Source organism: Curtobacterium sp. VKM Ac-2922 (assembly GCF_022815645.1).
GTDB lineage: Bacteria > Actinomycetota > Actinomycetes > Actinomycetales > Microbacteriaceae > Curtobacterium.
In genome coordinates this window covers 1-56,121 of the sequence record NZ_JALGRO010000004.1, presented here as the reverse complement: position 1 = coordinate 56,121, position 56,121 = coordinate 1, and the positions used below count along the sequence as shown (strand labels likewise).

At 71.6% G+C, this 56,121-nt stretch carries 58 protein-coding genes and 1 tRNA gene (1 of these 59 only partly in view); 47 read left to right on the top strand and 12 right to left on the bottom strand.

Features of this window, described 5'->3' with window-relative positions:
- Together MT346_RS05785 and MT346_RS05780 are read right to left on the bottom strand one after the other, a co-directional pair.
- Positions 1-910 carry the 5' portion of a ferritin-like domain-containing protein gene (locus MT346_RS05785; protein ID WP_243561878.1) on the bottom strand. Its footprint begins 56 nt before the window's first position, so the window shows 910 of its 966 coding nt (coding positions 1-910); the start codon lies at positions 908-910; the stop codon falls past the left edge of the window.
- A 236-nt stretch (positions 911-1,146) separates the two neighbouring features.
- Positions 1,147-1,797: a TetR/AcrR family transcriptional regulator gene (locus MT346_RS05780; RefSeq protein WP_243561877.1), complete on the bottom strand. Its 651-nt coding sequence runs from the start codon at positions 1,795-1,797 to the stop codon at positions 1,147-1,149.
- A 259-nt stretch (positions 1,798-2,056) separates the two neighbouring features.
- On the opposite strand from MT346_RS05780, the gene MT346_RS05775 reads away from it, so the two are divergent.
- Both MT346_RS05775 and MT346_RS05770 read left to right on the top strand, forming a co-directional pair.
- Complete coding sequence (locus MT346_RS05775; RefSeq protein WP_243561876.1) at positions 2,057-3,394, top strand: pitrilysin family protein; 1,338 nt, start codon at positions 2,057-2,059, stop codon at positions 3,392-3,394.
- A 5-nt stretch (positions 3,395-3,399) separates the two neighbouring features.
- Complete coding sequence (locus MT346_RS05770; protein WP_243561875.1) at positions 3,400-4,002, top strand: histidine phosphatase family protein; 603 nt, start codon at positions 3,400-3,402, stop codon at positions 4,000-4,002.
- Positions 4,003-4,120: 118 nt separating this feature from the next.
- Here MT346_RS05770 and MT346_RS05765 read toward each other — a convergent pair whose 3' ends face one another.
- Positions 4,121-4,627 (bottom strand): GNAT family N-acetyltransferase, encoded by a 507-nt coding sequence (locus MT346_RS05765; protein ID WP_243561874.1) that lies wholly within the window; start codon positions 4,625-4,627, stop codon positions 4,121-4,123.
- 22 nt (positions 4,628-4,649) lie between these two features.
- Between MT346_RS05765 and MT346_RS05760 the strand changes: the two genes are divergently transcribed.
- A complete protein-coding gene (locus tag MT346_RS05760; protein ID WP_243561873.1) occupies positions 4,650-5,396 on the top strand; it encodes a 4-hydroxy-tetrahydrodipicolinate reductase in 747 nt (248 codons plus the stop codon).
- A 1-nt stretch (position 5,397) separates the two neighbouring features.
- Positions 5,398-5,856, top strand: coding sequence for a tetratricopeptide repeat protein (locus MT346_RS05755; RefSeq protein ID WP_374202507.1), 459 nt, complete (start codon positions 5,398-5,400; stop codon positions 5,854-5,856).
- Between the two features lie 109 nt (positions 5,857-5,965).
- Here MT346_RS05755 and MT346_RS05750 read toward each other — a convergent pair whose 3' ends face one another.
- Complete coding sequence (locus MT346_RS05750) at positions 5,966-6,871, bottom strand: TIGR01777 family oxidoreductase (RefSeq protein ID WP_243561872.1); 906 nt, start codon at positions 6,869-6,871, stop codon at positions 5,966-5,968.
- A gap of 95 nt (positions 6,872-6,966) precedes the next feature.
- On the opposite strand from MT346_RS05750, the gene MT346_RS05745 reads away from it, so the two are divergent.
- The 14 genes from MT346_RS05745 (at position 6,967) to dapF (ending at position 21,676) form a co-directional block, all read left to right on the top strand.
- Positions 6,967-7,782 carry a thymidylate synthase gene (locus MT346_RS05745; RefSeq protein WP_374202506.1) on the top strand — a complete coding sequence of 272 codons (816 nt, stop codon included), beginning with the start codon at positions 6,967-6,969 and terminating at the stop codon, positions 7,780-7,782.
- Entirely contained in the window at positions 7,782-8,303 is a 522-nt protein-coding gene (locus tag MT346_RS05740) for a dihydrofolate reductase (protein ID WP_243561870.1), read from the top strand. Before MT346_RS05745 ends, MT346_RS05740 begins: the two co-directional genes overlap by 1 nt.
- Before the next feature lie 59 nt (positions 8,304-8,362).
- A complete protein-coding gene (gene dapA, locus MT346_RS05735; RefSeq protein WP_243561869.1) occupies positions 8,363-9,340 on the top strand; it encodes a 4-hydroxy-tetrahydrodipicolinate synthase in 978 nt (325 codons plus the stop codon).
- A gap of 47 nt (positions 9,341-9,387) precedes the next feature.
- The gene (locus MT346_RS05730) at positions 9,388-11,064 is read left to right on the top strand and encodes a ribonuclease J (protein WP_243561868.1); all 1,677 of its coding nucleotides are present in this window, start codon (positions 9,388-9,390) and stop codon (positions 11,062-11,064) included.
- Positions 11,065-11,199: 135 nt separating this feature from the next.
- Positions 11,200-14,127 (top strand): DNA translocase FtsK, encoded by a 2,928-nt coding sequence (locus MT346_RS05725; RefSeq protein ID WP_243561867.1) that lies wholly within the window; start codon positions 11,200-11,202, stop codon positions 14,125-14,127.
- Positions 14,128-14,133: 6 nt separating this feature from the next.
- Positions 14,134-14,769 carry a CDP-diacylglycerol--glycerol-3-phosphate 3-phosphatidyltransferase gene (pgsA, locus tag MT346_RS05720; protein ID WP_243561866.1) on the top strand — a complete coding sequence of 212 codons (636 nt, stop codon included), beginning with the start codon at positions 14,134-14,136 and terminating at the stop codon, positions 14,767-14,769.
- A complete protein-coding gene (locus tag MT346_RS05715; protein WP_243561865.1) occupies positions 14,766-15,275 on the top strand; it encodes a CinA family protein in 510 nt (169 codons plus the stop codon). Before pgsA ends, MT346_RS05715 begins: the two co-directional genes overlap by 4 nt.
- A gap of 155 nt (positions 15,276-15,430) precedes the next feature.
- Positions 15,431-15,739 (top strand): helix-turn-helix domain-containing protein, encoded by a 309-nt coding sequence (locus tag MT346_RS05710; RefSeq protein ID WP_071298851.1) that lies wholly within the window; start codon positions 15,431-15,433, stop codon positions 15,737-15,739.
- Between the two features lie 104 nt (positions 15,740-15,843).
- Positions 15,844-16,068: a DUF3046 domain-containing protein gene (locus MT346_RS05705; protein ID WP_243561864.1), complete on the top strand. Its 225-nt coding sequence runs from the start codon at positions 15,844-15,846 to the stop codon at positions 16,066-16,068.
- Positions 16,069-16,326: 258 nt separating this feature from the next.
- A complete protein-coding gene (recA, locus tag MT346_RS05700; protein WP_243561863.1) occupies positions 16,327-17,394 on the top strand; it encodes a recombinase RecA in 1,068 nt (355 codons plus the stop codon).
- On the top strand, positions 17,391-18,275 hold the full coding sequence (locus tag MT346_RS18350) for a regulatory protein RecX (protein WP_243561862.1): 885 nt from the start codon (positions 17,391-17,393) through the stop codon (positions 18,273-18,275). The genes recA and MT346_RS18350 overlap by 4 nt, the downstream gene beginning before the upstream one ends.
- 47 nt (positions 18,276-18,322) lie before the next feature.
- Positions 18,323-19,816: a tRNA (N6-isopentenyl adenosine(37)-C2)-methylthiotransferase MiaB gene (gene miaB / locus MT346_RS05690; protein ID WP_243561861.1), complete on the top strand. Its 1,494-nt coding sequence runs from the start codon at positions 18,323-18,325 to the stop codon at positions 19,814-19,816.
- A 7-nt stretch (positions 19,817-19,823) separates the two neighbouring features.
- Positions 19,824-20,789, top strand: a complete 966-nt coding sequence (miaA, locus tag MT346_RS05685) for a tRNA (adenosine(37)-N6)-dimethylallyltransferase MiaA (RefSeq protein WP_243561860.1) — start codon at positions 19,824-19,826, stop codon at positions 20,787-20,789.
- Positions 20,786-21,676 (top strand): diaminopimelate epimerase, encoded by an 891-nt coding sequence (dapF, locus tag MT346_RS05680; protein WP_243561859.1) that lies wholly within the window; start codon positions 20,786-20,788, stop codon positions 21,674-21,676. Before miaA ends, dapF begins: the two co-directional genes overlap by 4 nt.
- A 236-nt stretch (positions 21,677-21,912) precedes the next feature.
- Here the strand turns inward: dapF and MT346_RS05675 are convergent, their stop codons facing one another.
- A complete protein-coding gene (locus MT346_RS05675) occupies positions 21,913-22,527 on the bottom strand; it encodes a class I SAM-dependent methyltransferase (RefSeq protein ID WP_243561858.1) in 615 nt (204 codons plus the stop codon).
- A gap of 61 nt (positions 22,528-22,588) precedes the next feature.
- Between MT346_RS05675 and hflX the strand changes: the two genes are divergently transcribed.
- On the top strand, positions 22,589-24,112 hold the full coding sequence (hflX, locus tag MT346_RS05670; protein WP_243561857.1) for a GTPase HflX: 1,524 nt from the start codon (positions 22,589-22,591) through the stop codon (positions 24,110-24,112).
- Between the two features lie 61 nt (positions 24,113-24,173).
- Here the strand turns inward: hflX and lexA are convergent, their stop codons facing one another.
- A complete protein-coding gene (gene lexA / locus MT346_RS05665; protein ID WP_243561856.1) occupies positions 24,174-24,818 on the bottom strand; it encodes a transcriptional repressor LexA in 645 nt (214 codons plus the stop codon).
- Positions 24,819-25,121: 303 nt separating this feature from the next.
- On the opposite strand from lexA, the gene MT346_RS05660 reads away from it, so the two are divergent.
- The 9 genes from MT346_RS05660 to scpB all read left to right on the top strand — a co-directional run bounded on the left by MT346_RS05660 (position 25,122) and on the right by scpB (position 32,228).
- Positions 25,122-25,487, top strand: coding sequence for a LysM peptidoglycan-binding domain-containing protein (locus MT346_RS05660; protein WP_243561855.1), 366 nt, complete (start codon positions 25,122-25,124; stop codon positions 25,485-25,487).
- A 76-nt stretch (positions 25,488-25,563) separates the two neighbouring features.
- Positions 25,564-26,685 (top strand): histidinol-phosphate transaminase, encoded by a 1,122-nt coding sequence (locus tag MT346_RS05655; RefSeq protein WP_243561854.1) that lies wholly within the window; start codon positions 25,564-25,566, stop codon positions 26,683-26,685.
- Complete coding sequence (gene hisB / locus MT346_RS05650; protein WP_243561853.1) at positions 26,682-27,284, top strand: imidazoleglycerol-phosphate dehydratase HisB; 603 nt, start codon at positions 26,682-26,684, stop codon at positions 27,282-27,284. The genes MT346_RS05655 and hisB overlap by 4 nt, the downstream gene beginning before the upstream one ends.
- Positions 27,281-27,916, top strand: a complete 636-nt coding sequence (gene hisH / locus MT346_RS05645; RefSeq protein ID WP_243561852.1) for an imidazole glycerol phosphate synthase subunit HisH — start codon at positions 27,281-27,283, stop codon at positions 27,914-27,916. Before hisB ends, hisH begins: the two co-directional genes overlap by 4 nt.
- A 157-nt stretch (positions 27,917-28,073) precedes the next feature.
- The gene (priA, locus tag MT346_RS05640) at positions 28,074-28,820 is read left to right on the top strand and encodes a bifunctional 1-(5-phosphoribosyl)-5-((5-phosphoribosylamino)methylideneamino)imidazole-4-carboxamide isomerase/phosphoribosylanthranilate isomerase PriA (RefSeq protein WP_243561851.1); all 747 of its coding nucleotides are present in this window, start codon (positions 28,074-28,076) and stop codon (positions 28,818-28,820) included.
- Between the two features lie 17 nt (positions 28,821-28,837).
- A complete protein-coding gene (locus MT346_RS05635) occupies positions 28,838-29,662 on the top strand; it encodes an SseB family protein (RefSeq protein ID WP_243561850.1) in 825 nt (274 codons plus the stop codon).
- Between the two features lie 158 nt (positions 29,663-29,820).
- On the top strand, positions 29,821-30,699 hold the full coding sequence (locus MT346_RS05630; RefSeq protein WP_243561849.1) for a ParA family protein: 879 nt from the start codon (positions 29,821-29,823) through the stop codon (positions 30,697-30,699).
- Positions 30,683-31,531, top strand: coding sequence for a ScpA family protein (locus tag MT346_RS05625; protein WP_243561848.1), 849 nt, complete (start codon positions 30,683-30,685; stop codon positions 31,529-31,531). The genes MT346_RS05630 and MT346_RS05625 overlap by 17 nt, the downstream gene beginning before the upstream one ends.
- On the top strand, positions 31,521-32,228 hold the full coding sequence (gene scpB, locus MT346_RS05620; RefSeq protein WP_243561847.1) for an SMC-Scp complex subunit ScpB: 708 nt from the start codon (positions 31,521-31,523) through the stop codon (positions 32,226-32,228). The genes MT346_RS05625 and scpB overlap by 11 nt, the downstream gene beginning before the upstream one ends.
- Before the next feature lie 55 nt (positions 32,229-32,283).
- Here the strand turns inward: scpB and MT346_RS05615 are convergent, their stop codons facing one another.
- Positions 32,284-32,877 (bottom strand): hypothetical protein, encoded by a 594-nt coding sequence (locus MT346_RS05615; protein WP_243561846.1) that lies wholly within the window; start codon positions 32,875-32,877, stop codon positions 32,284-32,286.
- A gap of 708 nt (positions 32,878-33,585) precedes the next feature.
- On the opposite strand from MT346_RS05615, the gene MT346_RS05610 reads away from it, so the two are divergent.
- From MT346_RS05610 to MT346_RS05575, 8 genes are all read left to right on the top strand, one after another.
- The gene (locus MT346_RS05610) at positions 33,586-34,326 is read left to right on the top strand and encodes a pseudouridine synthase (protein WP_243562118.1); all 741 of its coding nucleotides are present in this window, start codon (positions 33,586-33,588) and stop codon (positions 34,324-34,326) included.
- Positions 34,327-34,364: 38 nt separating this feature from the next.
- A complete protein-coding gene (locus MT346_RS05605) occupies positions 34,365-35,477 on the top strand; it encodes a prephenate dehydrogenase (protein WP_243561845.1) in 1,113 nt (370 codons plus the stop codon).
- A 170-nt stretch (positions 35,478-35,647) separates the two neighbouring features.
- A complete protein-coding gene (gene cmk / locus MT346_RS05600) occupies positions 35,648-36,343 on the top strand; it encodes a (d)CMP kinase (protein WP_243562117.1) in 696 nt (231 codons plus the stop codon).
- 35 nt (positions 36,344-36,378) lie between these two features.
- Positions 36,379-37,905: a ribosome biogenesis GTPase Der gene (der, locus tag MT346_RS05595; protein WP_243561844.1), complete on the top strand. Its 1,527-nt coding sequence runs from the start codon at positions 36,379-36,381 to the stop codon at positions 37,903-37,905.
- A gap of 104 nt (positions 37,906-38,009) precedes the next feature.
- Positions 38,010-38,561, top strand: coding sequence for a hypothetical protein (locus MT346_RS05590; protein WP_243561843.1), 552 nt, complete (start codon positions 38,010-38,012; stop codon positions 38,559-38,561).
- A gap of 164 nt (positions 38,562-38,725) precedes the next feature.
- Positions 38,726-39,241: a hypothetical protein gene (locus MT346_RS05585; RefSeq protein ID WP_243561842.1), complete on the top strand. Its 516-nt coding sequence runs from the start codon at positions 38,726-38,728 to the stop codon at positions 39,239-39,241.
- Between the two features lie 10 nt (positions 39,242-39,251).
- Positions 39,252-39,557, top strand: a complete 306-nt coding sequence (locus tag MT346_RS05580; protein WP_243561841.1) for a hypothetical protein — start codon at positions 39,252-39,254, stop codon at positions 39,555-39,557.
- 79 nt (positions 39,558-39,636) lie between these two features.
- On the top strand, positions 39,637-40,512 hold the full coding sequence (locus MT346_RS05575) for an oxidoreductase (protein WP_243561840.1): 876 nt from the start codon (positions 39,637-39,639) through the stop codon (positions 40,510-40,512).
- 109 nt (positions 40,513-40,621) lie between these two features.
- Here the strand turns inward: MT346_RS05575 and MT346_RS05570 are convergent, their stop codons facing one another.
- Together MT346_RS05570 and MT346_RS05565 are read right to left on the bottom strand one after the other, a co-directional pair.
- Entirely contained in the window at positions 40,622-42,784 is a 2,163-nt protein-coding gene (locus tag MT346_RS05570) for an ATP-dependent DNA helicase RecQ (RefSeq protein WP_243561839.1), read from the bottom strand.
- A gap of 87 nt (positions 42,785-42,871) precedes the next feature.
- Entirely contained in the window at positions 42,872-44,398 is a 1,527-nt protein-coding gene (locus tag MT346_RS05565) for a hypothetical protein (protein WP_243561838.1), read from the bottom strand.
- A gap of 165 nt (positions 44,399-44,563) precedes the next feature.
- Between MT346_RS05565 and MT346_RS05560 the strand changes: the two genes are divergently transcribed.
- From MT346_RS05560 to aroQ, 4 genes are all read left to right on the top strand, one after another.
- Positions 44,564-44,637, top strand: a tRNA-Pro gene (locus MT346_RS05560).
- Between the two features lie 285 nt (positions 44,638-44,922).
- Positions 44,923-46,662 (top strand): glycoside hydrolase domain-containing protein, encoded by a 1,740-nt coding sequence (locus tag MT346_RS18345; protein ID WP_243561837.1) that lies wholly within the window; start codon positions 44,923-44,925, stop codon positions 46,660-46,662.
- Between the two features lies 1 nt (position 46,663).
- Positions 46,664-46,888 carry a hypothetical protein gene (locus MT346_RS05550; RefSeq protein ID WP_243561836.1) on the top strand — a complete coding sequence of 75 codons (225 nt, stop codon included), beginning with the start codon at positions 46,664-46,666 and terminating at the stop codon, positions 46,886-46,888.
- Positions 46,885-47,565: a gamma subclass chorismate mutase AroQ gene (gene aroQ / locus MT346_RS05545; RefSeq protein ID WP_243561835.1), complete on the top strand. Its 681-nt coding sequence runs from the start codon at positions 46,885-46,887 to the stop codon at positions 47,563-47,565. Before MT346_RS05550 ends, aroQ begins: the two co-directional genes overlap by 4 nt.
- Positions 47,566-47,687: 122 nt before the next feature.
- Here the strand turns inward: aroQ and MT346_RS05540 are convergent, their stop codons facing one another.
- Complete coding sequence (locus tag MT346_RS05540) at positions 47,688-48,338, bottom strand: DUF1345 domain-containing protein (protein ID WP_243561834.1); 651 nt, start codon at positions 48,336-48,338, stop codon at positions 47,688-47,690.
- 100 nt (positions 48,339-48,438) lie between these two features.
- Between MT346_RS05540 and MT346_RS05535 the strand changes: the two genes are divergently transcribed.
- The 4 genes from MT346_RS05535 (at position 48,439) to MT346_RS05520 (ending at position 51,281) form a co-directional block, all read left to right on the top strand.
- On the top strand, positions 48,439-49,137 hold the full coding sequence (locus MT346_RS05535) for an SGNH/GDSL hydrolase family protein (RefSeq protein WP_243561833.1): 699 nt from the start codon (positions 48,439-48,441) through the stop codon (positions 49,135-49,137).
- A 74-nt stretch (positions 49,138-49,211) separates the two neighbouring features.
- Positions 49,212-50,129 carry a helix-turn-helix transcriptional regulator gene (locus MT346_RS05530; RefSeq protein WP_243561832.1) on the top strand — a complete coding sequence of 306 codons (918 nt, stop codon included), beginning with the start codon at positions 49,212-49,214 and terminating at the stop codon, positions 50,127-50,129.
- A 44-nt stretch (positions 50,130-50,173) separates the two neighbouring features.
- The gene (locus MT346_RS05525) at positions 50,174-50,545 is read left to right on the top strand and encodes a DUF2255 family protein (RefSeq protein WP_243561831.1); all 372 of its coding nucleotides are present in this window, start codon (positions 50,174-50,176) and stop codon (positions 50,543-50,545) included.
- Positions 50,546-50,615: 70 nt separating this feature from the next.
- Complete coding sequence (locus MT346_RS05520; protein ID WP_243561830.1) at positions 50,616-51,281, top strand: SDR family NAD(P)-dependent oxidoreductase; 666 nt, start codon at positions 50,616-50,618, stop codon at positions 51,279-51,281.
- A gap of 85 nt (positions 51,282-51,366) precedes the next feature.
- On the opposite strand, the gene MT346_RS05515 is transcribed toward MT346_RS05520, so the two are convergent.
- Positions 51,367-52,236, bottom strand: coding sequence for a DUF6807 family protein (locus MT346_RS05515; protein ID WP_243561829.1), 870 nt, complete (start codon positions 52,234-52,236; stop codon positions 51,367-51,369).
- A 92-nt stretch (positions 52,237-52,328) separates the two neighbouring features.
- Between MT346_RS05515 and MT346_RS05510 the strand changes: the two genes are divergently transcribed.
- The 3 genes from MT346_RS05510 (at position 52,329) to rlmN (ending at position 55,584) form a co-directional block, all read left to right on the top strand.
- Complete coding sequence (locus MT346_RS05510) at positions 52,329-53,210, top strand: alpha/beta fold hydrolase (protein WP_243561828.1); 882 nt, start codon at positions 52,329-52,331, stop codon at positions 53,208-53,210.
- Positions 53,211-53,395: 185 nt separating this feature from the next.
- Positions 53,396-54,262, top strand: coding sequence for a C40 family peptidase (locus MT346_RS18340; RefSeq protein WP_243561827.1), 867 nt, complete (start codon positions 53,396-53,398; stop codon positions 54,260-54,262).
- An 80-nt stretch (positions 54,263-54,342) separates the two neighbouring features.
- Positions 54,343-55,584, top strand: a complete 1,242-nt coding sequence (rlmN, locus tag MT346_RS05500; protein WP_243561826.1) for a 23S rRNA (adenine(2503)-C(2))-methyltransferase RlmN — start codon at positions 54,343-54,345, stop codon at positions 55,582-55,584.
- Between the two features lie 287 nt (positions 55,585-55,871).
- On the opposite strand, the gene MT346_RS05495 is transcribed toward rlmN, so the two are convergent.
- On the bottom strand, positions 55,872-56,121 hold a 250-nt coding region (locus tag MT346_RS05495), incomplete at its 5' end, for a hypothetical protein (RefSeq protein WP_243561825.1).

Here is a 56,121-nt window from a genome sequence, read left to right as displayed (position 1 = left end):
CGCCCTCGGGGAAGAAGCCGCCCTTGTCGATCTGGTTCGGCGTCAGGAACACCACGTTGAGCACGCGCTCGGCGGTGCGACCGTAGGCCAGGGAGTTGGCATCGGTCGGGACGAAGTTGACCGCGCCCGTCGAGGTCGTGATCCCCTGGTCGTCGTCGGTCGGCCCGTCGAGCGAGTCACGGGCGTCGGAGATCTTGTTCGCCGGCACCTGCAGGCCCTTGTCGTACAGCTTCGAGCGGATGATGCCCGCGTGGTACGCCTCGACGGCCAGGATGCCCGCTGCCGCGCTCAGGTAGGTCTTGTTGGTGATGAGCGGAGCGGCACCCTTGTAGGCGGTGACGCCGACGTCCTCGAACACGTACGCACCGAGCAGGAAGAACTCCTCGCTGGCGAACGGGTCGAAGCTGCCGGTCGGACCGACCACGCCGGCGGCACGTGCTGCTGCCGTGAAGGCGTTCGTGAAGTCGATCTTCGGTCGGGCGACGGCGGCGCCGCCGAGCGCCGACCGGAGGAACGCGACGTGGGCTCGCTCGTCGTTCGCGATCTCGGTGGCGATGCCCCGGATGGCGGCGGTCTTGAACGGCACCTTGCTGCCACCGACGACCGGCCCCTGGGGGTCGATGCCGGTGATCATGCTGTCGGTCAGGCCGGTGCCGAACACGGCACGCAGGTAGAACTCGGCCTCGAGGTACTCCAGGTTGAGGGCGAAGTTGAGGATGGCGGCATCGGAGACGGCACCGTCCTCGGCGGGGGAGGCGGCGGCGCGGTCGCCGGTGAGCACCGACGAGCCGAGTGCGGCGATGCCGGCTGAGGCGCCGGCGACACCGGCGGCTGCGAAGAAGCGGCGTCGGTCGAGCGCGTTCTCAGCGCTGCGGTCGACGGCATGACGGATGAAGGCGTTGTCGAACATCGATGTCCTCGAGACGTGCTGGTTTGCACGGGACCCGGTCGACACAGCAGGGAGACAGATCGACCTGGCCGCGATCGGCGGGGTGGTCGATCGTGGGGGTGACGGTACCCCCGAACGGGTCACGCCACGAGGGGCAGCGCGCAAACCGGTCGGTGAACGTTCCGCGACGCGGCCGGGCAGCCCCAGATGCGGCCGGGCAGCCGCAGATGCGGTGGTTCAGCCGCAGATGCGGTGGTTCAGCCGGCGAGCACGCGGTCGGCGACACGTTGGAGCGCAGCCGTGGCCGCGATCGCGTCGCCCGCGTACGCGCCGGACATCGCACCGTCGCGGGCGAGCATGAGCTCGTCGGCGCCGTCGCCCGGCATCGGGTGCCCGGCTTCCTGCAGCAGGTCGCCGAGGCGCTCGGTGTACCAGTCGCGGTGCATCGCCACCACCTGACGGACGGGGCTGCGCGGGTCGTGGTACTCGGCGGCGGCGTTGAGGAACGCGCAGCCGCGGAAAGCCGGGTCGTTGACGTCGGACACGAGCGATGCGACCCAGGCGCGGACGGCGTCCTGCGCATCCGATGCGCCGTCGACGACCTGCTCGAAGCGCTGCTGCACGCGTTCGTGCTGGGCGGTGACGTAGGCCAGGATCAGGTTGTCCTTGGATCCGTAGTGCTTGTAGAACGTCGCCTTCGTGACGCTCGCCTCGGAGATCAGGCGGTCGACGCCCACGCCGTGGATGCCCTCGTCGTAGAACAACCGCGACGCGGTCTCGAGGATGCGGACCTTCGCGCCGCCGGAGCGGGGAGCCGGGGGGAGGCTCGACCCGTCCGACGGCGCGGAGGCCGCAGTGCTCGTTCCAGGGAGACGCTGGACGGCCGGTTGGGGGGAATCGACCGTCACAGCGTGGCTCTCCTTGGGGTCATCGGCTCCGCGACTGAGTGGGGGGACTCGTGCCGCCGAGGACTGATGTCCCGAGCCACCGGATCGGTATCTAGGGGGGCTGCCGATCCGGTGAACCAACAGTACCACAAGGAGGACAGACAGACGAGTCGGTCTGTCCTCAAATCCTGTACCCCAGTTCGAGGCACGTCCGAAGGAGGTCTGAGCGCGGCGGCCAAACTGGAAGTCGGGGGTCGGATGATCAGTAGGCTCGACCGCGATGAACCACCCAGTGCCGTTGCCCCTCGAGGCCCCGGACACGTCGTTCCTGACGTCCGGAGGCTCCTTCGTCCGCCGAAGCGTGCTCCCGTCGGGCGTCCGCGTGCTGACCGAGGCGGTTCCGGCATCCCACTCCACGAGCATCGGGTACTGGGTCGGCGTCGGGTCCCGCGACGAACGTGCCGGCCAGTTCGGCTCCACGCACTTCCTCGAGCACCTGCTGTTCAAGGGCACGACCAGCCGGAGCGCACTCGACATCGCCGTCGCGTTCGACTCCGTCGGTGGCGAGCACAACGCCGCCACGGCCAAGGAGTACACGTGCTACTACGCACGGGTCCGTGACGCCGACGTCCCGATGGCCGTGCGGGTCATCGGGGACATGGTGACCGACTCGGTCCTCGAGCCCGCCGCGTTCGACATCGAGCGCGGCGTCATCCTCGAAGAGCTCGCGATGGCGGCCGACGACCCGGCGGACCTGGCCGGCGAGGCGTTCTTCGCCGCGGCGTTCGAGGGGCATGCGCTCGGTCGGCCCATCGGCGGCACCCCGGAGAGCATCCGCGCCGTCCAGCGCGACGAGGTGATGGCGCACTACGCCGAGCACTACGCGCCGAGCGGTCTGGTCATCACCGCCGCTGGTGCCGTCGACCACGACCAGTTCTGCGCCCTGGTCGACGAGGTCTTCGGCGGCGCATCGAAGGCGCGACCGGTGGCCCGACGAGTCGCGCAACCGGTGGCCGACCGCGCCGAGGAACGCCTGACGGTCGTGCACCGTCCCACCGAGCAGGTCAGCATGCTCCGCGGGTCGCAGGGACTCGACCTGCGCGACGACCGTCGGCCGGTGCTCAGCGTGTTGAACGCCGTGCTCGGCGGCGGGATGAGCTCGCGCCTGTTCCAAGAGGTGCGCGAGCGCCGGGGACTGGCCTATGCGGTGTCGTCCTTCGCGCCCGCCTACCTGGACAACGGTGCCTTCGGGGTCTATGCCGGGTGCGCGCCGGACAACGTCGCCGGGGTGATCGACATCATCGACGCCGAGTTCCGCAAGATGGCCGACGACGGCATCACCGACGACGAGCTCCGCCGGGCGAAGGGCCAGATCGAGGGTGCCGTCACGCTCTCGCTCGAGGACGCCGACGCCCGCATGACCCGGCTCGGCCGCGCCGAACTCGGGACCGGGGAGTTCACCGACCTGGACACCGCACTCGACCGCGTCGACCGTGTCACCACCGACGACGTCCTCGAGCTCGCGCGCGACCTGCTGACCCGACCGACCATCACCGCGGTCGTCGGCGACGTCGAGCGGGCGACGCTCGAAGCGGCGATCGGCACCGGCGGTCGGTGACGGACATGTCGCACTACCTCTACCTCGTGCGCCACGGCGAGCACCAGGACGCCGAGCACGGTCTGCGCGACGGCAAGCTGTCCGAGCGCGGCAAGCGCCAGTCGATGCTCATCGCCGACCGGCTGGGCGGGGTGCCGTTCGACGGCGTCTGGCACTCCCCGTTGGACGCGCCGAGCGAGACCGCGTCGTTCCTGGCACGGCGCCTGCCCGCGATCCAGCCCGAACCGTCGACGCTGCTGTTCGACTGCATCCCCTCCGGTCCGACGCCCGAGATGCCGACCGCGTACAAGAAGTTCTACGGCGGGATCACCGAAGAGGAGATCCTCGCCGGACAGGCCCAGATGGGCGATGCCGTGGCCGAGTGGTTCACGCCGTCGATCCAGGACCGCCACGACCTGATCATCACGCACAACGCCGTGATCGGGTGGTTCGTCCGCGAGGTCTTCCAAGCCCCCGAGTGGCGGTGGATGGGGACGAACGTCGCCCATACCGCGCTGACGGTCATCCGGATCCGGTCGGCCAAGCCCGCCGAGCTCGTCACGCTCAACGACACGGCGCACCTGCCGGTCGAGCTCCGGACCGGGCTGCCCGTCGAGCAGCCCCTGTAGCGGCGACCGACGTCCCTGGCCCGACGTCCGTGGCCCGACGTACCTGGCCCGACGCACCTGGGCCGTCGGACCACCGGACGGGAGGCCCGTGGCGGGCCCGCCACGCGCCTCCGGTCCGTCAGCGGGTCGCGTCGGACGCGACCGGCTTGCGGTACCAGGCGGTCGCGTTCGGGTTGTCGTTGAAGGGTGCGATGCGCTCGTAGCCGCGGCTGCGGTACATCGCCGCCGCGGCGACCAGCGAGTCGTTCGTGTCGAGCACGATCGCCGTCGCGCCCATCGCCGCGCCCGCACGCTCGAGCTCGTCCATCACTGCGGTCGCCACCCCGCGACCGCGTCCGGCGGGCGCGACGAACACGTGCTTGACCTCGTACCGGACCTGGTCCCCGTCGTCCGCGATGCGCCGGAGCCCACCGCAGCCGACCGGGTCGTCACCGTCGTACGCCACCACGAACACGCCGTTCGGCGGGGTGAACTCGGCCGCCGGCGTGCGCTTGCGGGAGTAGGACCCCTGCGCGCTCGGGAACGTCGCCTCGCGCTCGTCCAGGTAGGCGTCGAGCAGCGCGTCGACCTCGGGCAGGTCGGCGGGCACGGTGCGGACGGTGACCGGAGTGCGATCGGTGGTCATGGGGCGATCCTAGGATGGGCGCATGGTCACTCCCGTCGCCGTCGTCGGCGCCACCGGTCGTCTCGGGGGCCTCGTGGCCTCCGTCGTGCAGGAACTGCCCGACTTCGAACTCGTGGCGCGGCTGTCGTCGAAGGACGCCGTGCACCGGGCCGACCCGTCCGTGTTCGCCGGGGCCGCGATCGTGGTCGACGTGACCGTGCCGGCGCTCAGCCCGGACATCGTCGCCGCGGCGCTCAGCAGCGGCGCGAACGTGCTGGTCGGCACCTCCGGGTGGTCGGCCTCGCGGCTCGCCGGCCTGCGGACCTCGCTCGCAGAGCGCCCCGACCAGGGCGTGCTCGTCGTGCCGAACTTCTCGATCGGCTCGGTGATCGGCACCCACCTGGCGACGATCGCCGCGCCGTGGTTCCCGTCCGTCGAGATCGTCGAGACGCACCACGCCGGCAAGATCGACTCGCCGTCGGGCACCGCCGTCCGCACCGCCGAGCTCGTGTCCGAGGCCCGCCGCGACGTCGGCCCCGTCGACGCGCCGCACGTCGACCAGCGCGCCCGGGGCCAGCAGGTGGCCAGCGTGCCGATCCACTCGCTGCGCCTGCCGGGCGTCAAGGCCGTGCAGGACGTCGTGCTGAGCGGCCCGGGCGAGGTCCTGACGATCCGCCACGACACCACCGACGACGCCGCGTACGCCCCCGGCATCCGTGCTGCGCTGGCTGCGCTCGGTGACCTGCGGGGTCTGTCCGTCGGGCTCGGCACCGTGCTCGGGATCGGCTGACGTGGGGATCCGCTCGCCGTTCTGGGGCGCGGCGCTGATGGCGGTGCTGCTGCTGGTGTACATCGTGCTGATCGGGCAGCGGGCCGTGGCGTTCATCGCGACCGGGCTGGCCATCGGGATCGCGATCGGCATCGCGCTCGCCGTCATCGCCGTCATCGGGGTGCTGCTGCTCGTGCTGGAGTTCCGGTTCGGGCTGCGGATCACCCGCCTGGGCGCGCGACTCGAGCGCGAGGGCGCCACGCCGGACGACGTCGTCGCGGTCCGTCCGTCGGGCCGACCCACCCGCGCTGCGGCCGACGAGCTGTTCCCCGCGTACAAGGCCGCGGTCGAGGCCGCGCCCGACGACTGGCGGGCGTGGTTCCGGCTCGGGGTCGTGTACGACGCCGCCGGCGACCGCAAGCGGGCGCGGGCCGCGATGCGGACGGCGCTCGCGCACGCGCCGCGCGCTCCGCACGCGTGACGAGCGCGGCGGGCGTTCGTCGAGGGAGCAGAAGACGTCGGGTGCCGCGTGGCGACCCGACGTCTTCTGCTCTCTCGACAGCGCGCGGGTGCGCGGCGCGCCGCCCGCGCTACAGGACCGCGTCGACGGCGTCCTCGGCGCGGGTGTACCGGAACGCGTAGCCCGACTCGAGCAGCTTCGTCGGCACCATCTGTTGGCTCGACAGCAGCATCTCGTCCGCGGCGTCACGCAGCAGCGCGCGGAGCGCGAACTCCGGCACCCGGAACAGGTACGGGCGGTGCAGGTCCTCGGCGACACGCTTGGTGATGCGCTCGGCCACGGCGGGCTCGGGTCCGGCCAGGTTCACCGGTCCGGAGACTCCCGGGGCGGCGGTGGCCAGGTGCACGATCGCGCCGACCTCGTCCTGCAGTGCGATCCAGGGCCAGTGCTGCCCACCGGTGCCGAGGCGGCTGCCCAGGCCGAGCTTGGTCAGGGGCAGGAGGGGTGCGAGTGCGCCGCCACCCTCGCCGATCACGATGCCCGTGCGGAGCGTCACCACGCGGACGCCCTCGGGTGCGGCTGCGGCGGCGGCCTCCCACGCGACGCAGACGTCGGCCAGGAACCCGGGGCCGGCACCCGCGTCGTCCTGCAGCACGTCGGACGGACGGTCGCCGTAGATGCCGGACGCCGACCCGGACAGGAACAGCTTCGGTGGCGTGCTGGCGTGTCGCATGGCCTCGACCAGGGTGTCCGTGGCGTCCACGCGCGAGGAGCGGATCTCCTGCTTGTAGGTCTCGGTCCAGGGCAGCTTGGCGATGCTCGCCCCGGCCAGGTTGATCACGACGTCGGCGCCGTCGAGCACCGCCGGGTCGAGGGGCCGTCGCCCGGGCGCCCACCGGAACTCGGTGGGGGAGTGCGGCTCGCGGCGGACCAGGGTCGACACGTGGTGTCCGGCGTCGCGCAGGGCGCGTACCAGGGGGGTCCCGATGAACCCGGATGCTCCGGCGATCAGGATCGAGAGCGGCTGTTCGGTCATGGACCCAACGCTACTCAGCCACCGGCCGGGAGGCCCGGCGCGGGTCCGGTGGGCCCGGGTCGCCGATGCCGGTGGTCGCGTTTAGGCTCGTGGTCGTGACCGACACCGCCACCACCGTTGCCACGCCCTACGAAGACCTGCTGCGCCGGGTGCTGACCGAGGGGTCCCCGAAGGGCGACCGCACCGGCACCGGGACGCGCAGCCTGTTCGGCGCGCAGCTGCGCTACGACCTGTCGCAGGGGTTCCCGCTCATCACGACCAAGCGGGTGCACTTCAAGTCGATCGCGTACGAACTGCTCTGGTTCCTGCGCGGCGACGGCAACGCCACCTGGTTGCAGGAGCACGGCGTCCGCATCTGGAACGAGTGGGCCGACGCGTCCGGCGACCTCGGCCCGGTGTACGGCGTGCAGTGGCGCTCGTGGCCGACCCCGTCGGGCGAGCACGTCGACCAGATCGCCCAGGTCATCGACCAGATCCGCACGAACCCCGACTCCCGCCGGCTGATCGTGTCTGCGTGGAACGTCGCGGACATCCCGGACATGGCGCTCGCTCCGTGCCACGCGTTCTTCCAGTTCCACGTCAACGACGGCAAGCTCTCGTGCCAGCTCTACCAGCGCAGCGCGGACATGTTCCTCGGCGTGCCGTTCAACATCGCCTCGTACGCGTTGCTGACGCACATGATCGCGGCGCAGACCGGACTGCAGGTCGGCGACTTCGTGTGGACCGGCGGCGACTGCCACGTGTACGACAACCACGTCGAGCAGGTGCAGGAGCAGCTCTCGCGGGCGGCGTACCCGCTGCCCACGCTCGAGCTCGCACCGCGCGACTCGATCGACGACTACCAGTACGAGGACTTCACCGTCGTCGGCTACCAGCACCACCCGGCGATCTCGGGCGCGGTCGCCGTCTGATGACCGACGCTGCCTGGTCCGAACCCGTCCGCGGTGTCGGCATGGTGTGGGCACGGTCGCCCCGTGGGGTCGTCGGTGCCGACGGTGGGATGCCGTGGCACGTCCCCGAGGACCTGGCGCACTTCCGGCAGGTCACGGGCGACGCCACCGTGGTCATGGGTCGTCGGACCTGGGAGTCGTTGCCCGAGCGCTTCCGTCCGTTGCCGGGGCGCCGCAACGTCGTCCTGACCCGTGACGGGTCGTGGTCGGCCGACGGTGCACAGGTCGCGCCGGACCTGGCGACCGCGCTCGACACCGACCAGTCCCTGTGGGTGATGGGTGGCGGTCAGGTCTACGCAGCGGCGTTGCCGTTCGCCGACCGGGTGTCCGAGACGGTCATCGACCTCGACGTCACGGGGGACACCGTCGCACCCGACCTGGCGGCCGACCCCGACACCTGGCGGCTCGTCGACGACGGCGCCTGGCAGACCTCGCGCACGGGGACCCGGTACCGCTTCCGCGAGTGGCGCCGACGTGCGTGAACGGACCACCGTCCGCGCGGACGGGCGGGGTGCTGCCCATCCCCGGTACGCTGGTGGCCGTGTCCCAGCGTGAGAATCCCTTCGGCCAGGTCCTCGTCGCCCTCGTGACGCCGTTCACCGCCGACGGCGAGGTCGACTGGCCCGGTGTCGAGCAGCACATCGAGAACTGCATCACCGCCGGCGCCGACGGCATCGTCGTCACCGGCACCACGGGCGAGACGAGCACGCTGACGGACCCCGAGAAGCTCCGCCTGGTCGAGGTCGGCAAGTCCGTCGCCGCCGGTCGCGCGAAGATCATCACGGGCGGTGGCTCGAACGAGACTGCCCACGCGATGCAGCTGTACAAGCAGAGCGAGCGTGCCGGTGCGGACGGCGTGATGATCGTCACGCCCTACTACAACAAGCCGACCCAGGCCGGCGTGCTCACCCACTTCCGGATGATCGCCGACGCCACGGACCTGCCGGTGATCCTGTACGACATCCCCGGTCGCACGGGCATCCCGATCACGTACGACACCATCCTGCGGGCGTCGAAGCACCCGAACATCCTGGCCGTCAAGGACGCCAAGGGCGACTTCGCCGAGGTCTCGCGCGTGCTCAACAACACCGACCTCATGTACTTCTCCGGCGACGACACGAACGTGCTCCCGCACCTGTCGATCGGCGCCACCGGGCTGATCGGCGTGACGGCGAACATCACGAGCACGCCGTACCGCACCATCGTCGACGCGGTGAACGCGGGCGACCTGGCGACGGCCACGCGTGAGCACCAGCGGCTCGAGCCCCTGGTCCGCGCCGTCATGACCCACGTGCCGGGCACCGTCGCGGCGAAGTACATCCTGCACGGGCTCGGCCGCATCGGCAGCCCGCGCGTCCGCCTGCCGCTCGTCGGCCCCGAGGACTCCGAGGCGTACGCCATCGAGACCTCGCTCGAAGCGGTGCACGGCATCCCCGGCGCCGACTTCTCCAACTTCCGCCCCGACCGCAACGCGGCCGCCGGCGGTGCGCTTCCGAAGGTGCCAGGCACCACCCGTTGATCGACCGCGGTGCGCAGGACGCGCGCCGCCGAAGCAGTCAGGACCGAATGCCCACGCAAGTCTCCGAACCCCAGCCCCTCGAGCAGGGCACCCTCCGCGTCATCCCGATCGGCGGTCTCGGCGAGATCGGCCGCAACATGACCGTCTACGAGTACGAGGGCAAGCTCCTCATCGTCGACGCCGGCGTGCTGTTCCCCGAAGAGCACCAGCCGGGCGTGGACCTGATCCTGCCCGACTTCACGCCCATCCGCGGCCGTCTCGACGACGTGCTCGGCGTGGTGCTCACCCACGGCCACGAGGACCACATCGGCGCCGTGCCGTACCTGCTGAAGCTCCGCGACGACATCCCGCTGATCGGCTCCACGCTGACCCTGGCGCTCGTCGAAGCGAAGCTCAAGGAACACCGGATCAAGCCGTACACGCTCGTCGTTGCCGAGGACCAGACCGAGCAGCTCGGCCCGTTCCACCTGGAGTTCGTCGCGGTCAACCACTCCATCCCCGACGCCCTCGCCGTCGCCATCACCACCCCCGCGGGGCGCGTGCTGCACACCGGCGACTTCAAGATGGACCAGCTGCCGCTCGACGACCGCATCACCGACCTGCGTGCCTTCGCGCGCCTGGGCGAGCAGGGCGTCGACCTGTTCCTGCCGGACTCGACGAACGCCGACGTCCCCGGCTTCACGGCCCCCGAGCGCGACATCGGCCCGGTGCTCGAGAACATCATCACGCGCGCCCGCAAGAAGGTCGTCGTCGCGAGCTTCTCGTCGCACGTGCACCGCGTGCAGCAGGTCCTCGACGCCGCCGCGGCCGCCAACCGCAAGGTCGCGTTCATGGGCCGCTCGATGATCCGCAACATGACGATCGCCGCCGAGCTCGGCTACCTGCGGGTGCCGGAGAACGTGCTGATCGACACCAAGAAGGCCAAGAACGTGCCGGACGACCAGATCGTCTACATGTCGACGGGGTCGCAGGGCGAGCCGATGGCCGTCCTGGCGCGCATGGCGAACCTCGAGCACCAGATCGAGATCGGCGAGGGCGACACCGTCATCCTGGCGTCCTCGCTCATCCCGGGCAACGAGAACGCCGTCTACCGCGTGATCGACGGCCTGACCAAGCTCGGCGCGAAGGTCGTGCACAAGGGCAACGCGAAGGTGCACGTCTCCGGACACGCCTCGGCCGGCGAGCTGCTGTACTGCTACAACATCCTGCGGCCGCGCAACGTCCTGCCCGTGCACGGTGAGCACCGCCACCTGTACGCCAACGCCGACCTGGCGATCCAGACGGGCGTCCCGCCGCGCAACGTCATCCTGGGCCAGGACGGCATCGTGGTCGACCTGAAGGACGGCGTCGTGAACGTCGCCGGACAGCTCGACATCGGGTACGTCTACGTCGACGGCTCGACCGTGGGCGAGATCACCGACGCCGACCTGAAGGACCGCCGCGTCCTGGCCGAAGAGGGCTTCATCTCCGTCTTCTGCGCGGTCGACTTCGCCACCGGTCAGTGCGTCATCGGCCCGGAGATCCAGTCCCGCGGCTTCGCCGAGGACGACTCGGTCTTCGACGACGTCCGACCGCAGATCGCCCGAGCGCTGGCCGACGCGGCCGGCAACGGCACCCGCGACGCGCACGCGTTCAGCCAGGTCGTGCGCCGGACCGTCGGTCGCTGGGTCAACACCAAGCACCGCCGCCGTCCGATGATCGTCCCGGTGATCATCGAGGCGTAGCGCCGGGCACGCAGCCCGACCCAGGAGGCCCGGTGCCGGTCCGTGACGGACCGGCACCGGGCCTCCTGGCCGTTCCGGGCGCCGGTGCGGCGGGGCTGCACGGCGTTGTCCCCAGGTGGCGTTATGGTCGTGCCCATGGCCGGAGGCACCAAGTCGACCTCGCGCTCGCGCGCGACCACGTCGTCCCGCACGAGTGGGGCGCGCGGAACGTCGCGCACCCAGGCCACCACGAAGAAGCTCCCGCAGGCGACGCCCGCGGTCGAGTTCAGCGGTCCGAACCCGCTCGTGACGGCCTGGCTGGGGATGGCGCACGGCGTCGGAGCGATGTTCCGGCTGCTCGGAAAAGAGTCGTTGGACAAGGACCAGCGCCGCGACGGCTTCCCGTTCTTCCTGTTCGTGCTGGCCATCGCCGGTGCGGTCGTCGAGTGGCTCAACCCGACCAACGCGGTGTCGATCGCGCTCGACGCGTACACGTTCGGTGGACTGTTCGGACGGCTGGCGTTCGCGCTGCCGGTGATCATGGTCGTGTTCGCGGGCTGGTTGTTCCGGCATCCGGCGTCCGTGCACGACAACACCCGGATCGGGATCGGCCTGGGGCTGCTGCTCGTCTCGATCTCGTCGCTCTGCCACGTGTTCGGCGGGCAGCCCAGCGCGTCGGACGGCATGCCCGTGCTGGCCACCGCCGGCGGGGTGATCGGCTGGGTCGTCATCGGGTGGCTGGTGGCGGTCGCGACGCCGTGGATCGCCGTGCCGGTCGCCGTCGTCCTGCTCGTGCTCTCGCTGTTCATCATCACCAAGACGCCGCCGAACAAGCTCGGTCGACGCCTGCACGAGCTGTACGCCTACCTGTTCGGTGCGCCCGCTCCCGCCACCGACGACGTCTCCGAGGACGCGGCCGAGCCGACCACTCCCGCGCGTGGGCGCGGTCGGAAGAAGGACGCACCGGAGCTGCAGCTGTTCGACGACCTGGGCTTCGCGGACGGCGACCAGCCGGCCGACGACGCCGAGGGGCACATCCCGTGGTGGCGGCGCAACAAGTCCGGTCGTGAAGAAGACCCGGCGTACGACAGCCCGGTCATCCCCGAGTCGCCGGCCGCAGCAGCTCCGGTCGTCGCACCGTCCCCGAACCGTGGCGCCGCGGCGGGCCTGGTCGACCACACGCCGGCCGAGCCCGCGTCGCTGAACCTCAACGACTCGCTCGAGACCGAGGTCGCCTCCGACCTCGACCGCGCCGAACAGGCGCTCCGCGACTTCGGCGCACCCGTGCCGGACGACGCCACCCAGGTGATCCGTCCCGAGCGCGACGTGCCCGCGGTGGTCTCCCCGGCCCTCCCGGCGGACGTCGCCGAACCGGACCTGCCCGCGGCGGACGCCGTGCCGTCGGTCGACGACCCCTCGCGCCCCTACCGGCTGCCCGCGGCCACCACGCTGAGCGCCGGCACGCCGTCGGTCGCCCGCAGCCAGGCCAACGACGACATCGTCGCGGCGATCACGGGCGTGCTGACCGAGTTCAAGGTCGACGCCCGGGTCACCGGGTTCTCGCGTGGCCCGACCGTGACCCGGTACGAGATCGAACTCGGCCCGGGTGTCAAGGTCGAGCGTGTCACCGCGCTGTCGAAGAACCTGTCGTACGCGGTGGCGTCGAACGAGGTCCGCATCCTGTCGCCGATCCCGGGCAAGAGCGCCATCGGCGTCGAGATCCCGAACTCCGACCGCGAGATCGTGTCCCTGGGCGACGTGCTGCGGTCGAACGCGGCGACCAAGTCCAAGCACCCGATGACGATCGGTGTCGGCAAGGACGTCGAGGGCGGGTTCGTCGTGGCGAACCTGGCGAAGATGCCGCACCTGCTGGTGGCCGGCTCCACCGGCTCGGGCAAGTCGGTGTTCATCAACTCGATGATCACCTCGTTGCTCATGCGCGCGAAGCCGTCCGAGGTCCGCATGGTGCTCGTCGACCCGAAGCGGGTCGAGCTGTCGATCTACGCCGGCGTCCCGCACCTGATCACGCCCATCATCACGAACCCCAAGAAGGCGGCCGAAGCGCTGCAGTGGGTCGTGAAGGAGATGGACATGCGGTACGACGACCTGGCGTCGTTCGGGTTCCGCCACGTCGACGACTTCAACAAGGCGATCCAGAACAACGAGATCGTGCTGCCCGCAGGCAGCGAGCGCAAGCTCAAGCCGTACCCGTACCTGCTGGTCGTCGTGGACGAGCTGGCGGACCTGATGCTCGTCGCGCCGCGGGACGTCGAAGAGTCGATCGTCCGCATCACCCAGCTCGCCCGTGCCGCCGGCATCCACCTGGTGCTCGCGACGCAGCGGCCCTCGGTCGACGTCATCACCGGCCTGATCAAGGCCAACGTGCCGTCGCGGATCGCCTTCGCGGTCACGAGCGTCACCGACTCCCGCGTCATCCTCGACCAGCCCGGCGCCGACAAGCTCATCGGGCAGGGCGACGCGCTGTTCCTGCCGATGGGGTCGTCGAAGGCCGTCCGCGTGCAGGGCGCCTGGGTGCAGGAGAGCGAGGTCGCCGAGGTCGTCCAGCACGTCACCCGGCAGGCCCAGCCCGAGTACCGGCAGGACGTCGCCGCCGTGGTCGAGCGCAAGGAGATCGACGCCGACATCGGCGACGACCTCGAGCTGCTGCTCGCCGCCGTCGAGCAGGTCGTGTCGACGCAGTTCGGGTCGACGTCGATGCTCCAGCGCAAGCTCCGTGTCGGGTTCGCCAAGGCCGGACGGCTGATGGACCTGATGGAGTCGCGTGACATCGTCGGGCCGTCCGAGGGCTCCAAGGCCCGCGACGTGCTGGTCACCGCGGACCAGCTGCCGTCGGTGCTGGCCACCCTGCGCGGTGAGGAGCCCCCGGCACCGCCCGCTGCGCCGGTCGCTCCGGCGGGGTCGGCTGTTGCTTCCGGTCCGGCTTCCGCCCCGGCTGCCGCTCCTGCTTCCGCTCCGGACGACGACCGGTACGGCGCCGACCCGGTGGGCGACATGACACGAGGGTACGATCAGGTCGAGGACGAACCGGACGAGGACGCCTGGGGCCTCACCGGCAGGGAGTGATCGCAGATGACCGCCTCGGAAGGCACCACCAGCAAGCGGTTCCCGTGGCGCGGGCGACTCTTGCGCAAGGGCCCGGGTCCCGCGTCCACGGCGAACGTGGCGAACATCATCACCGTCATCCGCATCCTGATGGCGCCGCTGTTCTTCGTCCTGCTGCTGTCGGACGGCGGGCAGGACACGTCCGTCCGCATCTGGGCAGCCGTGATCTTCGTGGTGGCGATCGTCACCGACAGCGCCGACGGCATCATCGCCCGACGTCAGGACCTGGTGACGGACTTCGGCAAGCTCGTCGACCCGATCGCCGACAAGGTGCTCATCGGCGGCGCGCTCGTGGCGCTGTCGATCCTCGGCGAACTGCCCTGGTACGTCACCGTGCTGATCATGCTGCGCGAGATCGGCATCACGGTCTTCCGCTTCGCGGTGCTGTCCGACCGGGTGATCCCGGCCAGCCGTGGCGGCAAGATCAAGACCGTGCTGCAGGCCGTCGCCATCACGCTCGCGCTGTTCCCCTGGTGGGGCTTCGCCGGCGACGTCGCGCACTGGACGAACGGCATCCTGATGACCGCCGCCGTCGTGGCCACCCTGCTCAGCGGTGCCGACTACCTGTACCAGGCGGCGAAGCACAACCGGACCGCCGCGTGAGCGGAGCGGACGCCGCTGTCCGCATCGCGCCACGCGTGGTGTCCGAACTGACCGTCCGCGGTGAATCCGTGGCGGTCGCCGAGTCACTCACCGGGGGACTGGTGGTGTCGGCACTGGTGGCCGTCCCCGGAGCCAGCGCGGTCGTCCGCGGTGGGGTCGTCGCCTACGCCACCCCGGTCAAGGCGACGGTGCTCGGGGTGTCGGCGGCGCTGCTGGCCGCCAACGGGGCCGTGGACCCCGAGGTCGCGCGGCAGATGGCGTCGGGCGTGCGCACGGCCCTGGCGGTCGACGGCGTCCCCGCCACCTGGGGGATCAGCACCACCGGGGTGGCCGGACCGGACCCGCAGGACGGCAAGTCGGTGGGCACGGTGTTCGTCGGGATCGCCTCGGCGGACGGGGCGCAGGCCTTCGAACTGCACCTGGACGGCGACCGTGACGCAATCCGACAGGCCGTCGTCTCCGAACTGCTGGTACGACTGTCCGCCACGCTCGACGGTGGGGAATGACCCGCGTTACCGCTGGGTTACATCTCACGCAATCTCCAGCAGGACGGCAGCCCCAGTGGCTACCATGCTGCAACCGGCAACGATCCCGTTGTCGGACCCCGTGACGGTCATCCCGACCGACCGGGCCCGGAGACGACAGGAGAGGAGGAGTTCTCATGGTTCTCGTTCGTCAGGAAATCGGCGACGTTCTGCGGGACTTCCGCTTGCAGAAGGGCCGGACCCTCCGTCAGGTCGCGTCCAAGGCCAGTGTTGCGCTCGGGTACCTCAGCGAGGTCGAGCGTGGGCAGAAGGAAGCCAGCTCGGAGATCCTCGCGTCCGTCGCGGACGCGCTGGACACCCCGATATCGACGATCATGCGCGAAGTGGGAGACCGTCTCGCCGTGGTCGAAGGACTGGTCCCCGTGCCGGACACGCTCCCGGACGAGCTCGTCGCCGAGTTCGACAACGACCTCGCGGTGCGCTGAACCGCATCGCTCACGAACGCCCCCGCCGGTCCGCCGGTGGGGGCGTTCTCGTGTCCGGGGCGAACTCGTGTTCCGGGTGGTCGCGGTCGGTCTAGCCTTGTCGGATGCGCGTGAGTGAGTTCTGGCGAGCCGTGGACCAGGTGTTCGGCGAGGCCTACGGCGCCGTGGTGGCACGGGACGTCGTGCTCGAGGAGCTGGGCGGACGGTCGGCTGCCGAGGCCATCGCCGCGGGGATCGACACCCGCAAGGTCTGGGATGCCCTGTGCGACTCGCAGGACGTGCCGCCCGAGCGCCGACACGGCAAGGGCCTGCTCGAGCCGCGCGACTGAGCGCCGCGCTCGAACGCGTGTTCGGCGTGTCGCTCGAACGCGTGTTCGACGGGTGGTACGTTCCTGCACATCGGAGTCCCTCGAGGAACTCGTCCACAGGCAGCACGGTGACCGGCAGACATGTCGGTGGCCGGCCCTAGGTTCGAAGTCATCGGGAGACACCCGGAGCCTTGTCCGGAAGCCAGCAGCCCTGCACCATCGGCCGCTGGGGACCAGACAGCCTACAGGCGGCAGACCACGACCACGCAGGAGCACACCATGCCTTCACCCGCAGACCGCGAGAAGTCCCTCGAGACCGCCCTCGCCCAGATCGACCGGCAGTTCGGCAAGGGTGCAGTCATGCGCCTGGGCTCCGACGACCGCGCACCCGTCGCCGTCATCCCGACCGGTTCGGTCGCGCTGGACGTCGCCCTCGGCATCGGTGGGCTGCCGCGTGGCCGCATCATCGAGATCTACGGCCCGGAGTCCTCGGGCAAGACGACGCTGACGATCCACGCCATCGCCAACGCGCAGCGCAACGGCGGCATCGCAGCGTTCATCGACGCCGAGCACGCGCTCGACCCCGAGTACGCCAAGGCGCTCGGCGTGGACATCGACGCGCTCCTGGTCTCGCAGCCCGACACCGCCGAACAGGCCCTCGAGATCGCCGACATGCTGGTGCGCTCGGGCTCGATCGACCTGATCGTCATCGACTCCGTCGCGGCGCTCGTGCCCCGCGCCGAGATCGAGGGCGAGATGGGCGATTCGCACGTCGGCCTGCAGGCCCGCCTGATGTCCCAGGCGCTCCGCAAGCTGGCCGGTGGGCTCAACCAGACGCAGACCACGATGATCTTCATCAACCAGCTGCGCGAGAAGATCGGTGTGTTCTTCGGCTCCCCGGAGACCACGTCCGGTGGTAAGGCGCTGAAGTTCTACGCGTCCGTCCGCCTCGACATCCGTCGCATCGAGACCCTGAAGACCGGAACCGACGCGGTGGGCAACCGCACGCGCGTCAAGGTCGTCAAGAACAAGATGGCGCCGCCCTTCAAGCAGGCCGAGTTCGACATCCTGTACGGCACGGGCATCTCGCGCGAGGGCTCGTTGCTCGACTTCGGTGTCGACCACAACATCGTCAAGAAGTCGGGTGCCTGGTACACCTACGACGGCGACCAGCTCGGGCAGGGCAAGGAGAACTCGCGTTCGTTCCTGATCCAGAACCCGGAGATCGCTGCCGAGATCGAGGGCAAGATCCTCGCCAAGCTCGGCGTCGGTGGCGCGAAGCCTGCTGCTGACGCGGCGCCGGTGGAGTCCATCGAGCCCAAGCTCGCCGCGCGCAAGGGGGCGTGAGCATCGACGACGACGCGGACCTCGCGCCGGTCACCGACCTGTTCGGTGCACGGTCCCGTCGGGCTCGGGGTGCCGATCAACCGGTGACACCGGTTGTGGACGACCCGGCCGACGCCGAGCCGACCGATGCGACGGCCAACGGGTCCGGAGACCTCGACGCGGATGCTCCGGTGCCGGTGCGCTTGCACGGCCACCGCGAACCGTCGGAATGGGTCTCGCCCGTGGTCGGTGACGGCTCCGGTCGCAGTGCCCGCGCCGAGCAGTCCGGGTACGACGCCGACGACGAAGCACCCGCCCAGACGGCGTCGGTGTTCTCAATCGCCGGCGGTGACGAGATCGACCCTGCCGACGCCCCGCGTCCGCTCGACGAGCAACGTGCCGACGCCGAGCGGCTCAGCATGCGTGCCCTCGGGCGCAAGGGCGTCAGCGAGTCCGAGATGCGGTCGACGCTCACCCGGAACGACCTCGACCCCGAGGTGGTGGAGCACGAGCTCGAGCGCCTGACCCGGGTCGGCCTGCTCGACGACGTCGCTCTCGCCACCGACCTGGTCGACCGACTGCACGACCGCAAGGGCCTGGGCCGTCAGGGTGTCGTGGCGGAACTCCGTCGCCGGGGCATCGACCAGGCCGCCATCGACGCCGCACTCGACGCTGCAGCAGATGACGATGACGACGAGTTCCTCCGGGCGATCGAGCTGGCGCAGAAGCGTGCCGGGCAGCTGCGGGGGCTCGACCGTGCCACCGCCGAACGTCGTGTGTCGGGCTTCCTGATGCGCAAGGGCTACAACGGCGGCATCGTCCGGATCGCGGTCGAGCGCGCGCTCGACGGTGGCGGGCGGTCCCGCCCCGGTGGTGCGCGCGGCCCCGTCCGGTTCGAGTAGCGGCGCAACCCGTCCGGGGCGCCTCGCCGACCTACACTGGGACGACCATGGCCACTGTCGACGCGCAGCCCCGCACCTACGAAGTCCGCACCCACGGGTGCCAGATGAACGTGCACGACTCGGAGCGTCTGAGCGGCTCGCTCCAGGCCGCGGGGTACGTCGCGGCCGACGGCACGCAGGCGGACGTCGTGGTGATCAACACCTGTGCGGTGCGCGAGAACGCCGACAACCGCCTGTACGGCAACCTCGGGCAGCTCGCCGGCGTCAAGCGCGACCACCCGGGCATGCAGATCGCGGTCGGCGGGTGCCTGGCGCAGAAGGACAAGGACGTCATCCTCGAGAAGGCGCCGTGGGTCGACGTCGTGTTCGGGACGCACAACATGGGATCGCTCCCGACGCTGCTGGAACGGGCCCGGCACAACGGTGAAGCGCAACTCGAGATCCTCGAGTCGCTCGATGTCTTCCCGTCGACCCTGCCGACCAAGCGCGACTCCACGCACAGCGGGTGGGTGTCGATCTCGGTCGGATGCAACAACACCTGCACGTTCTGCATCGTGCCCTCGCTGCGCGGCAAGGAGAAGGACCGCCGACCGGGCGACGTCCTCGCCGAGATCCAGACGCTCGTCGACGACGGCGCGATCGAGGTCACGCTGCTGGGCCAGAACGTCAACTCGTACGGCGTCGAGTTCGGCGACCGACAGGCCTTCGGCAAGCTGCTGCGCGCCACCGGGCAGATCGAGGGCCTGGAGCGCGTCCGGTTCACCAGCCCGCACCCCGCCGCGTTCACCGACGACGTCATCGACGCGATGGCCGAGACCCCGAACGTCATGCCCCAGCTGCACATGCCGCTGCAGTCCGGTTCGGACCGCGTGCTCAAGGCCATGCGACGGAGCTACCGCAGCGAACGGTTCCTCGGCATCCTCGACCGGGTCCGCGCCGCCATCCCGCACGCGGCGATCTCCACCGACATCATCGTGGGGTTCCCGGGCGAGACCGAGCAGGACTTCGCGGACACCCTGCGCGTCGTCGAGCAGGCACGCTTCGCCTCGGCGTTCACCTTCCAGTACTCCATCCGTCCGGGCACGCCCGCGGCGACGATGGACGAGCAGCTGCCGAAGGAGATCGTCCAAGAACGCTACGAGCGGCTCACCGCGCTGCAGGAGCGCATCACGGCAGAAGAGAACGCGAAGCAGGTCGGCCGCACGGTCCAGGTCCTGGTGGCGAGCGGCGAGGGCCGCAAGGACGGCGCAACGCACCGTCTGTCGGGCCGGGCGGAGGACTCCCGGCTCGTGCACTTCACGGTGCCGGCCGACTCGGACGTCCCACGCCCGGGGGACGTCGTCACGGTCGAGGTCACCCGCGCTGCGCCGCACTTCCTGATCGCCGACGCCGACGCTCCGTTCCGCATCCGCCGCACCCGTGCGGGCGATGCCTGGGACCGCGCGCAGGCCGAGTCGTGCGGCGTGCCGACCCCGGCCGACACCAGTGCCGGCCCCGGGCCGGTGTCACTCGGGTTGCCGTCCCTCCGCGTCGGCCGCTGATCCCGCGTTGCCGACCGACCAGCCGGGTCCGGCGCTCGTGCCCGACCGCGCTTCCCATGACCTGATCGCGATCGTCGGGTCGACGGGGACGGGCAAGTCCGACCTGGCGATCGCGGTGGCCGACCGGTACCGCCAGCACGGGCGGATGGCGGAGATCGTCAACGCCGACGCGATGCAGTTCTACCGCGGCATGGACATCGGCACGGCCAAGGTGCCACCGTCCGAGCGGCACGGCATCCCGCACCATCAGCTCGACGTGCTCGACGTCACCGACGAGGCGAGTGTCGCCGCCTACCAGCGGGATGCGCGGGCGACGATCGACCGCATCACGACGGACGGCGGTGTGGCGGTGCTGGTCGGCGGCAGCGGGCTGTACGTGTCGTCGGTGCTGTACGAGCTCGACTTCCCGGGGACCGACCCGGTGTTGCGCGCCGAACTCGAGCGGGAACACGACGAGCACGGGCCGAACGTGCTGCTCGCCCGTCTGCGGGAACTCGACCCGCAGGCCGCAGCGACGATCGACGCACGCAATCCGCGGCGGTTGATCCGCGCCGTCGAGATCGCGAGCCGATCGGACCGGGTCACCACGAGCCTCCCGTCCGCGCCGCGCGCGTGGCGACCCGCAACGGTCCTGCGGCTGCACCGTGAACGTGAGCAGCTCGTCACCGCGCTGCACGCCCGCGCCGAACGCATGTTCGCCGAAGGCCTGGTCGACGAGGTGGCGGGTCTGCGGGACGTCGGCCTCGAGCAGGGTCGGACCGCGCGAGCAGCCATCGGGTACGCGCAGGCCCTCGAGGTCCTGCGTGGCACCGCGACCGTCGCGCAGGCGGTCGAGGCGACCGGCATCGCGACGCGCAAGTACGCGCGGCGACAGGTCTCCTGGTTCCGGCGGTACGCCGAGGCGCAGGTGCTCGACGTGACCGGCCACGACCGGGCCGACCTGACGGCACTGGCCCGTAGGATCGTGCCGTGACCGAGCTGCACTTCACCAAGGGCCAGGGGACCGGCAACGACTTCGTCCTGTTCGCCGACCCCGACGCCACGGTCGACCTGACCCCAGAGCGCATCCGTGCGATCGCGGACCGGCACTTCGGTGTCGGGGCCGACGGCGTGATCCGCGCGGTGCGCTCCGACGCGATCCCCGAGGGGCGGGCGATCGTCGACCAGGACCCGTCCGCGACCTGGTTCATGGACTACCACAACGCCGACGGCACCGTCGCCGAGATGTGTGGCAACGGCATCCGGGTCTTCGCCCGCTACCTGACCGAGTCCGGCCTGGTCGACCTGCAGCCCGGCGAGACCCTGTCGGTCGGCAGCCGCAAGGGCATCGTCGACGTGCAGCGGCAGGCGAACGGCTTCGCGGCCGACCTGGGGCGGTGGGGACTCGGCATCGAGGGTGGTGGCGCGTCCGACGTGCTCGTCCGCGCCAAGGCCCTGGATCGCGCTCGACCAGGCCTGGGGATCGACGTGGGCAACCCGCACGTCGTCGTGGCCGTCGCGTCCGACGACGAACTCGCCGGGATCGACCTGACCTGCGTGCCGGTGCTCGACCCGGCGCCCGCGGCCGGAGCGAACGTCGAGTTCGTCCTGCCCGGTGACCCGCTGGTGCAGGACGGCGTGGGGCAGATCACGATGCGGGTGCACGAGCGCGGCAGTGGCGAGACCCTGTCGTGCGGGACCGGAGCGGTGGCGGCAGCGCTCGCGACGCGGCACTGGGCCGGAGCGTCGGCGCCCGACACCTGGCGGGTGCGTGTGCCGGGCGGGGTCGTCACGGTGCGCATGTTCGCGGCCGAGGACGGCGAGCACGTCTCGTTGGCCGGGCCGGCCGAGCTGGTGTTCTCGGGCGACCTGACGGTCTGAGGCGCGGCGCCGCGCCATGGCGCGCCCGGCCTCGCGGGGCGGGGTCGCCCGCTGGCGCGGGGTGCGTTCGCGCAACGGGAATCACCCCGCACCACGTGATCGCGTGGCGCCGCTTGCTTTCGGTTGTGCGGACGGCGGGCCGCCGGCGCGCGGCGGGCGGTGGCCGGCGGCCTGCCGACAGGGACGGGAGGCTCGGGGTGCGTCAGCGACGTCGGTGACGGTGGCCGGCCGCTCGGCTACTCGGCCGTGCGGTGCACGCGCAGGACGCGGAAGCCCTTGTCCGTCGTCGCGCGGGTGACGTGGAACGACGACCCGAGCGAGTCGTGCAACCACCGCTGCAACGAGTCCCCGCCGAGGTCCTTCGACACGACCAACCAGGCATCACCGTCGACCTCGAGCCGCGGCAGCCAGGTCGTCAGGATGTCGTGCAGTTCGTCCTTGCCCACGCGGATGGGCGGGTTCGACCAGATCGTGCGGAAGCGCAGGTCGGCTGGCACGTCGCCGGGCAGCGCGATCGACACGTTCGGTGCCTGGGCCACGTCGGCGTTGTGCCGGGCGAGGTCGAGGACGCGTTCGTTGACGTCCACGCCCCACACGGTGGCGTCTGGAGAGAGCAGTCCCATCGTGATCGCGATGGGCCCCCAGCCGCAGCCCACGTCGAGCAGCGCGCCGTCGGGTGCCGGTGGCGGCACGGAGCCCAACAGCACCCGGGTGCCGCGGTCGACACCGTCCGGGCTGAAGACCCCGGCTGCGGTGGTGAGCGACAGCGTGCGACCGGCCAGGGTGACGGTGATCTGGCGCGGGCGCGCCGGGCTCTCCGGGGTGGCCGAGAAGTAGTGGTCGTTCGCCATGGAAGAACCGTACCGGCAGACCCGTGTGTCCCGGCGGCGCCGGAGGTACCCTGTGGACAGCATGACGGAACCCAACAACCCAGCTGAAGGCGACGGCGTCGTCGAGCGCGTGCTGCGCAACGCCGACTCGCGAGCCAGCTCGTCCATCTTCGCGCCGGCACAGGCGATCCAGACTCGCTCGGTCGACGAGCAGGGCTGGGCCGGTGACGGCGACCAGTACGACCGAGAGGACCGCGCGGCGCTGCGGCGGGTCGCCGGTCTCTCCACCGAACTCGAGGACGTCACCGAGGTCGAGTACCGGCAACTCCGGCTCGAACAGGTCGTCCTGATCGGCGTGTACGCCCAGGGCGACGCGGCCGATGCCGAGAACTCCCTGCGCGAGCTGTCCGCGCTGGCCGAGACCGCGGGTGCCGTGGTGCTCGACGGGCTGCTGCAGCGCCGGCCGCACCCCGATCCCTCGACCTACCTGGGCAAGGGCAAGGCCGAAGAGCTCGCGATGGTCGTCAAGGCCACCGGAGCCGACACCGTGATCGCCGACACCGAGCTCGCCCCGTCGCAGCGGCGCTCGCTCGAGGACGTCGTCAAGGTCAAGGTGATCGACCGCACGGCCGTGATCCTCGACATCTTCAGCCAGCACGCCACGTCGCGCGAGGGCAAGGCCCAGGTCGAACTCGCCCAGCTCGAGTACCTGCTGCCGCGCCTGCGTGGTTGGGGTGAGTCGATGTCCCGGCAGGCCGGTGGTCAGGTCTCCGGCGGTGCGGGCATGGGCTCGCGCGGTCCCGGTGAGACGAAGATCGAGCTCGACCGTCGTCGCATCCACACGCGCATGTCCAAGCTCCGTCGCCAGATCGCCGGGTTCCGCCCCGCGCGTGAGGCCAAGCGGGCCGACCGACACCGCAACGAGGTGCCGAGCGTCGCGATCGCCGGGTACACCAACGCGGGCAAGTCCTCGTTGCTGAACCGCCTGACCAGCGCGGGCGTCCTCGTGCAGAACCAGCTGTTCGCCACCCTCGACGCGACGGTCCGCCGGACCGAGAGCACCAAGGGCCGCGAGTTCACGTTCGTCGACACCGTCGGCTTCGTCCGGAACCTGCCGCACCAGCTGGTCGAGGCATTCCGCTCCACGCTCGAAGAGGTCGGCGAGTCCGACGTCATCGTGCACGTGGTCGACGGCTCACACCCCGACCCCGCGGCGCAGCTGGCGACCGTGCGCGAGGTGATCGGCGACGTCGGTGCCCGTGACATCCCGGAGATCGTCGCGTTCAACAAGGCCGACCTGATCGACGACGCGCAGCGCATGGTGCTCGTCGGCCTGGCTCCGGACGCCGTCTTCGTGTCGGCGCGCACGGGCGAGGGCATCGGCGACCTGCTCGCCGCGATCGAGGCGAAGCTGCCCGAACCGGACGTCGAGCTGACCGTCGTGGTGCCCTACGACCGCGGCGACCTGGTCTCGCACCTGCACGACACCGGCGCGGTCGAGTCCGTCGACTACGTCGAAGACGGCACCCGGATGCACGTCCGCGTGTTCCAGCGGCAGGTCGCCGAGCTCGACCCCTACGTGGTCGCGCCAGCCGTGTCCGCCTAGCGCCCAGCCACACGACGAAGGCCCCCTCGCAGCGCGCGAGGGGGCCTTCGTGATGTGCGGGTCAGAGCGAGCGGAGAACCGCGACGACCTTGCCGAGGACGGTTGCCGCGTCGCCGAGGATCGGCTCGAACGCGGTGTTGCGGGGGAGCAGCCAGGTGTGGCCGTCGCGCTGGCGGAAGACCTTGACGGTGGCTTCCTCGTCGAGCATCGCCGCGACGACGTCACCGTTCTCGGCCGTCTGCTGTGAACGGACGACGACCCAGTCGCCGTCGCAGATCGCGGCGTCGATCATCGACTCGCCGACGACCTTGAGCATGAAGAGGTCACCGGAGCCGACCAGCTGTCGGGGGAGCGGGATGAGCTCGTCGACGTGCTGCTCGGCCGTGATCGGCACACCGGCGGCGATCCGTCCGACGAGCGGCACGAGCGTCGTGGTGTCGACGTCCGGGCCGTCGATGTCGGCCGAGGGCTCGTCGACCAGGACCTCGAGCGCACGGGGCCGGTTCGGGTCGCGGCGGATCCATCCGCCGAGCTCGAGCTGGCCGAGCTGGTGGGACACGCTCGACAGCGACGACAGTCCGGCGGCATCGCCGATCTCGCGCATGCTCGGCGGGTAGCCCCGGCTCGCGATGGAGGCGCGGATCGCATCGAGGATCGCCTGCTGCTTCGCGGTGAGCGGTTTCTGGACCCGCAGTTCGTCCGCCACGTCGTCTCGCCTCCTGGTCGGGACGCAGCGCTGCGGGAATGTCGGTGGTCCCCGCCAGGCTTGTCCCAGTTGGTCGAAACAGTATCCGACTGCACTGTGCCGGACAAACACCTGTTCGAGCGTGTCGCACGAAAACTCCCCAGAAATGTCTCCCGGGGACTTGTGCGACCTGATGTTCGAACGTATGTTCGGTACAGCGGTTCGGAACGTGGTTTCGGCGCGGTGTTCACGCAGACGCAGTTCATGCAGACGCAGTGTCCATCTCGAAATGACGTCCACCTCGACACGGAAGGCACCAACGACATGAGCACCATCGCACTTGCATCCATGCAGGACGCTCCTCGCGTCGTCCGCACCCGCCTGCGCCTGACCCGGCGCGGCCGCATCGTCCTGACCACGCTCGCCGCGCTCCCGCTCCTGGTGGTCGTCGCGCTGTTCGCCCTGAACGGCGGTCAGGCCTCGGCCGGCAACACCGCCGGGCACAGCGACTTCCAGACGGTGACCATCCAGCCGGGCGAGACCCTCTGGCAGCTCGCCGAGCAGACCGCGCCCAACGCCGACCCGCGCGACTTCGTGCAGGACGTCATCAGTCTCAACGCCCTCGACGGCTCGGGGCTGCAGGCCGGCGAGCAGATCGCCATCCCGACGCAGTACACCGACGCCAGGTGACGGTGTGCCCGGGGCGCACCCGGGCACCGTCCGGACGGCCGGTCATCGCGCAGGGCAACCGCTCTACGATGGATCGGTGGCATTCACGCTCGAAGACCTCCCCATCCGAGACGACCTGCGCGGTCTGAGCCCCTACGGCGCCCCGCAAAAGCACGTCCGCGTGCAGCTCAACGTCAACGAGAACACGCATCCGGTGCCACAGGACGTCGCCGAGGACATCCTCGCGTCGATCCGCCAGGCGCTCGCGACGGTGAACCGCTACCCGGACCGCGAGTTCACCGAACTGCGTCAGGCGCTGGCGGGCTACCTCAGCCGTGACCTCGTGACTGGTCCGCTCGCGCCCCAGCAGATCTGGGCGGCCAACGGGTCCAACGAGGTCATCCAGCAGCTGTTGCAGGCGTTCGGTGGTCCCGGGCGCAGCGTCCTCGGCTTCCCGCCCACCTACTCGATGCACTCGATCATCGCGTCGGGCACCGGCACACGCTGGATCGCTGCCGAACGTGACGCCGACTTCCGGATCTCGCCGGAGACAGCCGCCGCGGCCGTTCGCCAGCACCAGCCCGACCTGGTGTTCCTGTGCGGGCCGAACAACCCGACGGGGACGCCCCTCGACCTCGCGACGATCCAGGCCGTGTACGACGCCACGGACGGCATCGTGATGGTGGACGAGGCCTACGCGGAGTTCATGCCCGTGGGGCAGCCCTCCGCGCTCACCCTGCTGCCCGGACGCGAGCGACTCGTCGTCTCGCGCACGATGAGCAAGGCGTTCGCCTTCGCCGGCGCGCGCGTCGGGTACCTGGCGGCGCACCCCGCCGTGGTCGACGCGATGCGCCTGGTCCGCCTGCCCTACCACCTGTCCGCCCTGACGCAGGCTGCCGCGGTCGCTGCCCTGCGCCACGCGCCGGCGATGCTCGCCATGGTGGACGACATCCGGACGCAGCGGGACCGCATGGTCACCGAGCTGTGGGCCATGGGCTACACCCCGCACGACACGTGGTCGAACTTCGTGCTGTTCGGCGGCGTGGCCGACCCGCACGCGGCGTTCGAGTCGCTGCTCGACCAGGACGTCATCGTCCGCGACCTCGGCATCCCGAACCACCTGCGCGTGAGTGCGGGCACCGAGGCCGAGACCACCGCGTTCCTCGACGCCATGCGCCGAGTCGCCGTGGAACAGCCGCCGGTTAGGGTTGCAGCATGACCGCGCGCACCGCCACGATCAGCCGCTCGACCAGCGAGTCGAGCGTCGAACTCGAGCTCGACCTCGACGGCACCGGCTCGTCCGACATCGACACGAGCGTGCCGTTCTTCGACCACATGCTCACGGCCTTCAGCAAGCACTCGCTGATCGACCTGCGGGTGAAGTCGACCGGGGACACCGACATCGACGTGCACCACACGGTCGAGGACACCGGCATCGTGCTCGGGCAGGCGCTGAAACAGGCGCTCGGTGACCGGTCCGGCATCGGCCGCTACGGTGACGCGCTCGTCCCGCTCGACGAAGCCCTGGCCCAGGCCGTCGTCGACGTGTCCGGTCGCCCGTACCTGGTGCACTCCGGCGAGCCGGCTGGGTTCGAGTTCCACCGCATCGGCGGCCACTTCACCGGCTCGATGGTGCGCCACGTGTTCGAGGCGATCACGGTCAACGCGGGCATCACGGTGCACGTCCGCGTGCTCGAGGGCCGCGACCCGCACCACATCGCCGAGGCCGAGTTCAAGGCGTTCGCCCGGGCGATGCGTCGCGCCGTCGAACTCGACCCGCGCGTCGACGGCATCCCGTCGACCAAGGGCGCCCTGTGAGCGGCACCCCGAAGGTCGTCGTCCTCGACTACGGCTCCGGCAACGTGCACTCCGCGGCCAAGGCGCTCGAGCGTGCGGGCGCCGAGGTCACACTGACGTCGGACAAGCGCGCGGCGCTCGAGGCCGACGGGCTGCTGGTCCCCGGCGTCGGGGCCTTCGCGGCCGTCGTCGACCAGCTCGAACAGGTGCGGGGTGGCGAGATCGTCGACCACCGTCTGGCAGGCGGGCGCCCGGTGCTCGGCATCTGCGTCGGCATGCAGGTGCTGTTCGCCCGCGGCGTCGAGCGGGGCGCGGACGTCGAGGGCCTGGGGCAGTGGCCCGGCACGGTCGAGCAGCTGCAGGCCGATGTGCTGCCCCACATGGGGTGGAACACGGTCGAGCCGCCCGCCGACACGGTGCTGTTCGACGGCCTGCAGGAAGAACGGTTCTACTTCGTGCACTCCTACGGGGTCACCGACTTCCCGCTCGAGGCCTACGGACCCTTCCGAGCGCCGCAGCTGACCTGGGCCGAACACGGGCAGCGGTTCGTGGCGGCGGTCGAGAACGGGCCGCTGACGGCGACGCAGTTCCACCCGGAGAAGTCCGGGGAGCCCGGCATCCAGCTGCTCCGCAACTGGGTCCGCTCCCTCTGACCCGCCGCGACCAGCACCGGACCCGACCGGCACCGGACCCGACCATCACCGGACCCGACCGGCACCGAACCCGACCAGCCACCGGGCGCACCCCGCGCGACCAAGCCGCGCCGGGCCTCCAGACCGACCCTGAACCAGCCACAGAACCGACAGGACCATGACCGACCTGACCTCGACCCCGCCCCTCGTCCTGCTGCCCGCGATCGACGTCGTCGACGGCCAGGCCGTGCGCCTGACCCAGGGCGAAGCCGGCAGTGAGACCGGCTACGGCGACCCGGTCGCCGCGGCCCGCGCCTGGCGCGACCAGGGCGCCGAGTGGATCCACCTGGTCGACCTCGACGCCGCGTTCGGCCGGGGCGACAACCGCCGGGTGATCGCGCACGCCATCCACGAGGTCGAGGGCGTACAGGTCGAGCTGTCGGGCGGCATCCGCGACGACGCTGCGCTCGAAGCCGCACTGGCGACGGGTGCTGCCCGTGTGAACCTCGGCACCGCGGCGCTCGAGGACCCCGAGTGGGCCGCCCGCGTGATCGGCGAGTACGGCGAGCAGATCGCGGTCGGGCTCGACGTACGTGGCACGACGCTCGCAGCCCGCGGCTGGACCGAGGACGGCGGCGACCTGTGGGAGGTGCTTGACCGGCTCGAAGCCGCGGGCTGCGCCCGGTACGTCGTCACGGACGTCACGAAGGACGGCACGCTGCAGGGCCCGAACGTCGAGCTGCTGCGCCAGGTGTGCGACCGGACGGACCAGCCCGTGGTGGCCTCCGGCGGCATCTCGACGCTCGACGACCTGGTGGCGCTCCGCGCACTCGTGCCGCACGGGCTCGAGGGCGCGATCATCGGCAAGGCCCTGTACTCGGGCGCCTTCACGCTGCCGGCCGCGCTCGACGTCGCGTCGGCCTAGGCATCGGCGTCGGCACGGTGGCAGGCATCTCGAACGGTCGTGGCGGCGGGCCCGACGCGCACGAGCACGAGCACGCGCACGACCCGGTCCACGGTGCGGACTCGGCGGGTTTCCCGTGGGCCGGACGGACCTTCGACAGCCACGACGACGCGTTCGCGGACGACGACGGTCTGGCGGACCCCGCGGTCCTGGCGGCCGTCGCCGCGCTGCCGTCCGGTGCCTCGCAGGGCGCCGTGCTCGCCGCGCTGACCAGCGCGCGACTGCTCGTCCCGCTCGTCGCCGAAGCCGGCGAGGTCGGCACGACCCCGGACGGCCGCCTGGTCGACAAGACCCAGGAGCTGTCGATCGTGACGGTCGCCGGACCGGACGGCCGCACCGTGATGCCGGCCTTCACCTCCGTCGAGGCGATGCACGCCTGGGACGCCGACGCGCGGCCGATCCCGGTCGAGTCCCGCCGCGTGGCCATGGCGGCCGCCAGCGAGGACACGCAGCTCGTCGTGCTCGACCCCACCTCGCCGAGCGAGTTCGTCCTGCGTCGGCCCGCGGTGTGGGCGCTCGGGCAGGACCTGCCGTGGACGCCGTGCTTCGAGGACCCCGAGGTCGCGCAGGCCTTCGCCGACTCCGTCGCCGGCGAGTCCGACGTAGCGCGCGTCGAGTTGGCACCGGGGGACCCGCTCGGACGCTTCGCGGGCCCGGAACTGACGGTCGGTCTGGTCCTGCACCCGGGCCTCGACCGCGAGCAGGTCGCCGCCCTGGTCGGCCGGCTGCAGCAGCGCTGGACGGCCGACGCCGTCATCGCCGAGCGGGTGGACAGCATGCGGGTCGCACTGCGCGCCGTCTGACGGGTCCACGGTCCAGTCGGTCTCGTCGGTCTCGTCGGCCTGGAGGCCCGGCGCGGCTCCGTCCCGCCGGTCGCGCCCTCGGGTCCCACCGAGCGCGGGCCCCGTCCGCTCCGGCGGTGCGCCCCGGACCGTCCCCGGTGCGCCGGTACGATGACGGGGTGAGCACGAACCCGACGACCCAGCACGGCACCGGCGAGACCACGTACGGTCCGACCGGCCGGCCCGTCCGCGAGTTCCCCGTGCCCGAAGAGCTCGACGGGCACGGTCCCGCCCGGATCATCGCGCTGTGCAACCAGAAGGGCGGGGTCGGCAAGACGACCACCGCGATCAACCTCGGTGCTGCGCTGGCCGAGTACGGCCGCAAGGTCCTGGCCGTCGACTTCGACCCGCAGGGCGCACTGTCCGCGGGCCTCGGTGTCCGCACGCACGACATCCACACCGTCTACGACCTGCTCATGGGCGCCGTGAAGGACCCGAACCAGGTCATCCAGCCGACGAACACCCCCGGGCTCGACGTCATCCCCGCCAACATCGACCTGTCCGCCGCCGAGGTCCACCTGGTGAACGAGGTCGCGCGCGAGCAGATCCTGGCGAGCGTGCTGCGCAAGGTCGCCGGCGACTACGACGTGATCCTGGTCGACTGCCAGCCCTCGCTCGGCCTGCTCACCGTCAACGCGCTGACCGCCGCGCACGGGGTCCTCATCCCGCTCGAGTGCGAGTTCTTCGCGCTGCGCGGTGTCGCGTTGCTCATCGAGACGATCGACAAGGTGCGCGATCGGCTCAACCCCGCGCTGACGCTCGACGGCATCCTGGCGACGATGTACGACTCGCGCACGCTGCACTCGCGCGAGGTCATGGAGCGCGTCGTGGACACCTTCGACGAGCGCGTGCTCGACACCGTGATCGGCCGTACGGTCAAGTTCCCGGACGCCACGGTCTCCGCGCGCCCGATCACGCAGACCGCGCCCGAGCACACCGCGGCCAAGTCCTACCGGCAGCTCGCACGAGAGCTCGTCCAGCGTGGCGCCGTCGCCTGACCCCGTCGCCGACACACCGGCCGTCCCCGAGGCCCTGCCGGGCTTCCGGGTCCGCCTGACGAACTTCGACGGGCCGTTCGACCTGCTGCTGTCGCTCATCACGAAGCACGAGCTCGACATCACCGAGGTGGCGCTCGGCGTCGTCACGGGGGAGTTCATCGCGCACGTGCGCCAGGCCGAGTCCGCCGAAGAACTCGACGAGGCGAGTGAGTTCCTGGTCGTCGCGGCGACCCTGCTCGACCTGAAGATCGCCGGGCTGCTGCCGCAGGGCGAGCTCGTCGATGCCGAGGACGTCGCGCTGCTCGAAGCCCGCGACCTGCTGTTCGCCCGCCTGCTGCAGTACCGGGCGTTCAAGCAGGCCGCGGACTGGTTCGGCGAGCGGTGGACCACCGAGTCCCGCCGGCACGTCCGGAGCGTCCGGCTCGAGGAACGCTTCCGTGCCCGGACGCCCGAGCTGGTGTGGACCCTGTCGGTGCAGGACTTCGCGGCGCTCGCTGCCCTGGCTTTCGCGCCACGGGAGATCCCGACCGTGGGACTCGACCACCTGCACGCCCCGCTGGTCAGCATCCGCGAACAGGCCGCGGTGGTCGTGTCGATCCTGCGCACGCGTGCCGAGTCGGGCGATCCGGACGTGGCGTTCCGCGAGGTCATCGCCGGGGTCGACATCACGGGTATCGTGGTGGCTCGTTTCCTCGCCGTCCTCGAGCTCTACCGGAACGCCTCGATCTCCTTCGAGCAGGAAGAACCACTCGGGGAACTGACCCTGCGCTGGACCGCCGAGCACTGGACCGACGAGAGCCTCGCCAACCTTGGAGCCGACTATGACGGATGACGTCCACGACGTCTCCAGCGCCGAACCCGGTGGCGCCGACGAGGTCGCCGACGCGCGCGCCATCGAGGAGTCGATCCGGTCGCACGCGGCGGACAGCCACGCCGACACGGCGCAGGTGGCCTCCGGTCACGCGGTCGACCGGCAGCTCGAGGCCATCCTGATGATCGCCGACGAGCCCCAGTCGCTCGTGTCGCTCGGCACGGCTGTCGGTGTCCCCGTGCCGGTCGTCCGCCAGGCGATCGAGCGCCTGGTCGCCGACTTCGACGGTGTCGACGGCACCGTCCGCCGCGGGTTCGAACTGCGCGAGGTCGGCGGAGGCTGGCGCTTCTACGTGCGCCAGGACCTCGACGCCGTCGTCGAGCAGTTCGTCGAGGCCGAGCGACCCTCGCGGCTGTCCCAGGCGGCGCTCGAGACCCTGGCCGTCGTGGCCTACAAGCAGCCGATCACCCGGTCGCAGATCGCCTCGATCCGGGCCGTCAACGTCGACGGCGTCGTCCGCACCCTCGTCGCGCGCGGGCTCATCGAGGAGTCGTTCACCGACGCCGAGACCGGCGCGATCAACTACGTCACATCCGACCTGCTGTTGCAGCAGCTCGGCATCAACTCGCTCGACGAACTGCCGCTGATCTCTCCCCTGTTGGAGGACGGCGTCGACGGTTTCGAGCAGAACGAAGGGATCCCCGATGGCCGCGTATGAGGACAGACGACACGGCGGCGCCGGTGGGCGGGACGGCGCCTCCGGCGGCGGACGGTCAGGAGGCCCGGGTCGTCCGGGTGGGTCGGACCGCGGTGGGTACGGGCGTCGCGACGACGACCGTGGTCGCCCCGGCGGGTCGGACCGCGGTGGCGAGCGTGGCGGGTACGGCGGACGATCGTCCGGCGGCTCGCGGGACGACCGTGGGTACGGTCGACCGACCGGCGGTGCGCCGCGTGACGACCGCGGGTACGGCGGACGCTCGTCGGGTGCCCCGCGCGACGACCGTGGCGGGTTCCGCCGCGACGACCGGGGTGCCGACCGCGGCGCTCCGCGTCGCGACGACCGCGGCGGGTACGGACGTCGCGACGACGACCGCGCTCCGCGTCGTGACGACGACCGCGCTCCGCGCCGTGACGACCGTGGCGCTCCGCGCCGTGACGACCGTGGCGCCGAGCGCGGTGCTCCGCGTCGGGACGACCGCAGCTTCGACCGTGGCGCTCCGCGTCGGGACGACCGCGGCTTCGACCGTGGCCCGCGTCGCGACGACCGCGGTGCCGACCGGGGTGCTCCGCGTCGCGACGACGGTGGCTTCGTGCGCCGCGACGACCGGGGTGCTCCCCGACATGACGACCGCGGGTTCGTCCGGCACGAGGGCGACCGTCGCGACGATCGTGGTGCTCCGCGTCGCGACGACCGCGGGTACGGCCGTCGCGAGGACGACCGAGCCCCGCGCCGTGACGACCGCGGTGCTCCGCGACGTGACGACCGTGGGTACGGCACCGGAGCCTCCCGTCCGGCTCCGCGTGACGACCGACGTGACGACCGCGGGTACGGTCGCCGTGACGACGACCGTGGTGGCGCCCGTCGTGACGACCGCGGGTACGGCACCGGGGCCTCCCGTCCGGCTGCGCGTGACGACCGACGCGACGACCGCGGGTACGGCCGCCGTGACGACGACCGCAGCGGCGACCGCCGTGACGACCGCAGCGGCGACCGTCGTCCCGCACCGACCGGCGACCGCCGCGTCGACCGGCCCCGCTGGAGCAACGCCGACCGTGACCAGCGCGACCGCCGCGACGACCGTCGCGACCCGCGCCGTGACGACCGTCGTGGTCAGGGCTCGGACGCCCCGGCCAGCCGTGTCTGGCACAACGGCCGCCGGTACGTCGGTGGCACCGCGACGGTCCGCAACCGCGACCGTGGCACCACGCCGCGCCCCGAGGGCCAGCGCGACGCCGAGGGCACGCCGCTCGAGGGCACGCCGGAACGCCCGATCATCCCCGACTGGGACGCTGCCGAGGGCGCTGCCGCGACGCCGGCCGACCTGCAGCCCGAGGGCGAGCGCCTGCAGAAGGTGATGGCCGCCGCCGGTGTGGCGTCGCGTCGGGTGGCCGAGAACCTGATCGCCGAGGGCCGTGTGACGGTCAACGGCGAGGTGGTCGAGGCCCTCGGGCGTCGTGTCGACCCCGCCGAGGACCAGATCTCCGTCGACGGCGTGCCGATCCAGGTCGACACCTCGCGCCGGTACGTGCTGCTGAACAAGCCGACGGGCGTCGTGTCGAGCATGCTCGACGAGCGTGGCCGTGCGGACCTGTCGCAGTTCGTCGACAAGTTCGAGGAGCGCCTGTTCAACGTCGGCCGCCTGGACGCCGAGACGTCCGGGCTGCTGCTGCTGACGAACGACGGCGGGCTGGCCCACGTGCTCGCGCACCCGTCGTTCGGCGTCACCAAGACCTACATCGCCAAGGTCGCGGGCAACGTGAACCCGGCGACGGTGCAGACGCTGCTCGACGGCATCGAGCTCGAGGACGGGCCGATCGCCGCCGACAAGGTGCGTCTGCTGGAGTCCTCGCGCGGGGAGTCGCTCGTCGAGCTGACCCTGCACTCGGGGCGCAACCGCATCGTGCGCCGCATGCTCGACGCGGTCGGGCACCCCGTCAACGAGCTGGTCCGTCGGTCGTTCGGGCCGCTGCACCTCGGCAGCCTGCCGAGCGGCCGCACGCGCGAGCTGACGAGCGTCGAACTCGGGCAGCTGCTCGGGATCGCGCGCGGCGCAGGCAAGCCGGTCGGCGACCCCAACGTCGAGACGAGCGACTGATCCCCAGGCGCACGGTCGCGGATCGGTAGGCTGAGCGGGTGACCGACCAGCCCCAGCCCGATCCCGACCGGCGCGTCCGCGGACCGGTCCGCATCGTCGGCGCCGGGCTGCTCGGCGCCTCGATCGGCCTGGGCCTGCGGCAACGCGGCGTCGAGGTCATCCTGGACGACGTGTCCCCGGCGACGCTCGCCCTGGCGGTCGACTACGGCGCAGGGCGACGACCTGCCGCAGGGGACACGCCCGAACTCATCGTCGTGGCGGTCCCGCCGGACGTCACCGCGCGGGTCGTCGAGCGCGAGCTCGCCGACCACCCGGACGCGATCGTCACCGACGTCGCGAGCGTCAAGTCCGCGCCGCTCGAAGCGCTGCGGGCAGCCGGCGCCGACGTGTCGCGGTACATCGGCTCGCACCCGATGGCCGGCCGCGAACGCAGCGGCCCGACCGCGGCGCGTGCCGACCTGTTCATCGGCCGCCCGTGGGTGATCGCCGGGCACGACGGGATCGTGTTCCGACGTGCCGCCGTGGTCGAGGACCTGGCGCTCGACCTCGGCGCCACGGTCATCCCGATGGAGCCCGAGCCGCACGACCGCGCCGTCGCCGTGATGTCCCACGTGCCGCAGCTGGTGTCGACGCTCATGGCCTCACGGTTGCAGGACGCCCCGGAAGCCGCGCTCGAGCTCGCCGGCGGTGGCGTCCGCGACGTCACGCGCGTGGCCGCGAGCGACCCCGGCCTGTGGGTGCAGATCATCGGTGCGAACGCGGCCCACATCCGGCCGGTGCTCGCCGACCTGCGGGACGAACTCACCCGGGTGATCGACGCCCTGGCTGATCCCGACGCAGCCGGCGCTCCGCGCACCATCGCCGAGACGATGGCGTCGGGCAACCGCGGGGTCGAGCGGCTGCCGGGCAAGCACGGCACCACCAAGCGCTTCGCCCAGGTGGTCGTCCTGGTGGACGACCGTCCCGGGCAGATCGCCGCACTCCTCGCCACGATCGGCGAGATCGGCATCAACCTCGAGGACCTGCGCCTCGAGCACTCACCCGGCGGACCGATCGGCATCGTCGAGGTGTCGGTCGTCCCCGAGCAGGAACAGCGACTCGTCGACGAGCTCGAGGGTCGCGGATGGAGGATCGCAGCAGCATGGGCGTGAACGAGGACCAGCAGACGCACGGCACCGCCACCGACAGCGGTGTGACCGGGGGACCGGACGGCCCCGACACAGGACTCCCCACCCCGGCCGGCCAGCCCGGCCCCGCCGAGGGCCTGACCGGGGGCGCCGACGGGCAGGGCGGCGGCGAACCCGGGATGACCCGCGACCCGATGCCCGCGGGCCTGACCGACGGCGCGTACGTCGCCAAGTTCGTCATCGCGGTCGACGGCCCGGCGGGCAGCGGCAAGTCCAGCGTCTCGCGGGCGGCCGCTCGCGCGCTCGGGTTCGGGTACCAGGACACCGGTGCCGCGTACCGAGCACTGGCGTGGCACGCGCTGCAGCAGCAGGTCGACCTCGACGACGCCGCGGCGGTCCTGGCGAGCTGGGACACCTTCGACTACGAGATCGGCACCGTCCCCGACGAGTACTTCGTCCGGGTCAACGGCACCGACGTCACAGAGGCCATCCGCACGCCCGACGTCACGGCCGCGGTGGCCCACATCGCCAAGCTCCCCGAGGTCCGGGCGCGCCTGGTGCAGCTGTTCCGGAACGTCATGCGCAAGACCGACGCGCAGGGCATCGTCACCGAGGGACGCGACATCACGACCGTCGTCGCCCCCGATGCCGAGGTCCGGATCCTGCTGACGGCCGACGAACAGGTTAGGATGGCACGGCGCTCGGCAGAGGTCACGACCCAGTCGGCCGCCGAGACCTCGGCAGCACTCGCCCGACGAGACGCCGCCGACGCGAAGGTCGTCGACTTCATGAACGCCGCGGACGGCGTCACGACGCTCGACTCCACCGACCTCGACTTCGACCAGACCGTACAAGCGGTCGTCGACCTGGCCCGCACGGCCGGACACTGACACGCGGCCAGGCGGCCGCCGGCAAGGAACCCACCATGGCGCAACTGGACAACGGACCAGAGCACGACGACTTCCCGGAGTACGACGACTCCCTGGGAGAACGCATCGCGAGCCTCGACGAGACCGAGGCCGAGCAGCGGGCGACCGCGCTGCGCGCCGGGCTCGAGGAGTACGAGCTCGACGACGAGGACGTCGCACTGCTGCAAGCGGGCACCCTGGGCGAGGACGGCGTCCTCATCCTGCCCGCACTGCCCGTCCTGGCGATCGTCGGACGCCCGAACGTCGGCAAGTCGGCGCTCGTGAACCGCATCCTCGGTCGCCGTGAAGCCGTCGTGCAGGACGTCCCCGGCGTCACGCGTGACCGTGTCAGCTACAAGGCCGAGTGGAACGACAAGCGGTTCACCCTGGTCGACACCGGCGGGTGGGAGCCCGACGCCAAGGGCATCAACGCCTCCGTGGCACTGCAGGCCGAGGTCGCGATCGACCTGGCCGACGCCGTGCTGTTCGTCGTGGACGTCACGGTCGGCATCACCGCGACCGACGAGCACGTCGTCAAGATGCTGCGCGGCACCGACAAGCCGGTCATCGTCGTCGCGAACAAGTCCGACGACGAGCGCCGCGACCTCGACGCGTACGAGCTCTGGAACCTGGGCCTCGGCGAGCCGCACCCGGTCTCCGCGCTGCACGGCCGTGGTGTCGCCGACCTGCTCGACCTGATCATCAGCACGCTGCCCGACGTCTCCGCCGTCGCCAAGCAGGAGATCGGCGGCCCCCGCCGTGTCGCGATCCTGGGTCGTCCGAACGTCGGCAAGAGCTCGCTGCTCAACAAGGCCGCCGGTGAAGAGCGCGTCGTCGTGAACGAGCTCGCCGGCACCACCCGCGACCCGGTCGACGAGCAGGTCGAGCTGGGCGGCCGTGTCTGGCGCTTCGTCGACACCGCCGGCATCCGCAAGCGCGTGCACCTGCAGCAGGGCGCCGACTTCTACGCGTCGCTCCGCACCACCGCCGCGCTCGAGAAGGCCGAGGTCGCCGTCGTCGTCCTCGACGTCACCGAACCGGTGTCCGTGCAGGACCTCCGCATCATCGACCTGGTGCTCGAGTCGGGCCGTGCGCTCGTGCTGGCCTACAACAAGTGGGACCTGTTGGACGACGAACGCCGCCGCTACCTCGAGCGCGAGATCGAGCAGGACCTGGCGCACGTCGCCTGGGCCCCGCGCGTGAACATCTCGGCCCGCACCGGTCGGCACCTCGAGAAGCTCGTGCCGGCCCTCGAGACCGCGCTCGAGTCGTGGGACACCCGCATCCCGACCGGCAAGGTCAACGCCTTCATCGCCGAGCTCGTGCAGGAGCACCCGCACCCGGTCCGTGGTGGTCGTCAGCCGCGCATCCTGTTCGGCACCCAGGCAGCCAGCCAGCCGCCGACGTTCGTGCTCTTCACGACCCAGTTCCTCGACCCGCAGTACCGCCGCTTCATCACGCGGCGCCTGCGCGAGGTCTGGGGCTTCTCCGGCACCCCGATCACCGTGAACATGCGGGTGCGCGAGCGCCGGAAGCGCACCTGATCCCACCCAGCACCACACGACGGCCGTTCGGGCACCTCCCCGGCGGCCGTCGTCGTCCCCGGGGGTCGTCCCCGGGGGTCACCGGTCCGGCGTACGCTCCGTGCATGTCACCAGCGCCGGGGCCGATGCGCACGACGTGGATCGCCACGGGCGTGAGCGTCGTCGCCGGCGTCGTCGCGGTCTCGGTGCTGCTGTCGGTCCCGGTGCCCACCGGTCGCACCACTCCGGAGCCGCTCGTCCGTGCGACACCGTCCGCCACCAGCACGCCGCTCGTCGACCAGCCCTGGTACCGCACGAGCCTGCCGGTCGACGGCGACCTGGTGTCGATCGGCGCCCACACCGTCGGGCACGTCACGGTGACCCGGACCGGCGAGCAGGCGATCCGCGTCACGATCACCGGGTTCGACACCGACCTGGCCGAGGCGGACATGCGCGTGCAGCTCACCGGGGGCGACGTCGTGCCGGCGGGGCGGCGAGCGGAGTGGATCCCACTCGGCGACCCGGTCGAGGTCGGGGTGATCTCGCACGATGCGACGGGCGCCGTCATCGACGTGCGGGTTCCGCAGATCCTGCCGCCCGCGGTGCACTCGCTGCTGGTCCTCGACTGGAACACCGCCACGATCATGGGCGGCGCGGAACTGCTGCCCGCCCGCTGACGCGGTCGCGGCAGGCGCCGGACGCGCCCGTGCCGCTGTGGACGCGTGACGCGGTGGACGCGGTGCGTGCCGACGCGGGGTGCGGGGCGGACGCTGGACGGGCCTCCCGTCCGGACCGGAGGCGCGTGGTCCGCGACGTGCGCCGGATGCGGCACCATGGTCTGGTGACGTTCCCCGCCTTCGCCGACCGGCTCTGGTGCCGCCTGCGACTCGACCGCCTGGCCGGCGGCCGGCAGGCCGACTACGTCATCCGGCGGGACATGCTCGACCACCCCGACACCGTGCGGTCGTTCCGCTGGATCCGCTGGCTGCTCGTCGCCGAGACCGTCGTCGGACTGGCCGCGATCGTCGTCGCGATCGTCCTGACCCGCGACGGCCAGACCATCCCGTGGGCGGTGTGGTTCCGTGCCACCGTCGTGCTGCTCATCACCCTGACGCTCTACGTCTTCGCGTGGCGCGCGCAGCTGGGCTACTACTGGGCGTACCAGCGCCTGCGGCTGTTCAGCCGGATCTTCCCGATCGTGACGCTCATCGTCGCCGCGATCCCCGGGCTGTACCCGTTCTGGATGGTCATCGAGCAGATCGTGTTCTCGGTGCTCATGGTCGGCATCGGCGACGTCCTGACCTCGGACCACATGCGCACGACGTTCCCCAAGCCCGCACGCCGGAGCGCTCCGTAGGATCGGCGGCATGACGACGTCGCTGCTGGACCCCGACGACCTGCCCCGGTCCGCGGGGGAGCTGTACGAGCGTGTCCGAGCCGGTGGTGCCCTGCCTGCGGTGACGCCCGAGGCGGTCCGTGCGCTGGCCACGTCCGGCGGTGGCGCGGTCGACCCGGACGTGTTCGACCCGGCCGAACTGCTGGCGTACGTGCTCGCCGTCGTCGGCGCCGAGGCCGCGTTGCCCGATGCCGCGTTCACCGAGCGGGTGCCCGAGGCCGAGCGACGGCTGCGGGTCGAGGAAGCCGTGCGACGCGTGGTCGGCTACCGCTCCTGACACACCGCATCCTGGGTCGGCCGGACCCAGGAACGGCCTGCCCTGGCACGCTCGGCTGCCGGGGAGCATCGTGGGACCCATGACGAACACGACGCTCCCCGGCGGCACCTTCCGCCTGGCAGACGACCTCGAACTCACCCGCGTCGGCTACGGCGCGATGCAACTCGCCGGCCCCGGGGTCTTCGGCCCGCCCACCGACCGCGACGAGGCGATCCGCGTCCTGCGCACGGTCGTCGAGCTCGGCATCACCCACATCGACACGTCCGACTTCTACGGCCCGCACGTCACGAACGAGATCATCCGCGAGGCCCTGCACCCCTACCCCGCCGATCTGCGCATCGTGACGAAGGTCGGTGCCCGCCGCGACGAGCAGGGCGGGTGGCCGCACGCACGTGAGCCGCACGAGCTGGTCCAGCAGGTGCACGACAACCTCGAACGGCTCGGCGTCGACCGGCTCGACGTCGTCAACCTGCGCATGGGCGGCTTCGACGCGCCGGAGCCCGGGTCGATCGCGCCGCAGTTCACGGCGCTCGCCGAACTGCAGCAGCAGGGGCTCATCAACCACCTGGGCCTGTCGACGGTGTCCGCCGAGCAGCTCGCCGAGGCGCAGACCATCGCGCCGGTGGTGTGCGTGCAGAACATGTACAACGTCGCACGCCGCGAGGACGACGCGCTCGTCGACCTGACCGCCGCGCAGGGCATCGCCTACGTGCCGTACTTCCCGCTCGGCGGGTTCTCGCCGCTGCAGTCCGGCGCGCTCGACGCCGTCGCTGCGCGGCTGGGTGTCTCGCGCCTGACCGTTGCGCTGTCGTGGCTGCTGCAGCGCTCGCCGAACATGCTGCTGATCCCGGGGACGTCGTCGGTCGCCCACCTGCGCGACAACGTCGCGTCGGCCGGGTACGTGCTGCCCGAGGATGCGGTGGCGGAGCTGGACGCGATCGGGGCCGCCGCGTAGACCCGGACCGGGTGACGGACGGGAGGCCCGTGGCGGTGTCGCCGCGGGCCCCGCGTCCGTAGGGTGGCGTGGGCTCCGGGCCCGCGGGGTCCGGTGTCGCCCGGGGACGTCAGGCGACGGTGGCCAGCGCGAACGGCAACACGGCCGCCGCCCCCGCACGCCGCAGCTCACGACCCGCAACGGTCATGGTCCACCGGCTGTCGACCAGGTCGTCCACCAGCAGCACCGGCCCCTCGTGCGACTGCAATGCGGCGCCGAGCTCCGGCCCCACCACGAAGCTGTCCCACACCCCGGCCAACCGGTAGGCGCTGTTCGTCGCACCATCGCCACGCGGCACCCCGCCGGAACGCTCGAGCGTGCCGAGCAACTGCAGCTTGCCGATCGACGACAGCGCCGAGGCCAGCGACTCGACCAGCAGCGGCCGCGATCGTGACGTCATCGCGACGACCCCGGTCGGCCGGACCTCCCACGGCCAGTCCCGCAGTGCACGGATGCACCCGTCCAGCAGCTCGCGTGACACCGGCGCATCCGGCACCCCGGGCGCGAAGAGCGCGCGGAGCGGACCGCCCCAGCCGAGGTCCGTCAGCCGTGCAACCGCGCGGCCGGGCGCGACGAGTTCGCCCGCGGGGAGCTTCCCGCGAACGGGGACGTCGAGCGCGCTCATGCCCGACGGCCACTGCGCGCGCGGGGCGATCTCGACACCGACCTGGTCCAGCGCCGTGGCGGCACCGGTCGATGCGCTCTCGGGAACGCCGTCCGGGTACCAGACCCCGGCGCAGTTGTCGCACCGGCCACAGGGTTCGGCGGACGGGTCGTCGAGGTCCTGCTGCAGCAACTGCATCCGGCACGCCGAGGTCGACTCGTACTCGAGCATCGACGTGGCTTCGGCTGCCCGGGCCGCGGCGACCCGCTCGTAGCGCGCGGCGTCGTACGTCCACGGCTGCCCGGTGGAGACCCACCCGCCGGCGACCCGGCGGACGGCTCCGTCGACGTCGAGCACCTTCAGCAGCAGCTCGAGCGTGGACCGCTTGATGTCGACGAGCCCCTCGAGGGCGACGGTGGACATCGCGGTGTCGGTCGACAGCGCCCCGAGCACGGCCGACGCGCGCGACTCGGTCGGCATCGAGGCGCTGGCGAAGTACTTCCAGATCTCCTGGTCCTCGTACCCGGGCAGCAGCAGCACGTCGGCGTTGTCGGTCGCACGCCCGGCACGGCCGATCTGCTGGTAGTAGGCCACGGGCGACGACGGCGCACCCACGTGCACGACGAACCCCAGGTCGGGCTTGTCGAACCCCATGCCGAGTGCGCTCGTCGCCACCAGGGCCTTGAGCTCGTTGCCCTTGAGCTGCTGCTCGAGCTGTTCGCGTTCGTCGGTGTCGGTGCGGCCGGTGTAGGCGCGGACGGTGTGACCGCTCTCGCGCAGCAGCCGGGCGATGTCCTCGGCAGCAGAGACCGTCAGCGTGTAGATGATCCCGCTGCCGGGCAGGTCGCCCAGGTGTGCCAACAGCCACCCGAGGCGAGCGCGGGCATCCGGCAGCGTCAGCACGCCCAGCCGCAACGAGGCCCGTGCGAGCGACCCGCGGATCGTGAACACCGGGTCGGCGGGACCGGCGGTGAGCTGCTCGGCGACGTCCTCGACCACGCGCTCGTTCGCGGTGGCGGTCGTCGCCAGCACGGGCACGCCGTGCGGCAGGGACCGGATGAGCTCTGCCAGACGCCGGTAATCCGGCCGGAAGTCGTGACCCCAGTCGGAGATGCAGTGCGCTTCGTCGACGACGAGCATGCCCATCCGGCTGATCAGCGACGGAAGTTGTTCGTCGCGGAACTTCGGGTTGTTCAGCCGCTCGGGGGAGACCAGCAGGACGTCGATCTCGTCGCGCGCCAACGCCGCCTGGGTCTCACCCCACTCGTGTGCGTTCGCCGAGTTGATCGACACCGCTCGGACGCCGGCCCGGGCCGCTGCGGCGACCTGGTCGCGCATGAGTGCCAGCAGCGGTGAGACCAGCACGGTCGGACCACCGCCGCGACGCCGGAGCAGCAGCGTCGCCAGGAAGTACACGGCCGACTTGCCCCATCCGGTGCGCTGCACGACCAAGGCACGCTGCCGGTGTTCGACCAGCGCCGAGATCGCCTCGAGCTGGCCGGGGTGGAAGACCGCGTCGGGTCGCCCCGTCAGGGCGGCGAGTGCCTGCTGCGCCTCGGCAGCGATGTCCGCCGACGGCGGTACGGCAGGCGGGACGGTCGGGCCGGAACCGAGCACGGGAGAAGACATGGCCCCATGCTGTCAGCACCGACCGACGTGACGCGCCCCGATCCTCCAGGCTGTGGAGAACGCAGCCCACCGCAGAACGCGATCCCGCTACTGGTACGTCACCAGCGACGGCGTCGGCGCGACCTCGCTCATGGTCTGGGCGGGGGAGAGCATCGGCTGGTCCTCGTCGAAGAAGTTCTTCCACCCCCAGTGCACCCCCGCCGGCGCGCCGTCGTGCAGCGCCTTCCAGGTGGCCTGCTTGTCCGGCTGCGACCCCTGCCCGTCGACGTGGATGAGCACGTCGAGCTCGGGATACGACGCCAGCGACGCGCGGTCCTGGATCATCGACAGCCGGAACTGGTGCAGCACCAGCGCCTTCGGGGGCAGCCCGTGGCGCTCCACCAGACCCGCCAGCCACGACGACACCGCGTTCACCTCGGACGCGTCGACACGCCCGATCTGCTGCAGGGGCACCTGGTCCGGCCCGAGCCGCCACTCCGGGTCGAGCGCGAGCCACACACCCGGGCGCTTCAGCAACGACTCGTACCGCTTCGCCTGGGACAGGAAGTCGGCACGCCCCGGCTGCAGGTCGATGATCACCGGCATGCCGGCGTCGTGGGCCGCATCGACGTAGGGCTCGAGCGTCGACACGGGCAGCTCCGTCGAGTAGTCCCCGTCCGCTCCGGCATCGCCGGCCGCGACGGTCGCGATGACCTCGAACGCCGGCGTCACCGGCTCGTCCGACACGCCGTCGTACGACGCCGCGAGCTGCTTCGCTCGCGCGACGGACGCGTCAGGGTCCTGCTCGCCGAGCACCCCGAGGGACGGCGCGCCGGGTGCGCCGTACATCGCGACGTACCGGTGTCCGTCGAACGGCCGCTGGCCGCCGTGGGGGAGCTGCCAGCCGCTCTCGGCCGCACGGATGGTCCACGTCGGGTCCGGCAGGTCCGCGAACGCCGCACCGGTCAGCAGCGTCGGCGCGCCCCGGTGCTCGTGCAGCGCGGTGACGACGTCGGGGGCCGCCGCCGGGTCCGACACGCCGTCCGGCATGGTCACGACACGCGCACCGGCGGCCTTCGCGGTGGCGATCACGGCGGTGTCTGCGCTCGCGTCCGCCACGACGACCGTGGCCGGACGGGAGGCCCGGCTCGGCTCCGGCGCGTCTCCGCCGCCTGGCGCGTCGCGCTCCGGGACGTCCGTGCGGACCTGGACGTCGCCCTCGGCCTGGTACCAGGACGCGCCGAGGCGGTCGAGTTCCGCGCCGACCGGGCGGTCGGCGCTGGCCGCGCCGCCGTCGCTGGCCGCACCGCCGTCGCTGGCCGCACCGCCGTCGCGCTTCGCGGCGAGCAGCAGCGGTACGTGCGCGCGTCGTGCGGCGCTCACCGCGTCGGCGACCGCATCCGCGTCGTCGGCCGGCGCGACCACGGCACCGGGCGCCGAGGCGAACAGCGCCCGGCTGGCCCGGATCGATCGTCCGGCCGCATCGTCCTGGGCGGCGACTGTCACGCTGCCGGCGGCGGCCTTCGTGAGCGTGGGGCGGTCATCGGTCTGTGCGGTCCCGGTGCACCCGGCGACTCCGACGACCATGCCGGAGACCGCGAGTGCGAGCAGGACGCGGGTGGTGCGGGAGGGCATCGGACCACCCTAGGGGCCGGCTCTGGAAGCGACGTGCTCGGACATGGCGCGGCGGGGGTCCGGCGTCCGCTATGCTGATCTGGCTGCTCCGCGCTCGGTCGGGTGCGGGTGGCGGAGTCCTCCGGGGCTCCGAGTCCGTCAGGACTCAGGGTCCGTCAGGACTCGCGGGCTGTGGCGCAGCTTGGTAGCGCACTTGACTGGGGGTCAAGGGGTCGCAGGTTCAAATCCTGTCAGCCCGACCGAACGACGAAGCCCACCGATGCACTCGGTGGGCTTCTCGCATTCCCGGGCCCCGCTGGGCAGCCCGATCTCGAAGGCCCCGGCAGGGCCGTCGTTGTGACTGCCCATCCATGCCGTCGGGGGGCCCACACTGTGGACTTCATCAGACGATCGTCTGCATCGCTTGAGGCGCCCTCCAGGTTTTCAGACGATCGTCTGACGGACACGAACCCGACCAGGCGAGCCCGCATCGCGCCCCGCTCCCACCGCGCACCCCACGGCGCGACGACCCAGAAGGGCACCCCGTGCACCTCTCACGACGCAGCGCACTCCTCGGCCTCACCGCATCCCTGCCCCTGACTTCGGCCGCCATCGCCGCCCCGGCGAACGCCGCGACCACCACTCCGGACGCAACACCTCCCACCACGCCACCTCCGACCTCGTCGTCGGCCCCCGGAGGAGTCCTCGGCGTCCAGCAGTGGCTCAACGCCACCTTCGGCACGGTCACCGGCTGGGTACACGTCGTCGAGGACGGCACCTCAGGGTCCGGCACCGTGCTCGGCCTGGTCCAGGCGACGCAGTCGCTGCTCGGCATCACTCCCGTCGTCCCCGCCTTCGGCGCCCAGACCCGGCAGCGACTCGACGAACACGGCGACATCGGCGCCGAGAGCGGCGAGAGCGGCGCGAGCAGCACGAGCGGCCCGAACACGAGCGACACGAGCCCGAGCGACACCGACCACGACGCGGCCACTTGGTGCCGCCTCGTGCAGGCCGGCCTGATCTGCAAGGGTGCCTCCGCGGTGTCTCTGACGGGGGAGTGGGACGCCCCGACCACCGCGGCCCTCGCCACCCTGCGGGACGACCTCGGCGCGACCCCGGGCACGCTGCCCGTCTCCCCGCACCTGTACGGCGCACTGCTGACGACCGACGCCGTCACGCTCGCACCGGGCGGATCCCCGACGATCCGGACGGTCCAGCAGTACCTGAACCGCACCTACGCCGAGCGGCCCGGCGGAGCCTACGGCGGGACGAACGGTCTGGTCGACGGGACCACGACGGCAGCGGTCGTCCGCGCGGTGCAGATCGATTCCGGTGCCGCGGCGAGCAGTGTCGACGGTGTGTGGGGTCCCGGCACGGCGAAGGCCCTCCGCGCGGCCACGGCCAGCGTCGTCGGCCCGGGCTCCACCGGCCCGTGGGTGCACCTGGTCAAGACGCTGCTCGTGCTGAACCGCGAGCGCGTCCCCTTCGACGACGTCTACACGGCGGCCGACGCACGGGTCGTCCGCGCGTTCCAGCAGTTCCAGGCGTTCCCGCCCGCGCAGCAGACCGGTACCTGCGACTTCGGCACGTGGGCGGCGCTCGCCGCCAGCAGCGGAGACCCCGACCGCGCCACGACCGGCGCGGACCTGTCCACGCCCCTCGACGCGGCACGGGCGGCGGCGGTCAAGGCCTCTGGCGTCAGCATCGTCGGCCGGTACCTGACGAACCTCGACAAGCCCGGCGCGCTCGACAAGGCGATGACCCGGGCCGAGGTCACGACGATCGCACGGGCCGGACTCGGGCTGTGGCCGATCTTCGAAGAGGGCGGGACGGCGGCGTCGTGGTTCACCTTCGCGCAGGGCATCGCGGACGCGCACCGCGCTCACGATGCCGTTCGGCAGCTCGGGATCCCGAAGCAGACCACCGTCTACTTCGCGGTGGACTACGACGCCACGGACGACGACATCGAGACGAAGGTCGTGCCGTACTTCCGCGGTGTCACGAAGGGCCTCCGCGACCGCGGCGGTCTGGTCAAGCCGGGTGTGTACGGCGCTCGGCGGACGTGCACGGTCGTCAGCAACGCGGGCCTGGCGCACTGCTCGTTCGTCGCGGGTACGACCACCGGCTGGGCCGGCAACCAACTGCAGCCCCTGCCCCGCAACTGGTCCTTCAACCAGATCCAGGAGCGGACCGCGGGCTCCGGCGCCTCGGCGGTCGACATCGACGCGAACGTCGTGTCCGGACGCGACCCCGGCGTCACCGCCGCACAGCTGCTCGGACACTGACGTGCTCGCGCGGAACCCGTCCGATCCGTGGCAGCCCCGCGCTGTCCCGCACGAGGTCCTCTACGTCTTCGCCGACTTCGCCGAGGTGGTCCGCGTCGACTGCTGGTGTGACCGCGAGGCCGACCACGTCGAGGCCTACCCCTTCTACGACGAGATCATCCAGCCGCTCATCGCCCACCTCGCGCGCCGCATCCGGCGCCGCCTCCGGAAGGAACCACGCCCATGACCACGACCCACACCCGCCTGCGTCGGACCGGCACCGTCGCGCTCGGCATCGGCCTGCTCGCGGCCGCAGCCGTCGTCCCCACCACGGCAGCAACCGCCGCGACGACGACGATGAGCACGAGCGCGACCACGGGCACGAACGCAACAACGAGCTCAACCACGACCACCAGCACGACGACCACGGGCACCACCAGCGCATCGGCGCAGCTCGACACCGTGGGCAGCCTGCTCACCCGCCGCCTGGAACTCGCCGACCCGGTCGCGCAGTCGAAGTGGCTGAGCGGCAATCCGATCGCCGATCCGGTCCGCGAACAGGCCGTCATCGACGAGGCGGTGCAGCTGGCCCAGCAGCAGGGCGTCGACCCGGCACTGGTCACCCGCGTGGTGCAGGCGCAGATCGACGCCAGCAAGCTGGTCCAGCGTGGCCGGTTCGTCCACTGGACCCACGACCCGTCGTCAGCGCCCACGACCGCGCCCGACCTGTCGACCATCCGTCCGCAGCTCGACAGCATCGACACGGACCTGGTCGCGGCACTCGGAGCCGTCCAGGCCGCCAGCCAGGACCCGCGTTGCGCGCACCTGGTCGACGCGGAGCGTCAGCGCCAGTACCCCGGCCTGGACTCGCTGCAGGCCAAGGGCGTCCGCGTCGCGTGGAGCACGTTCTGCACCCGCAGCTGACCGCCAGCCGACCCACCGACACGGAGTCGGCTCGCGACGCGACCACATGACGGACGGGAGGCCCGGTGCCAGCTGGCACCGGCCCTCCCGTCCGTCTCGTGTCGGTCGACACCGCCGCGACGTCAGGACGCCAGACCGGCCACCAGGTTGATGACGCTCGCGATGACGACCGTGCCGAAGAAGAACGACAGCAGCGCGTGCCGCAGCGTGGCACTGCGGATGGTCGACGTCCGGATGGTGGTGTCGGACACCTGGTAGGTCATGCCCACCGTGACGGCGAAGTACGCGAAGTCCGAGTACCGCGGCGGTTCGTCCTGGTTGAAGTCGATGCCGCCGGGCTCTCCGCTGTAGTACAGCTCGGCGTACCGCAGCGTGAAGAGCGTCTGCACCAGCAGCCAGGACAGGAAGACACTGACGACGCCGAGCGCCGCGGCCGCGTCCTGCGCCTGGCCGTGCAGCCCCTTCGCACTGCCCAGCACCACGAGCAGCGCGACGACACTGGCCAGCGAGGCCCCGACCAGCAGCAGGTCCGACGCGGTCCGGCGTGGGTCCTCACGCGCGGCGCTCTCGCCCGTCCGCTGCCCGTCGAAGTGCAGCAGCGGCCACGCCGTCGCGACGTAGACCGCGCACGCGGCGGCCCAGCCGATCGACGGCGCCCACCGGGCCCCGACGGTCAGCCCGGCGACGACGGCGACGACGATGCCGACGACGAGCATGAGCACGAGACGGTGCCGGTACCGCTCGGGGCGGTGCGCGTGCGGGGTGATGTCCACGGGCCCAGCATCGCATCGGCGCTCGCCGGGGCCGCGCAGCCTGTCAGCCTTCGCGGGTTGCTGCGCGGACGGTGGTGGTTCCCGCGAGCAGACTGGTCGGATGCAGAGAACGGGCACCATGATCGCTGTCGTCGTGGCCGGGCTCGCTGTCGTCGCGGGCATCGGGTACGTCGCGGTCGAGCACCCGACACGGGCCTCGGCCGGGGCCACCGCGACCGCGACCACCACGCCGCCGCGCGGCACCCGCGTCGTCACGATCGGCGACTCGATCATGGCCGGCTACGGCCTGGACAGCGCCGCGGACGCCTGGCCCGCGATGCTCGGTCGCGTCGACCACCTCCGGGTCACGAACCTCGGGTGCAGCGGCGGCGGCTTCGTGGCGGTGGGGGACTGCGACACGGACTTCGCCGGGCTCGTCGCCCAGGCCGAGGCCGCCCACCCGGCGATCGTCATCGTGCAGTCGTCGGACAACGACCTGGGTCAGGACGCCGCCACCATCGAGTCCGCGACCGCCGCGACGGTCGCGCAGCTGCACGCGGCACTGCCGTCGGCACGCATCGTCGGTCTGAGCACCCTGTGGGGGCAGCCGGGCGACGTCCCCGACGAGGTCGCGCAGAGCTCGGCGAGCCTGCAGCGCGCCGTGCAGGCGGCACACGGCACCTTCGTCGACGTCGGCCAGCCGCTCGCCGGACACGCCGACCTGCTGCAGTCCGACAGCGAGCACCCCACCGTCGCCGGGCAGCGGGTGCTGACCCGGGTCATTCAGCACGACCTGCGGCGTGCGGGCGTCGCGATCTGAGTGACGGCGCCCGTTGCACGGGGTGTACCAGCAGGGCACGCCAGCCCGGAGCGTGCGCCCGTACCGTGAGGGGCATGTCGAACAAGGACGACGTCAAGGAGTTCCTCACCAGCCGCCGCGCCCGGATCACCCCGGACCGGGTGTCGCTGCCCGGCGGTCCCGGTCGGCGTGTGCCCGGGCTCCGGCGCACCGAGGTCGCGATGCTCGCGGGCATGAGCGTGGAGTACTACGCCAAGCTCGAGCGCGGCGACCTGGTCGGCGTCTCCGAGACCGTGCTGGTCGCGCTGTCCGATGCCCTGCTGCTCGACGACGCCGAGCGTGAGCACCTGCTCGACCTGGCCCGCGAGGCCAACGCGTCCCCGGTCCGCCGCCGTCGTCGCCCGTCGCCGAAGGACGTCCGCACCAGCATGCGCTGGGCCCTCGACGGTTTCACCGCGGGTCCGGCCTTCGTCCGCAACGGACGCATGGACGTGCTGGCCGAGAACCAGCTGTTCCGTGGTCTCTACTGGGGGATGTACGAGCTGCCCGACCGCCCGGTCAACCTGGCGCGCTTCACGTTCCTGCACCGCGAGGACTCCGAACGCTTCTACCCGAACTGGTCCCAGGCCGCCGACATCAACGTCGGGATCCTGCGCACCGAGGCCGGCCGCAACCCGCACGACCGGGCACTGCAGGACCTGGTCGGCGAGCTGTCGACGCGCAGCCAGGAGTTCCGCACGCGCTGGGGCGCCCACGACGTGCGACACCACGCCACCGGCGACAAGCACTTCCACCACCCGGTCGTCGGCGACCTCGACCTGGTCTACGAGGCGATGGAGCCCATGGCCGACCAGGGACTCAACTTCCTGGTCTACTCGGCCGCGCCCGGGTCGCCGAGCGAGGACGCCCTGCGCCTGCTCGCCAGCTGGGTCGCCACCCGCGAGCAAGAACGCCGCGCCGAGCACGAGCACCGCGACCAGCAGCACGAGCGGCACGACCACCAGCCGAACTGACCGGACCAGCCCGACCGACCCCACCCGACAACCGGAAGGCACCCATGCCCTGGGACCACGACACCCTGAACGCCATCGCGACCACAGACGACCTGCACGTCTCCCCGTTCCGTCAGGACGGCACCACCTACGGCACCCCGACCTGGATCTGGTCCGTCGTCGTCGACGGTGACCTGTACGCCCGGGCGTACAACGGCCGCCGCTCTCGCTGGTACCGCGCCGCCGTCACGCAGGCCGCCGGCCGCATCACCGCCGCCGGCGCCGAGCACGAGGTCACCTTCACCGAGGCCGACCCCGGCGTGAACAGCCGCGTCGACGCCGCGTACCAGGCCAAGTACGCCGGCAGCGAGTACCTGCAGCCGATGCTGCAGGACGGCCCGACCTCGGCCACCGTCCGCATCGACTCCCGCGACTGAGCGCCACCGGAGGTCACAGCCGCCGGGAGCAGAGTCGTTCCCGAACCCCACGCTCCACGGAAGGACCCGCATGACCACCATCGCCATCATCGGCGCCGGCAAGGGCCTCGGCCTGGCCGTCGCCCGCCGCTTCGCCCGCGAGGGCTTCGCCGTCGCCCTCGTCGCTCGCAACCAGGACCGCGTCGACGCGCTCGCCGCCGAACTCCGGCAGGACGGCCACAGCGCCGCCGGCTTCACCGCGAACGTCCGCGACCCCGAGTCGATCCGACACGCGCTCGAGCGCGCCACCGAGCAGCTCGGCCCGATCGAGGTGCTGCAGTACAGCCCGCTGCCGGCCAAGGAGTACATGCGGCCGGTGCTCGAGACCACCGAGGCGGATCTGGTCGGACCGGTCGAGTTCTCGGTCTACGGCGCCGTCGCCGCCGCGCGTCAGGCGATCCCCGGCATGCGCGCGATCGGCCACGGCACGCTGCTGTTCGTCAACGGCGCCAGTGCGGTCCGTCCCGCCGACCGGGTGACGGGCACGTCGGTCGCCTTCGCGGCCGAGAGCGCCTACGCGCAGCTGCTGCACGAGGCGCTCGCGCCCGAGTCGATCCACGTCGGGCAGCTCATCATCCCGTTCGGCATCGACGACGGGCAGGACGCCCACGCGTCACAGGCGGTCGCCGAGCGCCTGTGGTCGATGCACACGGACCGCGGCGACTTCCGCGTCTACGCCGAGGCCCTGTCGGCCTGAGTCGCGACGCGGTCGGACAGACACGGTCGGACAGGAGGCTCGGTGGCGGACCGCCACCGAGCCTCCCGTCCGTCAGGCGGTCGGCTCAGTGCCGCAGCAACGCGACGGGGTCGACGCGTCCGTCCGCGACGACCGCGCGGAACGCGCGGACCAGCGGCACGCCGGGTCGCACCACGGCCGCGCTGCTCCACGCGAGTGCCGAGCCGATCGCCGGGTACTCGTCCACCCGGACGAACCACGGGTCGTCGTGGTCGAGTGCCTGCAGGACGACGGTGGCCGCGCGACCCGCGAACGACGCCGACCAGGACACCCAGGGCGCGACGGAGCCGTGCACGGCTGACTCGCCCGCGGCGCTCGCCGTCCGGACGTCGACGTCGGAGCACTCGGGGAACCGCCAGAACAGCCCGCCGTACCCCGCACCGGCACGCCCGTTGCTGCCGGGGCTGCCGAGCCGCACCGGGGCATCGCCCGCCGTCGACCACGCCGACACCGTGTGCAGTTCCCAGGCGTCCGGTCCGAGCGCACGGCAGGCGGTCACTCGGTCCTCGTGCAGGACCGGGCGGCCGTCGGGTCCGCGCCAGCGCAGCGCCTCGGTCCGGGTGTCGCCGTCGACGCTCGCGCGCTCGACCGTCACGCGGCCGTGGTCCTCGCGCCACACGTAGCCCGTGTCGCGGACGTACGTCCGGCCGCCCCAGCAGTTCACGCCGTCGACGTCGGGGATCGCCGGGCCCACGCCGGCGTGCCAGTCGTGGTCGGCGGGGTGGTGCGCGCTGACGACCGTGCCGCCGAGGGTCCGGACCGGGTGCAGGAACGGCCGGGGGACCGACGTCGGAGCGGTGCCGCCGCCGTCGAGCTCGGTCGCGACCTCGGCCGGCCTGCCGTCCGGGCCGGGCAGCACCCACCGGTGCAGGGCCTGGTCGCCGTCGGCCCGCGGTGCCCCCGTGTCGGTCGTCACGCCGCCGACCGTACCAAGCGCGAGCGGTTCCCTGAGTGCCGTCACCGGACAGTGTCGGCCGGTCCTTGGCGGCCGCGACTACCTTCGCCGTCATGTCGATCGAGCCGTGTGTGCGCAGCGACGGTGCCGCACGCGTCGAGACCGCCGTGCGGGGGGCGGGTGTTCCCGTGCTCGTGCTGCACGGGTCGCCCGGGGGCATCGACGCCGCAATGGTGATGAGCCGGTTCCTCCCCGAGGACCGGTTCCGCACCGTGCTCGTCTCGCGGCCCGGCTACCTCGGCACCGCGCTCGACCCCGAGCACGCGTCGATCGACGACGAGGCCGACCTGCTCGCGGGCGTCCTCGACGACCTGGGCATCGAGCGTGTCGGGGTCCTCGCCTGGTCGGGCGGCGGACCCGTCGCCTACCGACTGGCGGTCCGGCACCCGGACCGCGTCTCGGCCGTCGTCGCCGCCTCGGCGGTGAGCGGGCGGTGGGTCCCCGGGCGCACCGGCCCGGTCGAGTACCTCGTGTCGCACACCGCGATCGGCGCACGCCTGGCCGGATGGGCCGCACGGCACCTGCCGCACGCGGCCGTCGGAGGTGCGATCACCGGCGTCAGCAGCCTGCACGGACGGTCCCTCCGACGACACGTCCAGGGCATCCTCGGCGACACCGAGCGCCGCGCGTTCATGCTCGACATGGCGGCGACGGGCAACAGCTCGGGCGCGCACCGAGCCGGGTGGCGCAACGACGTCCGGACCTTCGGCGCGATCGAGTCGCTCGAGCTCGACCGGATCGGCGCGCCGGTGCTCGTCGTGCACGGTGACGCGGACACCGAGGTCGTCGTGTCGCACAGCGTGCGTGCCGCGCAGCAGATCCCCGGCGCAGAACTCGTGCTGCTGTCCGGTGGCACGCACTTCGCGTTCTGGTCCCACCGCGAGGCCACCGACGTGCAGGCCCGAGCGCAGGAGTTCCTCGCCGCTTCCCTGTGACCCACCGCAGGAAACGGGGTCACTTCCCCAGGCGGGACCAGGTTCGTGACCAATACGTTATCTTCTCGTGTCCCCCTTCCCGAGGCGGGGACTCGAACCCGGAAGGAACCATGGGACGCCACGCTCTGCCCGCTGCAGCCGACGACCGCCGGTCAGCACCAGCTCCGTCCCCTTCCGCACCGTCCGTGACGCGTCCGCGTGGCCGCCGTTCCGCTTCCGGCCCGGCCCTCGCCCGGTCCAGTTTCGTCGAGCACGAGCAGCCCGCACGGGTCGTCGCCCTGCACCCGGTCCGCACCGCCCCGACGACTCCTGCCCGGTCTGCCGGCGGCACCGCCTTCGTGTCGCGCACCGGCAGCCTGCGCGCCGAACGCGCGCTCGACCCGCGGCACGTCCGTCGTGCCGCCAACGCCAAGCGCGCCGCACTCATCCTGGCGCCGGCCCTGGCGTTCACCTCGGCACTGACGCTCTCGATGCCCGCGAACGCGGCCACGCCCCAGGCGACGACGCCCAGCCGCACCACCACGTCCGAGCAGCTGCAGACCTACACGGTCGCGCACGACGTCGAGATCCCCGTCACCACGACCGACGGCATGAGTGCCACCACCACGACCGTCGTGTCCTACCCGACGCTCGTCACCCGCTTCGGCGTGACCACCGCGCAGGCCGAGTCAGCCATCTCGGCGGCGCTCTCCGCCGGCGGCGACCGCGCCACGATCCTCCAGACCGCACTGCAGTACCTGGGCGACCCGTACGTCGAGGGTGGCGCCAGCCACGCGGGCATCGACTGCTCCGGACTGACGATGGTGGCCTACCAGTCCGTCGGCATCTCGCTCGTGCACTACGTCCCCACGCAGGACGCCGCGGCGACGACGATCCCCGCATCCGAAGCGAAGCCGGGCGACATGGTCGTCTACGACAACGAGGACCACGTCGGCCTGTACCTGGGTGACGGACTCGTGCTGCAGGCCCCGCACCCGGGCGAGGTCGTCGACATCGTGCCGATGTACTCAGCCGCGCACCACTTCGCACGGCTGCTGCCCGCCGGCTCCTGAGCAGGGCGCCGCACGCGTCGCTGTGCCGCGTGCCGCACGCGTCGCTGTGCCGCGCGCCGGACGTCCCGTAAACTGGAGTGATGGCCACCGAGACCCGCACCCCGTTCGAGGAGCAGAGCGCCGCGCGCTCCGCCCGCCCCCAGGTGCGTCCCCGGACCGAGGGCTGGACCCAGGCCACCGACGGCGAAGGCCGACCGCTCCTGCAGTTCGCGTCGCCCAAGCGCGGCAAGCCGCCGGAGCACCTGGCCGACCTGACCGTCGCCGAGCGCGAGGCCAAGGTCAAGGAACTCGGCCTGCCCGGCTTCCGCGCCAAGCAGCTGTCGACCCACTACTTCACGCACTACACGTCCGACCCCGAGCGGATGACGGACCTGCCGGCGGCCCAGCGCGACCAGCTCGTCGCGGGCATGCTCCCGCCGCTGCTGACCGAGACCCGGCGTCTCGCGACGGACAAGGGCGACACGATCAAGTTCCTCTGGAAGCTGCACGACGGCGCCCTGGTCGAGTCCGTGCTGATGCGGTACCCCGGCCGCATCACGCTCTGCGTCTCGTCCCAGGCCGGCTGCGGCATGAACTGCCCGTTCTGCGCCACCGGGCAGCAGGGTCTCACCCGCAACATGTCCACCGCCGAGATCATCGAGCAGATCGTGCGGGCGAACGCCGCCATCGCCGCGGGTGAGCTCGGTGGTGATCCCCGCAAGGGCGGCAAGGACCGCGTCGACGCCGAGCGCGTGACGAACATCGTCTTCATGGGCATGGGGGAGCCCCTGGCCAACTACAAGCGGGTGATGGACGCCGTCCGCACGATGGTGGCCCCGCAGCCGCACGGACTCGGCATGAGCGCCCGGGGCATCACGGTGTCGACGGTCGGCCTCGTGCCCGCCATCAACAAGCTGGCCGACGAGGGCATCCCGATCACCTTCGCGCTGTCCCTGCACGCCCCGGACGACGAACTGCGTGACGAGCTCATCCCGGTGAACTCGAAGTGGAAGGCCGACGAGGCCATCGACGCCGCGTACAACTACTACGTCAAGACGGGTCGACGGGTCTCGATCGAGTACGCGCTCATCAAGGACATGAACGACCACGCCTGGCGGGCCGACCTGCTCGCCGAGAAGCTCAACAAGCGCGGCAAGGGGTGGGTGCACGTCAACCCGATCCCGCTCAACCCGACGCCCGGCTCCGTGTGGACGTCGTCCGAGGTGCACGTGCAGGACGAGTTCGTCCGCCGGCTGAACGCCGCGGGCATCCCGACCACCCTGCGCGACACCCGTGGCAAGGAGATCGACGGCGCCTGCGGTCAGCTCGCTGCGGCGGAGTGAGACGGCGGTCGCCGGACGGCGTTCGGACAGGAGGCACGGTGCACGTCCGCACCGTGCCTCCGGTCGTTCCCGGGGCCGGTTCTGGGCAGTCGTCAGGACGTCGACTCCCCGTCACGTCCTGGCCGCGAGGCGTTCACCCGGGTGCGACACGCCCGGGTGTGACGACGGTTGGCGGGCCCCCCGGGGCCTGTGTAAAGTAATCACTCGTTGCCGCTGAGGCGGAGAACGGAACGGCCGAGACGGTCACGGGGTGCACACCCCGAGACGCAGTCCGGACGGGATCCCGCTCAGGCAACCAGCCCCAGAGTCCGCTCTGGTGGCGACAAGAACGAATGCCTCTCTGGCGGAACCTCTTCGTGGGGTCGAGTGGTGAGTGCGTCTGGTCCTTGAGAACTCAACAGCGTGCACATTGTCAATGCCAATTTATTGACCCCGTGCTCGGTCAGCTTGCTGGTCGAGTCGGAGACAATTCCTTTTGGATTGAAGATTGTCAGTAGACAGTCAACAGTCAAGATCAACTCGGTCTGATGCTTTCGG

What these genes read in the sequence shown, in the direction of transcription:
- MT346_RS05765 (WP_243561874.1), bottom strand. Translation starts at nt 4,627, where the DNA reads ATGACCACCGATCGCACTCCGGTCACCGTCCGCACCGTGCCCGCCGAC.
- pgsA (WP_243561866.1), top strand. Translation starts at nt 14,134, where the DNA reads ATGACCGCCTCGGAAGGCACCACCAGCAAGCGGTTCCCGTGGCGCGGG.
- MT346_RS05710 (WP_071298851.1), top strand. Translation starts at nt 15,431, where the DNA reads ATGGTTCTCGTTCGTCAGGAAATCGGCGACGTTCTGCGGGACTTCCGC.
- MT346_RS05590 (WP_243561843.1), top strand. Translation starts at nt 38,010, where the DNA reads ATGTCACCAGCGCCGGGGCCGATGCGCACGACGTGGATCGCCACGGGC.
- MT346_RS05675 (WP_243561858.1), bottom strand. Translation starts at nt 22,527, where the DNA reads ATGGCGAACGACCACTACTTCTCGGCCACCCCGGAGAGCCCGGCGCGC.
- MT346_RS05705 (WP_243561864.1), top strand. Translation starts at nt 15,844, where the DNA reads ATGCGCGTGAGTGAGTTCTGGCGAGCCGTGGACCAGGTGTTCGGCGAG.
- MT346_RS05535 (WP_243561833.1), top strand. Translation starts at nt 48,439, where the DNA reads ATGCAGAGAACGGGCACCATGATCGCTGTCGTCGTGGCCGGGCTCGCT.
- MT346_RS05565 (WP_243561838.1), bottom strand. Translation starts at nt 44,398, where the DNA reads ATGCCCTCCCGCACCACCCGCGTCCTGCTCGCACTCGCGGTCTCCGGC.
- MT346_RS05770 (WP_243561875.1), top strand. Translation starts at nt 3,400, where the DNA reads ATGTCGCACTACCTCTACCTCGTGCGCCACGGCGAGCACCAGGACGCC.
- aroQ (WP_243561835.1), top strand. Translation starts at nt 46,885, where the DNA reads ATGACCACGACCCACACCCGCCTGCGTCGGACCGGCACCGTCGCGCTC.
- recA (WP_243561863.1), top strand. Translation starts at nt 16,327, where the DNA reads ATGCCTTCACCCGCAGACCGCGAGAAGTCCCTCGAGACCGCCCTCGCC.
- MT346_RS05525 (WP_243561831.1), top strand. Translation starts at nt 50,174, where the DNA reads ATGCCCTGGGACCACGACACCCTGAACGCCATCGCGACCACAGACGAC.
- MT346_RS05530 (WP_243561832.1), top strand. Translation starts at nt 49,212, where the DNA reads ATGTCGAACAAGGACGACGTCAAGGAGTTCCTCACCAGCCGCCGCGCC.
- der (WP_243561844.1), top strand. Translation starts at nt 36,379, where the DNA reads ATGGCGCAACTGGACAACGGACCAGAGCACGACGACTTCCCGGAGTAC.
- MT346_RS05730 (WP_243561868.1), top strand. Translation starts at nt 9,388, where the DNA reads ATGCCCACGCAAGTCTCCGAACCCCAGCCCCTCGAGCAGGGCACCCTC.
- MT346_RS05725 (WP_243561867.1), top strand. Translation starts at nt 11,200, where the DNA reads ATGGCCGGAGGCACCAAGTCGACCTCGCGCTCGCGCGCGACCACGTCG.
- miaB (WP_243561861.1), top strand. Translation starts at nt 18,323, where the DNA reads ATGGCCACTGTCGACGCGCAGCCCCGCACCTACGAAGTCCGCACCCAC.
- scpB (WP_243561847.1), top strand. Translation starts at nt 31,521, where the DNA reads ATGACGGATGACGTCCACGACGTCTCCAGCGCCGAACCCGGTGGCGCC.
- MT346_RS05760 (WP_243561873.1), top strand. Translation starts at nt 4,650, where the DNA reads ATGGTCACTCCCGTCGCCGTCGTCGGCGCCACCGGTCGTCTCGGGGGC.
- MT346_RS05610 (WP_243562118.1), top strand. Translation starts at nt 33,586, where the DNA reads ATGGCCGCCGCCGGTGTGGCGTCGCGTCGGGTGGCCGAGAACCTGATC.
- priA (WP_243561851.1), top strand. Translation starts at nt 28,074, where the DNA reads ATGACCGACCTGACCTCGACCCCGCCCCTCGTCCTGCTGCCCGCGATC.
- rlmN (WP_243561826.1), top strand. Translation starts at nt 54,343, where the DNA reads ATGGCCACCGAGACCCGCACCCCGTTCGAGGAGCAGAGCGCCGCGCGC.
- MT346_RS05510 (WP_243561828.1), top strand. Translation starts at nt 52,329, where the DNA reads ATGTCGATCGAGCCGTGTGTGCGCAGCGACGGTGCCGCACGCGTCGAG.
- MT346_RS05520 (WP_243561830.1), top strand. Translation starts at nt 50,616, where the DNA reads ATGACCACCATCGCCATCATCGGCGCCGGCAAGGGCCTCGGCCTGGCC.
- hflX (WP_243561857.1), top strand. Translation starts at nt 22,589, where the DNA reads ATGACGGAACCCAACAACCCAGCTGAAGGCGACGGCGTCGTCGAGCGC.
- MT346_RS05660 (WP_243561855.1), top strand. Translation starts at nt 25,122, where the DNA reads ATGAGCACCATCGCACTTGCATCCATGCAGGACGCTCCTCGCGTCGTC.
- cmk (WP_243562117.1), top strand. Translation starts at nt 35,648, where the DNA reads ATGCCCGCGGGCCTGACCGACGGCGCGTACGTCGCCAAGTTCGTCATC.
- MT346_RS05740 (WP_243561870.1), top strand. Translation starts at nt 7,782, where the DNA reads ATGACCGACGCTGCCTGGTCCGAACCCGTCCGCGGTGTCGGCATGGTG.
- MT346_RS05750 (WP_243561872.1), bottom strand. Translation starts at nt 6,871, where the DNA reads ATGACCGAACAGCCGCTCTCGATCCTGATCGCCGGAGCATCCGGGTTC.
- MT346_RS05570 (WP_243561839.1), bottom strand. Translation starts at nt 42,784, where the DNA reads ATGTCTTCTCCCGTGCTCGGTTCCGGCCCGACCGTCCCGCCTGCCGTA.
- MT346_RS05575 (WP_243561840.1), top strand. Translation starts at nt 39,637, where the DNA reads ATGACGAACACGACGCTCCCCGGCGGCACCTTCCGCCTGGCAGACGAC.
- hisB (WP_243561853.1), top strand. Translation starts at nt 26,682, where the DNA reads ATGACCGCGCGCACCGCCACGATCAGCCGCTCGACCAGCGAGTCGAGC.
- MT346_RS05775 (WP_243561876.1), top strand. Translation starts at nt 2,057, where the DNA reads ATGAACCACCCAGTGCCGTTGCCCCTCGAGGCCCCGGACACGTCGTTC.
- MT346_RS05580 (WP_243561841.1), top strand. Translation starts at nt 39,252, where the DNA reads ATGACGACGTCGCTGCTGGACCCCGACGACCTGCCCCGGTCCGCGGGG.